The organism is Streptomyces sp. AM8-1-1 (genome assembly GCF_032229325.1).
GTDB lineage: Bacteria > Actinomycetota > Actinomycetes > Streptomycetales > Streptomycetaceae > Streptomyces > Streptomyces achmelvichensis.
In genome coordinates this window covers 5532900-5588897 of sequence record NZ_CP135086.1, presented here as the reverse complement: position 1 = coordinate 5588897, position 55998 = coordinate 5532900, and the positions used below count along the sequence as shown (strand labels likewise).

Here is a 55998-nt window from a genome sequence, read left to right as displayed (position 1 = left end):
GCTCCGCACGCGCCATACGTCCGGTGCGACACCGGCCACCTCCGAGGCTCCGGAAGCGAGCGGCGGAACGTCCCCGCGGCGGCGGCCGCACCGCCGCGCCCCCTGCCCGGCCGCCGCTCGGCGGCGTGTCAGACCTCCGCGGACGCCAACGCCTGGAGCTTCTCCAGCCGTTCACGGGACACCGCGTCCAGCGGGACGTACGTCACCAGCCGGGGGCCCGCCTTCGGGCCGAGCCAGAGGTTGTTGTGCTCCAGGTGCAGCAGACCGACGTGCGCGTTGTCGATGTGCTTCGTCTTGCCGCCCTGGCCGACCACCTCGTGTCGCGCCCACACCTCGCGGAACTCCCGCGACGACTCCAGCCGTGCCAGCAGCGCCTTCCACGCCGGCTCGGCCAGATGCTCCGCCATCGACGCCCGGAACTTCGCCGCCATCATCCGGTTCGACGCCGCGAGGTCCACGACCGCCGACCGCCAGTCCTCGTTGGAGAAGGCCAGCACCATGCAGTTGCGGTCCTCCGGCGGCAGGGCGTCGAGATCGCACAGCAGCCGCCCGTACGTCCGGTTGTGGGCGAGGATGTCGTACCGGCTGTTCTGGATGCACGCCGGAATCGGCTCCAACTGCTCCAGCATCTGCCGCAGTCCCGGGGTGACCGTGGGGCAGGGCGTGCCCGGCGCCGGGTCGGACGCGCCCGCCAGCGCGAAGAGATGGCTGCGCTCGCTGGAGTCGAGCAGCAACGCCCGTGCGATCGCGTCGAGCACCTGGGGCGACACCTGGATGTCCCTCGCCTGCTCCAGCCACGTGTACCAGGTGACGCCCACGGCCGAGAGCTGGGCGACCTCCTCGCGGCGCAGCCCGGGGGTGCGCCTGCGGCGCCCGCGCGGCAGACCCACCTGCTCCGGGGTGATCCGCTCGCGACGGCTGCGCAGAAAGCCCGCGAGCTCGTGCCGTCGTACGTCGGACTCCTGCACCATCGTCGTCATACCCCCAGGGTGCCGAACGGCTCAGACCGTTGCCAGGTAGTGCTTGTACCAGGATAAGGACACTCTGGTACCAGGCTGCGAATCGGAGGATCTTCGGATGTGTGAGTGAGACACGTGTCCTTTCCCCCGTTTCCGCCCCCGCCACCGCCACCGTCGGCGGCGGCCCGGTGCTCGGCCCGCTCGGGCTGTTCACCCTTCTTCTCGGCGCGGCACTTCCGCTGATCGACTTCTTCATCGTCAATGTCGCCCTGCCGACCATCGACCACGACCTCGCCGCGGGTCCCGCGATGCTGGAACTGGTCGTCGCCGGCTACGGGCTCTCGTACGCCGTCCTGCTCGTCCTCGGCGGGCGGCTCGGCGACCAGTACGGGCGCCGCCGGCTCTTCCTCGCCGGGATGGCCGCCTTCGGACTGACCTCACTCGCCTGCGGGCTGGCGCCCGACGCCTGGACCCTCGTCGGCGCACGGGTCGCCCAGGGCGCGGCCGCCGCGCTGATGCTGCCGCAGGTGCTGGCCACGATCCAGGCGTCGACCTCGGGACAGCGCAGGGCTCGGGCCATGAGCCTGTACGGCGCCACCGCCGGTCTCGCGATGGTGGCCGGACAGATCGTGGGCGGCGTGCTCGTCGCGGCCGACATCGCGGGCAGCGGCTGGCGGGCGATCTTCCTGGTGAACGTGCCGGTCGCGCTGGCCGGCCTCGTACTGGCGACGCGCTCGGTCCCCGCCACCCGGTCGAAGGACCCGGCGCCCGTCGATCTGCCGGGCACCGTGCTGCTGACCGTCGCCCTGCTCGCGCTGCTGGCTCCGCTGACGGAGGGCCGGGCCGCCGGCTGGCCGCTGTGGACGTGGCTCGCGCTCGGCGCCTTCCCGGTCGCGGCGGCGGTGTTCTGGTGGGTGGAACGGCGCTCGGACCGTCGCGGCCGCACTCCCCTGGTGCCGCCGAGCCTGTTCGCCCAGCCCTCCCTGCGCCGCGGGCTCGCGATGCTGCTGCCGTTCTCGGTCGGCTTCGGCGGCTTCATGTTCGTCATCGCGGTCGCGCTCCAGCAGGGCCTCGGCGCGGGCACGATCGCGTCCGGACTGACACTCGTGCCGATGGCCGTCGCCTTCTTCGTGGCGTCGCTCGCCGGGCCGCGGCTGGTGGTCCGGCACGGCACACGGATCGTCACGGCCGGCGGCCTTCTCCAGGGGCTCGGTGTCGCGGTCCTCGCACTGACCGTGTGGCACGACTGGTCGCACCTGGCGCTCTGGCAGCTCGCCCCCGGTCTCGCCCTCGCGGGCTTCGGCCAGGGGCTCCAACTGCCCGTGCTCTTCCGCGTGGTGCTCTCCGACGTCCCGAACGAGAAGGCGGGCGTGGGCAGCGGGGTGATGGTGACGACCCAGCAGTCCGCGCTGGCCCTGGGTGTGGCCACGCTGGGCTCGCTGTTCCTGTCGCTGACGGAGAGCTCGGGCGCCGGACGGGCGCTGACGGTGACCCTGCTGGTGTGGCTGGGCGTGATCGCGCTGACCACGCTGCTGAGCCTGCGGCTGCCGCGCACCCTGACCTGAGCGGTGCGGTGCGCCGGGGCCAGGGAGTGCGCCGGGACCGGACATGCCCGTGGGCCCGGACCGCCTGTGCGGTCCGGGCCCACGGTTGTGCGTTGTGCGCCTACTGGTTCTGCTCCTCCTGCGGAGCGTCGGTGCCCTCGGCACGCTCGCGCATCTTCCGCAGCAGTTCGGCCTTCTGCTCGGCGGCCGTCTGCCGGTCGGCGTTGCGCGTGGGTCCGTTGGCCTGCTGTTCGGCGCGGGACAGCTTGCGTCGCTGTCCGCCGACTCCGAGAAGGTTGTTCCGGCTCTTGGCCATGGGGTTCTCCCATTCGTGGTGAGAAGTGACTTCGGGAACGTCAGACGGGGGGCGGGTCGGGCCGCCGCCCTCTCACTCGTAGATCTGGAAGAACGAAGACATGAGGGAGACGGTACCGCCTGGCGAGAGGCCGGTCATCCGAATTCGGGGCAGCGTGGCGCACGGCGGTGAGCGAGAGGCGCGTCGCACCCCCGCCTGACAGATAGCGAATGACAGATATTGAAATCTGTCATTCGTTAGGTACGGTAGTGGTGTCAGCGTTTCCTCCACGCACCCCAGGAGCCCCTCATGGCCCCCACCCCCCGCCCCCTCGGCACCACAGGCCCGCTGGTCTCCCCGCTCGGCCTCGGCTGCATGGGCATGTCCGCGCTGTACGGCGAGGCCGACCGCGCCGAGTCCATCGCCACCGTCCACGCCGCCCTCGACGCCGGCATCACCCTGCTCGACACCGGCGACTTCTACGGCATGGGCCACAACGAACTGCTCGTCAACGAGGCCCTGCGCAGCGCGCCGCCGGCCGCCCGCGAGAAGGCCCTCGTCAGCGTCAAGTTCGGCGCGCTGCGCGACGCCGACGGCGGCTGGTCGGGAGTCGACGGCCGGCCCGCCGCGGTGAAGAACTTCGCCGCGTACTCCCTTCAGCGCCTCGGCCGCGACCACATCGACATCTACCGGATCGCCCGCATCGACCCCGGCGTCCCGATCGAGGAGACCGTCGGCGCCATCGCCGAACTGATCGAGGCCGGCCATGTGCGACACGTGGGCCTGTCCGAGGTGGGCGCGGACACCATCCGGCGGGCCGCGTCGGTGGCCCCGATCGCGGATCTCCAGATCGAGTACTCCCTGATCTCGCGCGGCATCGAGGACGAGATCCTGCCGACGACGCGCGAGCTGGGCATCGGCATCACCGCTTACGGCGTGCTCTCCCGCGGGCTGATCAGCGGCCACTTCTCGCACGACCGCGAACTGGCGCCCGGCGACTTCCGCGGCATGAGCCCACGCTTCCAGGGCGAGAACCTGCGCCACAATCTCGACCTCGTCGAGCAGTTGCGGAAGATCGCCGAGCAGAAGGGCATCACCGTCGCGCAGACCGCGATCGCCTGGGTGCTCTCCCGCGGTGAGGACATCGTGCCGCTGGTCGGCGCCCGGCGCCGGGACCGGCTCACCGAGGCCCTCGGCGCGCTCGACGTCACGCTCGACGCCGGTGAGCTCGCGGCCATCGAGGAAGCCGTCCCGGCGGGAGCGGCCGCCGGCGCGCGCTACCCCGAGGCGCAGATGGCCCACCTGGACAGCGAGCACTGAATCCGGTGCAGGCGAACCGGCCGGGTACCGTCGACACCATGCCGACCAGCGAGACCCTGACGACCGAGCGCATCCTGGAAGCCACCGAGGATGTGCTGCGCCGCTACGGCCCGGCGAAGGCCACGGTCGTCGACGTCGCGCGGCTGCTGGGCGTGAGCCACGGCAGCGTGTACCGCCACTTCCGAACGAAGGCGGCGCTGCGGGAGGCCGTGACGGCGCGCTGGCTCGGCCGTACCGAGGACCTGCTCGCGGAGATCACCGAGGCCCCGGCGCCGTCGGCCGGGGAGAAGCTGCGGCACTGGCTGTCGGCGCTCTTCGAGGCCAAACGCCACAAGGCCGGCGACGATCCCGAACTCTTCGCCACCTACAGCGCGCTGATCACCGAGACCAGCGACACGGTGGACCGGCATCTGGCGCTGCTGACCGGCCAGCTCACCCGCATCGTCGAAGAGGGCGTGACGGCGGGCGAGTTCAGAGCCGAGTCGCCCGCGTCCGCGGCGCAGGCGGTGTTCGTCGCGACGGCCCGCTTCCACGACCCCGTGCACGCGCCGGAGTGGCGCAGGCCGGCCATCGAGGACGAATTCCGTGCGGTGTGCGACCTGTTGCTGCGGGGACTGCGTCCCTGAGACCGGTGGAGGTCAGGCCGGACGCGCTCCGGCCGACGGGTCGACGGTCGCCTGATGGACCTCGGCGAGGTGCTCCTCGGCCTTGAGCCAGGGCAGGAACTGCGCACCCTTGCGCCAGCCGCAGGTGTCACAGGTGAGCATCCGCTGCATGCCCGATTTCGCTACATGCACGACGTGTTCGCGGCCGTGCTGGTCCCATCTGCTGACCTTGCTGGTGGTCGTGGACGGCATGGTGTCTTCTCCCGGGTGACGAGTGCGCCCCAGTGTGCAGTACGGACAACATCAACAGGGGACCCTTGTCGCTCTGTTGCCCCGCACGTCGACAACCAGGCGCCCGGCAGCCACCTTTCGGCCCGTCGGAGCCGTACGGACACGGCCGTGCCCGCGCGCGGAAGGAGTCCACGCACACACGCGAAGGCCGGCCGGGCTGTATGCCCGGCCGGCCTTCGGCGATCCGATGGGTACGTCAGCAGCCGAGGAGCCGGGCGCCGAGGTAGGACTGGATCTGGTCGAGGGAGACACGTTCCTGCGTCATGGTGTCGCGCTCGCGCACGGTGACCGCGTTGTCGTCGAGGGTGTCGAAGTCGACGGTGACGCAGAACGGGGTGCCGATCTCGTCCTGACGGCGGTAGCGGCGGCCGATGGCGCCGGCGTCGTCGAACTCGATGTTCCAGTTCTTCCGCAGGTCCGTGGCGAGGCCCTTGGCCTTCGGCGACAGCTGCGCGTTGCGGGAGAGCGGCAGGACGGCGACCTTGACCGGTGCGAGGCGCGGGTCGAGGCGCATCACGGTGCGCTTCTCCATGACGCCCTTGGCGTTCGGGGCCTCGTCCTCGTTGTACGCGTCCAGCAGGAAGGCGAGCATCGCCCGGCCGACACCGGCCGCGGGCTCGATGACGTACGGGGTCCAGCGCTCGCCGGCCTCCTGGTCGAAGAACGACAGGTCGTGGCCGGACGCCTTGGAGTGCGCCGAGAGGTCGTAGTCGGTGCGGTTGGCGACGCCCTCGAGCTCGCCCCACTCGCTGCCGCCGAAGCTGAAGCGGTACTCGATGTCCGCGGTGCGCTTGGAGTAGTGGGAGAGCTTCTCCTGCGGGTGCTCGAACCAGCGCATGTTCTCCTCACGGAGACCCAGGTCGCGGTACCAGTTCCAGCGCTGCTCCATCCAGTATTCCTGCCACTGCTCGTCCTCGCCGGGCTTGACGAAGAACTCCATCTCCATCTGCTCGAACTCGCGGGTGCGGAAGATGAAGTTGCCCGGAGTGATCTCGTTCCGGAAGGACTTGCCCATCTGCGCGATGCCGAACGGCGGCTTCTTGCGCGACGTCTGCTGCACCTGGCCGAAGTTGGTGAAGATGCCCTGAGCGGTCTCGGGACGCAGGTACGCGACCGAGCCCGAGTCCTGGGTCGGGCCGAGGTGCGTGGAGAGCAGGCCGGAGAACTGCTTGGGGTCGGTGAAGGTGCCCTTGTTGCCGCAGTTGGGGCAGTTGAGGTCGGCGAGACCGTTCTCCGGGGCCCGGCCGTTGTGCTTCTCCTCGTACGCCTCGATGAGGTGGTCGGCGCGGTAGCGCTTGTGACAGGAGGTGCACTCGGTCAGCGGGTCGGTGAAGGTGGCGACGTGACCGGAGGCCTCCCAGACCTCGGGGGCCAGGATCACCGACGAGTCGATTCCGACGACGTCCTCGCGCGAGGTGACCATGTAGCGCCACCACTGGCGCTTGATGTTCTCCTTCAGCTCGACGCCCAGCGGCCCGTAGTCCCAGGCGGCTCGCTGGCCGCCGTAGATCTCGCTGCACGGGTAGACGAAGCCACGGCGCTTGCTGAGGCTGACGATGGTGTCGATCTTGTCGGCGGCCACGGTGCTCTCTTCATTAACGACGACGAATGTATGGGGGGTGAGGCGCGGAGCGCTTCGTTGGGGGGTGGCGGTCGGGAGACGGGCGGGCGAATGCTTCAGGTTACCGGCGGGCGCACCCCTCCAATCAAATCGGTAGGGGTACGACCGGCCCGAGGGGCCGCTCAGCAGCTTTGTTGACAATCGTTTCCACTTTTGTTGAAAATGACAGTCATGAACGTACGCCGCCTGATACCCACCACCGTCGCCGCCGGAGCCGTCGCTCTCGGCCTCATGGCCGTGTCCGCCTGCTCGACCTCCGGTGCCGCCGATGGCAAGGACGGCGACGGCAGGCTCAAGGTGGTGGCGTCGTTCTACCCCATGCAGTACCTGGCGGAGCAGATCGGCGGCAGCCATGTCGCCGTCTCCACCCTCACCCGGCCGGGCGTCGAGCCGCACGACCTGGAGCTCAAGCCCCGCCAGACCGCCGAGCTGGGCGAAGCCGGATACATCCTCTACCTCAAGGGCATCCAGCCCGCCGTCGACAAGGCCATCGACGAGTCCGAGGCGAAGAACAAGGTCGATGCCGCCACCCTGACCGAGCTGGAGCACCACGGCACCGAGGGCGGCCACAGCCACGAGGGTGACGAGGCGGCCCACGACGAGCACGCCCACGAGGCGGAGGGCGAGGCGGGCGCCGACCCCCACATCTGGCTCGACCCCGTGAAGTACGCCGAGGTCGCCAAGGGCGTCGGGGCCTCCCTGGAGAAGGCCGACCCCGACCACGCCGCGGACTACCGGAAGAACACCACCGCGCTCGTCACCAAGCTCGACGGCCTGAACACCGCCTTCGAGCAGGGCCTGAAGAACACCACGACGAAGACCTTCATCACCACGCACTCCGCCTTCGGCTACCTCGCCGAGCGCTACGGCCTGGACCAGGAGGGCATCGCGGGCGTCGACCCCGAGTCCGAGCCGAGCCCGGCCCGCATCAAGGCGCTCCAGACCCTGGCGAAGAAGGAGAAGGTCAGCACCGTCTTCTTCGAGACGCTCGCCAGCGACAGGACCGCGAAGACCCTCGCCCAGGACACCGGGCTGAAGACGGCCGTCCTCGACCCGCTCGAGGGAATCACCGAGAGGTCCCAGGGCGATGACTACATCGGCGTGATGCAGTCCAACCTCGCCGCGCTGCAGAAGGCTCTCGGCGCGAAGTGACCCACCCATCCCCATCGGAGGCATCGTGAGCGAGCCCGTCATATCCCTCCGCGGGGCCCAGGCCTCGCTCGGCTCGCGCCCCGTGCTGCGCGGCGTCGACCTCTCCGTGGAGCGCGGTGAGGTCGTCGCGCTGCTCGGCGCGAACGGCTCGGGCAAGTCGACCGCCGTACGCAGCGTGATCGGCCAGGTGCCGCTCACGAGCGGAACGATCACGCTCTTCGGCACCGAGCTGCGCCGGTTCCGCGGGTGGTCGCGCATCGGCTATGTGCCGCAGCGCACCACGGCCGCGAGCGGCGTGCCCGCGACCGTCCGCGAGGTCGTCTCCTCGGGCCGGCTGTCCCGCGCGCGCCTCGGTCTGCTCTCGCGGGCCGACCGCGCGGCCGTGGACCGCGCCATCGAGCTGGTCGGCCTCACCGACCGGGCCAGGGACTCCGTGAACGCCCTGTCCGGCGGGCAGCACCAGCGGGTGCTCATCGCCCGCGCGCTCGCCTGCGAACCCGAACTGCTGATCATGGACGAGCCGATGGCGGGCGTGGACCTGGTCAGCCAGGAGATCCTCGCCGGGACGCTGCGCGAGCAGGTGGCGGCCGGGACGACCGTGCTGCTCGTGCTGCACGAACTGGGCGCGCTGGAGCCGCTCATCGACCGCGCGGTGGTGCTGCGGGACGGCTGCGTCGTCCACGACGGACCGCCGCCCGAGGCCGTGGGCCAGCACGCCCTGCCCGGCCACGACCACGTACATCCGCACGCGGCCGACGAGCCGCTCCGCACGGGACTGCTGACCTGATCATGGAAATCCTCGAGACCGCCTTCATGCAGCGGGCGCTCATCGCGGCCGTACTGGTCGGCATCACCGCGCCCGCCGTCGGCATCTATCTGGTGCAGCGCCGGCAGGCGCTGCTGGGCGACGGCATCGGCCATGTGGCGATGACCGGCGTCGGCCTCGGCTTTCTGCTGTCCACCAACCCGGTGTGGATGGCGACGGCCGTCTCCGTGGTCGGCGCGATCGCGATGGAGCTGATCAGGGCGTACGGACGCACCCGCGGCGACATCGCGCTGGCGATGCTCTTCTACGGCGGTATGGCGGGCGGCGTCCTGCTGATCAACATCTCGGACACCGGCTCGACGGCCAATCTGAGCTCGTTCCTGTTCGGCTCGCTGTCCACGGTGTCCGACGAGGACCTCACGGCGATCTGTGTGCTCGCCGCGTTCGTCGTGCTCGTCTCGCTGGGCCTGCGGCGCCAGTTGTTCGCGGTCAGCCAGGACGAGGAGTTCGCCCGGGTGACGGGGCTGCCGGTGCGGGCGCTGAACCTGCTGATCGCGGTCACCGCGGCGGTCACGGTCTCGGTGGCGATGCGCGTGGTGGGCCTGCTGCTGGTCAGCGCGCTGATGGTGGTGCCGGTGGCGGCGGCGCAGCAGATCTCGCGCTCGTTCCGGGCGACGTTCGCCCTCGCGGTCGGGATCGGTGTCGCGGTCGCGCTGGCCGGCACGACCACGTCGTACTACCAGGACGTCCCGCCGGGAGCGACGATCGTCCTGCTCGCCATCGCGGTCTTCATCACGCTGACCGTGCTGGCAACCCCCCTGGCCAGACGGCGTGCCCGCACGGTCGAGGCGGCCTCGGCGGAGTGCACCGCGGACATGCCCGGCAGCCGCCGTCCCGGCGACGACGTCAAGGTCTGACCGCGGGCCTGGCAGAATTGGGCCCGACAGCATGTGCGGGCGAAGCGAGGAGGCACCTGTGGTGACGGCGCCAACGGGCGGGAACCCCGCCCCAGTGCGAGGCCGGTCGACCCGGCAGCGTGCCGCGGTGGCGGCGGCGCTCGACGAGGTGGACGAGTTCCGCAGCGCGCAGGACCTTCACGACATGCTCAAGCACCGCGGCGATTCGGTGGGTCTGACCACGGTCTACCGCACCCTTCAGTCGCTGGCGGACGCCGGCGAGGTGGATGTCCTGCGCACCAGTGACGGCGAGTCCGTCTACCGGCGCTGCTCGACGGACGACCACCACCATCACCTGGTGTGCCGGGTGTGCGGCAAGGCGGTGGAGGTCGAGGGTCCCGCGGTCGAGCAGTGGGCGGAGACGATCGCCGCGCAGCACGGCTACGTGAACGTGGCGCACACCGTCGAGATCTTCGGCACCTGCGCGGACTGCGCGAGCGCCCCTGCGCAGGCCTGACCCGGCAACGGCGCGCTCCGGACCGGAGCGCGCCGCCCCTCAGCGTTCGTAGCAGTTGTAGGTGCCGTCGGCGTTGCGGGCGACGCTGTTGCTGTCGCCGCAGTGCAGGGCCGGTGCGAGCGTGTTCAGACGCCACACCAGCGATACGGCCAGACACGCGGTCGCGAGCACGGCGAGGCGGGAGCGGCGGCCGGCGAACACCATGGCCGCCGCCGTCGCCACCGCCGCCGCGCGCAGAAAGAAGTACGCGACATCGGCGCGGTTCTCACGGAGGCCGTCGAGGGTCTCCATCTCGAACGTGAACACGAAGCTCAGGTAGGTGGCGAGCGCCGCGACCGCGAAGAGCGCGACGCTGCCACATCCCCGGCCGGTCACGCAGTGGTGCCCTCGGGGCGGCCGCGCATCGCTTCCAGTTCCTCGTTCGGGATGGCACCGCCGAAACGGCGGTCCCGCTGGGCGTACTCCAGGCAGGCACGCCACAGGTCACGCCGGTCGAAGTCCGGCCACAGCACGTCCTGGAAGACCATCTCGGCGTAACTGCTCTGCCAGATCAGGTAGTTCGACGTGCGCTGCTCGCCGCTCGGACGCAGGAACAGATCCACGTCCGGCATGTCCGGGTAGTATAGGTACTTCTGGAACGTCTTCTCGTTCACCTTCGACGGGTCCAGCTTCCCCGCCGCCACATCGCGCGCGATGCCCTGCGCGGCGTCCGCGAGCTCGGCCCGGCCGCCGTAGTTCACGCAGAAGTACAGCGTCATCGCGTCGTTGTCCTTGGTCTGCTCCTGGGCGATCTGGAGCTCCTGGACGACCGACTTCCACATCTTCGGCATCCGGCCGACCCAGCGGATACGGATACCGAGCTCGTCCATCTCGTCACGGCGGCGGCGGATGACGTCACGGTTGAAGTTCATCAGGAAGCGCACCTCGTCGGGCGAACGCTTCCAGTTCTCGGTGGAGAAGGCGTAGAGGGAGAGGTTCTTCACTCCCATCTCCAGGCAGCCCTTGAGCACGTCCAGCACGACGGCCTCGCCGACCTTGTGGCCCTCGGTGCGGGGCAGACCGCGCTCCTTGGCCCAGCGGCCGTTGCCGTCCATCACGCAGGCCACATGGCCCGGCACCAGCTCGCCCGGGATCTTCGGCGGGCGGGCGCCGGAGGGGTGCGGCTCGGGGACCTTGTACTCGCGGCGGGACCGGCCCAGGATTCCGCGTCGTGCCATGCGGCTCACATCTCCTATTTCTGCTACTTCTCGACGTACCGGAGGGAGCGCAGTCCGCGCTCCAAGTGCCAGTGCAGGTACGCGGACACCAGTCCGCTGCCCTCCCTGACGTGGCGCGCCTCGCACGCGTCCGCCGTGGGCCAGTCGCCGGTCAGCAGCGCGCTGAGCAGTGCGATGGCCTCCGCAGAGGGTACGACGCTGCCGGGCACCCGGCAGTCGCCGCATATGACGCCGCCCGCGGCCACCGAGAAGAAGCGGTTCGGCCCGTGGAGGCCGCACTTCGCGCAGTCGTCGAAGCTGGGCGCGTAGCCGTTGACGGCGAGAGAGCGCAGCAGGAAGGCGTCGAGGATCAGGTGGGGGGCGTGCTCGCCGCGGGCGAGGGTGCGCAGCCCGCCGACGAGGAGGAGGTACTGCTGGACGGCCGGCTCGCCCTCGTGGTCGGTGAACCGCTCGGCGGTCTCGAGCATGGCGGTGCCGGCGGTGTAGCGGGCGTAGTCGGAGACGATGCCGCCGCCGTAGGGGGCGATGGTCTCGCTCTGGGTGCACAGCGGCAGCCCGCGCCCGACGAGCTCGCTGCCGCGGGCGAAGAACTGCACGTCGACGTGCGAGAAGGGTTCGAGCCGCGCGCCGAACTTCGACTTGGTCCGCCGCACCCCGCGGGCGACGGCCCGCACACGCCCGTGCCCCCGCGTGAGCAACGTGATGATGCGGTCGGCTTCACCCAGCTTCTGGGTGCGCAGCACGACACCGTCGTCACGGAACAGACTCACCGCACACCCCCACCCGCCCACGACCGGGGGCCCGGGGGTGGCCCCCCGGATGAGCACAGCATGATGCGGTCGGCTTCACCCAGCTTCTGGGTGCGCAGCACGACACCGTCGTCACGGAACAGACTCACCGCACACCCCCACCCGCCCACGACCGGGGGCCCGGGGGTGGCCCCCCGGATGAGCACAGCATGATGCGGCCGGCCTCGCCCCACTTCTGGGTGCGCAGCACGACACCGTCGTCACGGAACAGGCTCATGCGCTCCATTCTCCCGTACGCCGTCCTCTGCGCGGCCCTCAGGGCCGAACCGGTGGGGTACCGGGCCCCGAGGCCCGCCGCCGGGCCGACGCGGGGCGCGCCGGGGGGAACGCTCGTACAGTGGAATCAGCCGGTTCCCCCGCCGCAGCGCCCGCCCCCTGGGCCCGCCTGCCGCCCCGGAGCCGGCCGACACCCCTTCACCCCCGAGCAACGCCCATCCGGCGCTGATCCATCACGAAGGGCAGTGACATGCAACTCGCTTACGACTATCCCCTGCTGGGAGCCATGTGGACGGTCCTCTGGATCTCCCTGTGGGTGCTCTGGTTCTTCCTGCTCTTCCGGATCATCGGCGACATCTTCCGGGACGACACGCTCAGCGGCGGGATGAAGACCGTCTGGCTCCTGTTCGTCATCCTGCTCCCCTTCCTCGGGGTCTTCGTCTACGTCGTCGCCCGCGGCCGCGGCATGGGCCGGCGCGAGCAGAAGCATGCCGAGGACCAGAAGAAGGCCCTCGACGAGTACATCCGCAGCACCGCCGGCGGCCCGAGCGAGGTGGAGCAGCTCGCGAAGCTGTCCGAGATCCGGGCCCGCGGCGACATCTCGGACGCGGAGTTCAACCGCGCGAAGGAGAAGATCCTGCACTGAGGAGGCACATCACCCGCCCCGGGGAGCGCCGGCTCACGCCTCCAGGCGCTCCTCGAGGCGCACGGTGACCGAGTCCCCCGCCTCCTTGCCGATCGCCTTTCGCACATCCGCCTTCACCGGCAGCTTGTGCGTGCCGTTCCCCAGCGCCATGAAGGAGCTGCGGAACGGGTGTCCGTCGATCGTGCCGCGGACCTTGACCAGGCCCCGGGTGCCGAAGTACTCCACCGACTCCGGCCATACGAGATAGGTCCAGCCGCCCTTGCTCGGGCTCTTCACCAGGGTGGCGGTGAACTGCTTGTTCATGACGGTGCCCTCACAGTCCTGTCGTCGGCTCTGCAGGATGGACCGCCGCGGCGGTCGGAACTCATCGCAGCCGGCGGCCCTGCCGCTTGTCCCGTGAGTGGCCGCCCCGCAGCCGCGTCATCTCGGCGTCCTTGCCGATCGCCCGGGCCAGCACCACGCCGAGGATGATGAGGGCCACGCCGAACCACGACGCCGACGCGTCGAAGACCAGGGCGAGGATGCCCATCGGGATGAGCAGGCCGGCCAGCGGGGTGAGCAGATGGCGGACCGGCGGCGGGTGCCCGTCGGACCGGCGGCTGCGGACGACCTGCGGGTACCACTCGGTGAAGCTCACCGCCATCACGATCGCCGCGATCTGGACGACCCAGCCCGTCCAGAGGTTGTTCGGGTTGTGCAGCACCAGATCGCCGTAGCCGCCCGCGATGGCCGCCACCAGGAAGGCGAGGCCCCAGGCACCGGTGATCACCTGGTTGGCATGGCGGAACTCCGGCGAGTCCCAGTACTCCTTGCCGACGCGCTCGCGTGCGTACTGGAGGGTGAAGGGCATCCCGGCGGCCATCGAGCCGAACGCGATGACCACCAGTGCGAGGTTGGACAGCTCACCCGCGTAGGTCTCCAGCCAGTTCAGCGTGCCCTCGGAGGCCACGGCTCCGATCACCGCCAGCGCGGCGAAGAAGACGATGTCCGCCACTTCCAGCAGCTTGACCGACCTGCCACGGTGGAGCACCCGCCCGAGCACCACGAGCAGCACCACCACCGCGAGGGCGAGGCCCACGGCCAGCTCGAACCGCCCGGGGCCGACCAGCACCGAGAAGATGATCCACGGGGACATGCCGGCGACGGGGTTCTCCAGGGCGGCTTCCAGCCGGCCACCGGGTACCGAGCCTGCGGCAGCGTTCATGGGCGCGCCCCTTCGCCGGGCCGGTCTGCCCCGGCGCTCCTGTCCCGCTGTGGCCGGTGTCGGCCCCCGACGGGTTTCCTGGTACCAGCGTGCAGCGGGATCCCGGTCGCTGCGACGTGAGGGCGTCCGGTTAGGGTGTCCTTACCTATGCCACTCCAGGCTTCAGGTCATAGATCAGGCTTATGGGCTCATAGGCATGTGACGGGTACCGCGGCAGCAGCGTCGTTGCCAGGGTGAACAGGCGAGACATCCCTGCCATCCCACGACCCGCACCGCTGTCCCGCCCCGTGGACCACGCTCGAAGGGAACATTCCATGCCCCGCCCTCTGCGGATCGCGATCGTCGGTGCCGGCCCGGCCGGAATCTACGCCGCCGACGCCCTGCTGAAGTCCGAGGCCGCGGTCGAGCCCGGCGTCTCCATCGACCTCTTCGAGCGGATGCCCGCACCGTTCGGGCTGATCCGCTACGGCGTCGCGCCCGACCACCCGCGCATCAAGGGCATCATCACCGCGCTGCACCAGGTGCTCGACAAGCCCCAGATACGCCTCTTCGGCAACGTCGACTACCCGAGTGACATCGGCCTGGACGATCTGCACGAGTTCTACGACGCGGTGATCTTCTCCACCGGCGCCGAGGCGGACCGGGCGCTGGACATCCCGGGCATCGAGCTGGACGGCTCGTACGGGGCGGCCGACTTCGTCTCCTGGTACGACGGCCACCCGGAGGTGCCGCGCGAGTGGCCGCTGGAGGCCGAGAAGGTGGCCGTCCTCGGTGTCGGCAACGTGGCCCTGGACGTCGCCCGCATCCTGGCGAAGACCGCGGACGAGCTCCTTCCGACGGAGATCCCGCCGAACGTGTACGCCGGGCTCGCCGCCAACAAGGCCCTCGAGGTGCACGTCTTCGGCCGGCGCGGTCCCGCGCAGGCCAAGTTCAGCCCGATGGAGCTGCGCGAGCTCGACCACTCGCCGAACATCGAGGTCATCGTCGACCCCGAGGACATCGACTACGACGAGGGCTCGATCGCCACCCGCCGCGCCAACAAGCAGGCGGACATGGTGGCGAAGACGCTGGAGAACTGGGCGATCCGCGATGTCGGCGACCGCCCCCACAAGCTGTTCCTGCACTTCTTCGAGTCGCCCGTCGAGGTCGTCGGTGAGGACGGCAAGGTCGTCGGCCTGCGGACCGAGCGCACGCAGCTCGACGGCACGGGCAACGTCACCGGCACGGGCGCCGTGCGCACCTGGGACATCCAGTCCGTGTACCGCGCGGTCGGCTACCTCTCCGAGGAACTGCCCAAGCTGCCCTTCGACCTCCTCACCGGCACGGTCCCCCACGAGGGCGGCCGTGTGATCGAGGCCGGCGAGCACCTCCGGTCGACGTATGTGACCGGCTGGATCAAGCGCGGCCCGGTCGGCCTCATCGGCCACACCAAGGGCGACGCGAACGAGACGGTCGCCAACCTCCTGGACGACCACGCGGGCGGCCGGCTGCTCACGCCCGTCGCACCGGGCCCGGAGGCCGTCGTGGCGTTCCTGGAGGACCGCAACGTCCGCTACACCACCTGGGACGGCTGGTACCGGCTGGACGAGGCCGAGCGGGCGCTGGGCGAGGCCGAGGGACGCGAGCGCGTGAAGATCGTCGAGCGCGACGAGATGCTGAAGGCGAGCGGCGCCTGAGCGTCCGGCTGCTCATCCGCCGCCCGGGACCACCAGTCCCGACTCGTAGGCCACGATGACGAGTTGGGCACGGTCACGGGCGGCGAGCTTGCCCATGATCCGGCTGACGTGCGTCTTCGCCGTGAGCGGTGAGAGACCGAGCACCTCGCCGATCTCGCTGTTGTTCAGTCCTCGCGCGACGAGCGCGAGGACCTGGCGCTCCCGGTCGGTCAGATCCTCGGGCCCGCCGGCCGGCGGGGCCTGGGGGGCACTCAGCACCCGGGCGATCAGCCGGGAGGTGGGCCCCGGGGAGAGCAGCGCCTCCCCCGCCGCGACGGTCCTGATCGCGGCCAGCAGTTCAGCCGGCTTGGTGTCCTTCACCAGGAAGCCGGACGCGCCCGCGCGCAGTGCCTCGACGATGTGGTCGTCGGTGTCGTACGTCGTCAGCACGAGCACCTTCACCCCGGCGAGGTCGTCGTCGGCGGCGATGAGCCGGGTGGCCTCGATGCCGTCGAGTTCGGGCATCCGGATGTCCATGACGACGACGTCCGCCCGTTCGGTGCGGGCGAGTTCGACCGCTTCGGCGCCGTTGCGCGCCTGCGCGACGACCTCCATGTCACGCGCCGACTCGACGAGCATCGCGAACGAGGCGCGCACGAGCGCCTGGTCGTCCGCGAGCAGCACACGGATCACGCTCATGCGGAGACCTCCGACTGCCGGAGCGGCAGGACCGCCGCCACTTCGAACCCGCCGCCGTCCCGCGGGCCTGCCGACAGTGTGCCGCCGACGCTCCGTGCCCGCTCGCGCATGCCGATGATTCCGTAGCCCGCGCCGTCCGCGGCCGTGGTCACGGGCCCAACACCGCCTCCGTCGCCGTCGTCGGTGACGGTGACCGTCAACTCCCCTCCCCGGTCCAGAACCGTCACCGAGATGCCCGTGCCCGGGCCGCCGTGGCGTACGGCGTTGGTGAGCGACTCCTGCACGATCCGGTACGCGGCCGCCTGCACGGCCGACGGCAACGGCCCGTCGCCCGTGCGCAGGGTCAGCCGCGCCTCTGCGGCCCGTACGAGGTCGGGAAGGGCCGCGAGATCGGGCAGCGGGCCGTCCCAGTCCGGCCCGTCGGCCCTGAGCACCTCCAGCGTCGTGCGCAGTTCGCCGCGTGCCGTGCGGCAGGTCTCCGCGATGTCGTCGAGGGCTTTGGCGATCGCGGCCCGGTCGAGCCGGTCGGGATCGACGGTCAGGACGTGGGAGGCGACGGAGGTCTGGACGCCGATGAGCGTGATGGAGTGCGCGAGCAGGTCGTGCAGATCACGGGCGATACGCAGCCGCTCCTCGGCGACCCGGCGGGCGGCCTCCTCCTCGCGGGTGCGTTCGGCGTGTTCGGCGCGGCGGACGACCGAGGCGACGTAGCGGCGGTAGACGCGCACGTCCACACCGAAGACGAGCACGGCGAAGATCCAGCCGGAGGTGCGCAGGGCCTCCAGTCCCTCGTCGGCGCCGACGCCGAACATCACCGTGAGAGTGAGCCCGATGACGCCGAAGCCGACGAGGAGGGTGACGCGCGGACGGGCGGTGGCCGCCAGCGTGTAGAGGGCGATCAGCGAGGCCGGGAGCGGTGCCGCATGGGTGTTGTCCATCGCGTGGTACGGAGCCACGCACAGCAGCACGAGGGCGAGGACGAGGCCGGGGTGCTCGCGTCGCCAGGCGAGCGGGACGACCGCCCCGGCCAGGAGCAGCCAGCCCAGCGCGTCCGGGTCGCGCCCGTCGTTCACGACCAGACCGAGAAGGAGGGCGAGGGCGGCGACGGCCACGGTGAGGACGGCGTCGTTGCGTCGGCGGTTCGGCGCGGTCAGGGGGTCACGGCTGACGGCCGTCAGCACCCGCTCGCCGAGCCTCGGGTGGGGCCGGGCGCTGGGCGGGCTGGTCACGGGTGGCGGGGACACGGCATCCATCCTGCGTGATGGTCGGAGAGGTGGTGGTGGTGAGGGTGCGGGGTGCCCGCGTCCGGGCACCCCGCGTCCCGTCAGCCGCGAACGGCCGGTTCGGGCACGCTCTGCGGCGCGCGAACCGGATCCCCCGGGGACCGGGACAGCGCGCCCGGCCACCAGACCTTTCGCTTCAGCAGCACACTGGCGCTGGTGACGAGGTAGGTCCGGACCACGAAGGTGTCCAGCAGGACCCCGACCGCGATCACAAAGCCCAGTTCCACGAGTTGGACCATCGGCATGCTGGTCAGCACCGCGAAGGTCGCCGCGAGGACGAGCCCCGCCGACGCGATCACCCCGCCCGTCGTGCGCAGCGCGGTGAGAGCGGCCGCCACCGGTTCGGCGCCGGCCAGCGACTCCTCGCGCATCCGGTGCATCAGGAAGATCCCGTAGTCGACTCCGAGCGCGACGAGGAAGACGAAGGACAGCAGCGGCAGGCCCGGGTCGGTGCCTTCGAGGCCGAGCGGTTCGAAGAGCAGCCCGCCGATGCCGAGGGCCGCTCCCCACACGGCGACGACCGCCACGACGAGCAGCAGCGGGGCGACCAGGCTGCGGAGCAGGGCGACGAGGATCAGCAGGACCGAGAACAGCACCAGCGGGACCACGATGGTGGTGTCGCGGGCGTTGGTGTCCTCCAGGTCGAGCTGCTGGGCGCTGGGGCCGCCGACGTAGGAGCCGTCGAGCGCGTCCCGGAGTGCCGTGATGGTGGCCGTCTCCCCCGGCGACTGAGGTGCGTCCTTCGCGACGACGGAGAGCTCCGTCCAGCCCCCGCCGCTGCGGCCGCGTTCGGCGCTCAGGACGCCCTCGGTGCCACGGGCCTCGGCCAGCGCCGCGTCCGCGCCGTCCGTCGGCGCGATCACGGCGATCGGCTGGGTGCCCGTGCCGGGGAACGCCTCGCCCAGCGTGCCCATCGCGGCGACCGCCTCCGGCGTGCTGGTGAACGAGTCCTCCTGCTTGAGATCCCCGGGCAGCGCGAACGAGCCCAGCGCGAGCGCCCCCAGCACCACGGCTCCGCTCACCAGCACACCGACCGGCCGCCTCCCCGCCGTACTGCCCATGGCCGCGAACAGGGAGCGCCGGGCCCTGGGTTCGCTGCCGTACGCCGGGATCAGCGGCCAGAAGACCCGGCGCCCCAGCAACACGAGGATCGCGGGCAGCAGGGTCGTCATGGCGAGCAGGGCGCACAGCACTCCGACCGCCGCCGTGGGGCCCATGCCCCGGCTGCTGTTGAGGTCGGCCGCGAGCAGACAGAGCATGCCGGCCGCCACGGTCCCCGAGGACGCGACGATCGCGGGTCCGCAGCCGCGCAGCGCCGTGGTCATGGCGTCGTACGGGCGCGGGGTGCGGCGCAGTTCCTCCCGGTAGCGGGAGACGATCAGCAGCGCGTAGTCGGTGCCCGCGCCGAAGACCAGGATCGTCATCACACCGGAGCTCTGCCCGGAGACGGTGACGTCGAAGGCCTGGTTGAGGCCGTAGGTCACCGCCAGCGAGAGGGCGTCGGCGACACCGGCGACGACCAGCGGCACCATCCACAGCAGCGGGCTGCGGTAGATGAGGATCAGCAGGATCGCGACGACGGCGACGGTGGTGTAGAGCAGCGGGCCGTCGAGGGAGTTGTAGACCTCGGAGGCGTCGGTGGCGAGCGCACCGGGCCCGCCGACCTCGGCGCTCAGTCCCTCCCCGCCGTCGACGGTGGCCCGGACGTCCCGGACGAAGGCGTCCCTGGCCTCCTCGTCCTGCCCCGGCTCGGTGCTGGAGACGGGGTACATCAGCGTCGTGCCGTCCTCGGAGGGCACGAGCTGTGGCCGCGCGGTCAGCCGGTGCCCGGCGACGACCTCCCCGACCTGGCGGGCGGCGGACGCCCGGTCGGCGGCGGTGAGTCCGCCGTCGCGGTGGTAGACGAGCACGAGGTCGGTGGACTCTCCGCCGGGCAGACGGTCCTGGATCCGGGCGACCTGGGTCGAGTCGGCGTTGTTCGGCAGGTAGTCGACGGCACGGTCGCGCTGCACGTCCCCGAGCTTCCCGGCAAACGCTCCGGCGACGACGAGAACGACAAGCCACAGCCCGAGCACGGCCCAGGGCACGGCGCGTCGTCGTCGGGTCGGTGGCGGTGCGGGCGGTGACAGCTCGGTGGTCGGTACGGGCCCCATGGGTGCTCCCCTTCGTCACGGGTGTCCGGTGGTCGGATCGGATCACCAGACTCCCGCCGCGAAGGACGCGATACGTCGCGCGGCAGGGCGAGATGGGGAGTACTGCGACGGATGGCGCGGAGGACGGATTACTCCCCGGGGAGTACGCGCTCGGGCATTCCCCCGCGCTGGAGGCCGTGATCCGGTGCCGTTTCCGGCAAGCCTGACGGGAGCGGCACTAGAACGGGGTGCGTGCGGTGGCGAGCAGTCGCGCCGTGTCGTCCGCGCACAGTTGCAGCGCGGCGCCCACCGTCGTGAGGACCTCGCGCTCCGCCGTGGTGTAGGGCCCGTCGGCGAGGGCGATGTGCGCGCCCTGGAGCAGGATGGACTCCCGCCCGGCGGCGGCCAGGTGCGGGGCGAGCGGTTCGAGGGCCTCGTGCAGTTCGATGGCGAGCGCCGCGCCGTAGGGCCCGGTGTCGGTGACGAAGCGGCCGGTGTCCGCGGCGAGCGCCTCGATCAGTCCGGTGAGCTGGTCCTCGGTGCAGTCGTCGAGGCCGGCCGCGCGCACGGTGGCGACGGCGGTCTCGCGCACCGGCCGGGAGGAGGTGCCGCCGGAGGCGAGGACGGCGAGCGCGACGGTGTGGACGGCGTCCCGCAGCATCGCGGAGAAACGGGCGGTGGTGGGGTGATCGAGGGCGTCCATGCCGAAGTGCCCGTGACAGGCGGCGCACTCGACGACGGGGCCGGCGGAGCCGCGGGACAGCAGCGGAACACCGAGCAGGGTGAACCGTCGACGGCCTGTGCGCCGCCGGTAGTTGCGGTCGCCTCCGCAGCCGGGGCAGAAGAACTCCCCGTCGCCGACGGTGTTCCACGAAGTGTGAATGCCGCAGACCATCACTTTTCGGCCGAATACCCCACGGTCTGCCCGCACCTCACACCTCCGTAACCGTCCGGCAACATTGCCGCGTTGACGTGATGTTAGCCACACCGGTGTTGTGCCGTCAGCACCCCGGCGGCAGTACGCCAGGACATGGCCGATTTCCCCGCCCTTCACCACGGCGTACGACGGCGCGTTCCGGACGCACCGCGCCCCCGGCCTCCGTGGTGGGAGGCCGGGGGCGCGGTGGAAAAGTGAACCCGCTCAGCGGGCCGCGCGGTTGACGGCCGAGACGACCGCCTTCAGCGAGGCGCGCGTGGTGTTGGCGTCGATGCCGATGCCCCACAGCACCTTGCCGTCGATCGCGCACTCGATGTACGAGGCGGCCTGCGCGGACGCGCCCTCGCTCATCGTGTGCTCGGTGTAGTCCAGCAGGCGGGCGTCCACGCCCACCGCGTTCAGCGCCTCGAAGAAGGCGGAGATCGGACCGTTGCCCGAACCGGTCAGCACGGTCTCGGTACCGTCCACGACCGCCTCGACGGTCAGGGTGTCGATCCCGTCGGTGTCGGTGGTGGTCTGACCGGACCGCAGCTGGATACGGCCCCAGCGAGCCGCGCCGTCCGCCGGGTTCGGCAGGTACTCGTCCTGGAAGACCGTCCAGATGTCCTTCGGGGTGACCTCGCCGCCCTCGGTATCCGTCTTCGCCTGGATGATCTTCGAGAACTCGATCTGCATCCGGCGCGGCAGGTCCAGCTTGTGGTCGTTCTTCAGGACGTAGGCGATACCGCCCTTGCCGGACTGCGAGTTGACCCTGATGACCGCCTCGTAGGAACGGCCGACGTCCTTGGGGTCGATGGGCAGGTACGGCACGGCCCACTCGATCTCGTCGACGGACCTGCCCTGGGCGGCCGCGTCGGCCTCCCGCGCGTCGAAGCCCTTCTTGATGGCGTCCTGGTGGGAGCCGGAGAAGGCCGTATAGACCAGATCGCCCGCGTAGGGGTGGCGCGGGTGGATCTCCATCTGGTTGCAGTACTCGCTGGTCCGACGGATCTCGTCGATCTGCGAGAAGTCGATCTGCGGGTCGACGCCCTGCGAGAACAGGTTCATGCCCAGCGTCACCAGGTCGACGTTGCCGGTGCGCTCGCCCTGGCCGAACAGGCAGCCCTCGATCCGGTCCGCGCCGGCCATGATCGCCAGCTCGGCGGCGGCGACGGCGGTGCCCCGGTCGTTGTGCGGGTGCACGGACAGGCAGACGTACTCGCGCCGGGTCAGGTTGCGCGACATCCACTCGAAGCGGTCGGCGTGCGTGGAGGGGGTCGAACGCTCCACCGTGGCGGGCAGGTTGAGGATGATCTCGCGGCCGGCCTCGGGCTGCCAGACGTCACAGACGGCCTCACAGACCTCCAGCGCGAAGTCCAGCTCCGTGTCGGTGAAGATCTCCGGGCTGTACTGATAGCCGAAGGTCGTCTCCGGGCCCAGGATCTTCTCGGCGTACTCCATCACCAGGCGCGTGCCGTCCACGGCGATCTGCTTGATGTCGTCCTTGGACCCGCGGAAGACGACCCGGCGGAAGGTGGGCGCGGTGGCGTTGTACAGGTGCACGGTCGCGCGGTGGGCGCCCTTCACGGACTCCACGGTGCGCTCGATCAGGTCCTCGCGCGCCTGCGTCAGGACGGAGATCGTCACGTCCTCGGGGACCGCGCCCTCTTCGATGATGGACCGCACGAACGCGAAGTCCGTCTCGCCGGAGGAGGGGAAACCGACCTCGATCTCCTTGTAGCCCATGCGTACCAGCAGGTCGAACATCTCCCGCTTACGAGCGGGCGACATGGGGTCGATCAGGGCCTGGTTGCCGTCGCGCAGATCGGTCGACAGCCAGCGCGGCGCCTTGGTGATCCGGTTCTCGGGCCAGGTGCGGTCGGGGATGTCCACGGCCTCGTACCGGCCGTACTTGTGGATCGGCATCCCAGACGGCTTCTGGGTGTGGGTCGCGTTGGTGACGGGCGTGGGGCGACCGACAGAAGTGTCAGACATGTGCGTGGGGCTCCTCGGTCCTCAAGGATCTGGTACCTCCCACGCCCGGAGGGCGGTGGGGGAGGCCGACGGGGCGAAGCAGCACCAGATCCCGCGGGGAGGGGGTCGGCCTACGACTACAGGCCCTCGCCGCGGCAGCTAAGAAGAAGCAGCCCGAAACGCATGATGAGAGGCAGCCTAACCGAGTGGGGCCGGGACGGCGGTGCTGTCCCAGTATGCGGGACGACTCGTCGGTAACGGCCAAACGGTGATCCATCACTCCATTTCACTCATCATGGTGGCAACTAGTGACAAGCGCGTAACTCAGTGCCACATTGCCAGACATGGCTGACATCCATCCCGTTTTCTGCACGATCGTGCCGCCCCACGTCCTCGACAAGCTCGCCCGGGCGGATGACCCGGCGCTCGCCGGCCCCGCCCGCCGCACCCTGGAGGCGGACGCCGCACAGCGCACGCGCCGTCGGCTGACCACCGTCATCGGCGCCGCCGCCGCGCTCCCGCCGGCCGGCGCGGCCACCGGCCGCCCACAACGCACCGTCCACGACTGCGGCCACGGCACGGTGCTGCCGGGCGAGAAGGTACGCGGCGAGGGCGACGCGCCCGGCAAGGACGCGACCGTGAACCGGGTCTACGCGGGCCTCGGCGCCACGTTCGAGCTGCTGCTCTCCGCGTACGGGCGCAACTCCCTCGACGGCGAGGGCCTGCCGCTGAGCGCGAGCGTCCACTACGACGAGAACTACGGGAACGCGTTCTGGGACGGCGAGCAGATGGTGTTCGGCGACGGGGACGGCGAGATCTTCCTCGACTTCTCGCTCCCGGTCGACGTGATCGCCCACGAGCTGGCGCACGGCCTGACCCAGTACACGGCGAACCTGAGCTACTTCGGCCAGCCCGGCGCGCTGAACGAGTCGATGTCGGACGTGATGGGCTCGCTGGTCAAGCAGTACACCCTCGACCAGACGGCGGACCAGGCGGACTGGCTGATCGGCGCGGGCCTCCTGGCCCCGCGGGTGACGGGCGTGGCCCTGCGCTCCATGAAGGAGCCGGGCACGGCGTACGACGACGACGTCCTCGGCAAGGACCCGCAGCCGGCGACGATGGACCAGTACGTCCGCACGGGCCGGGACAACGGCGGAGTGCACATCAACTCCGGCATCCCGAACCACGCGTTCTGCCTGCTGGCCACGCAGCTCGGCGGCAAGGCGTGGGAACGGGCGGGACGGATCTGGTTCGACACCCTGACGGGGGGTGCGCTGACGGTGGACGCGGACTTCGCGTCGTTCGCGCGGGCGACGGTGTCGGCGGCGACGTCGCGATTCGGGGAGGGGGAGGAGCTGGACGCGCTACTGAAGGCGTGGTCGCAGGTGGGTGTCCCGACGATGACGCCCCGGGAGGTCTGACCTCCCGGCCCACCGGGGCGGGCGCCCGTTCCCGCCTCGGGGCGCGCCCTGGCTTGTCCCGCACGCCGCTGCGGGCCGTGTGCCGCCACGCGGCTCGCACACCCAGCCCCGCCGGCGATTGAGGCGCGGGACCCGGGGCAGAGCCCCGCAACGACCCCGCGCCACGCAGTCTCCTGCGGCCCGGACCGTCCCGCACGCCCTACGGGCATGTCCTCAAACGCCGGACGGGCTGGACATCCAACCCCTTGACCGGGCAACCCGCGCTCGGTGCGGGTGATCAGCCGGCCCAATCCAGCCCCGCCGGCGATTGAGGCGCGGGGCCCGGGGCAGAGCCCCGCAACGAGCCCGCGCCACGCAGCCACCCGCGGCCCGGACCGTCCCGCACGCCCTACGGGCATGTCCTCAATCGCCGGACGGGCTGGAAATGAACGCCCCTGTCACGGCCAGCCCACCAGCCCCACCCCGCCCCGCCGGCGATTGAGGCGCGGGGTCGCAGGGGCTAGAACAGGACCCATGCGTATCCACGTCCACCGCACCGGCGGCTTCGCCGGGATCGAGCGCGTCGCCGAAGTCGACACCACCGGCCGACCCGACGCCTCCACCTGGCACGACCTCGCCGAACAGGCCCTCGCCGGCGACCGGACCGGCCTTCCCGGCGAGGTGGCCGACGGGTTCAGTTACCGCATCACCGTCGACGGGCGGACCGTCCAGTGCGCCGACCCCCGTCTGTCCGAGGCTCAGCGCACGCTGATCTCACGTGTGCTCAAGGAAGGTGCCTGACCGGCTCAGAACCCCAGCTTGCGCAGCTGCTTGGGATCCCGCTGCCAGTCCTTCGCGACCTTGACGTGCAGGTCCAGGAAGACCGGCGTACCCAGCAGCGCCTCGATGTGCTTGCGGGACTTCGTGCCGACTTCCTTCAGGCGCTTGCCCTTCGGGCCGATGATGATGCCCTTCTGGCTGGGGCGCTCGATGTAGACGTTGGCGTGGATGTCCAGCAGCGGCTTGTCCGCCGGGCGGTCCTCGCGCGGCAGCATCTCCTCGACCACGACCGCGATCGAGTGCGGCAGCTCGTCCCGTACGCCTTCCAGCGCGGCCTCGCGGATCAGCTCCGCGACCATGACCTGCTCGGGCTCGTCGGTGAGGTCGCCCTCGGGGTAGAGCGGCGGGCCCTCGGGGAGCAGCGGGGTGAGCAGGTCGGCCACGAGCTGGACCTGCTTGCCGCCGACCGCCGAGACGGGGACGATCTCCGCCCACTCCATGCCCAGCTCCTTACCGAGCTGGTCGATCGCGATCAGCTGCTCGGCGAGGGTCTTGGAGTCGACGAGGTCGGTCTTGGTGACGATCGCGACCTTCGGCGTCTTCCTGATCCCGGCCAGTTCCTTGGCGATGAACCGGTCGCCCGGGCCGAGCTTCTGGTCGGCGGGCAGGCAGAAGCCGATGACGTCGACCTCGGCCCAGGTGGTGCGGACGACGTCGTTGAGCCGCTCGCCGAGCAGGGTCCTCGGCTTGTGGAGGCCGGGGGTGTCCACCAGGATCAGCTGCGCGTCCGGCCGGTGCACGATGCCGCGCACGGTGTGCCGGGTCGTCTGCGGCCGGCTGGAGGTGATGGCCACCTTCTGGCCGACCAGAGCGTTCGTCAGGGTGGACTTGCCCGCGTTGGGACGGCCGACGAAGCAGGCGAAGCCGGCCCGATGGGGGGCCTCGGAGGACTGGGTAGGAACGCTCATGGCGCCCATTGTCCCTGATGTCAGGCGCCCCTGGGCACGCGCGCCCGCGCATGCCTGACTCTGGCCCATACGCCCGCGCCCGCGACGGCCGCGACGAGCACCACGGCGACGAGCCACGGGAGCGCGAAGAAGGTGACACCGGCGGACTCCCGGACGTCCCGCGCACTGGCCGTCAGCCGCACCTCGCCCCACTCCAGCCGGGGTGCGCCCGCCCACCGTTCGGTGAGCCGGATCTTCTGGCGCGGCAGGAGTTCGGAGGGGATTCCGGTCAGCTTCCGGCTGAGCAGGTCGCGTCCGAAGAGACCTTCCGCCTTGAGGGCGACCCGGGGGTTGAGCGTGACGTTGCCTCGGTTGTGGAGGGTGTACGAGATCACGGCGTTGCTCTCGCCGGCGCCCGGCACCAGCGACTGGTCGTGGCTGAGCCGGACGTCCTCGACGGACATCGCGGGCACGGTCGGGCCGTTCACCCGCAGGTAGACGCGGGCGCCGACGGCCTGCCGGATGCCGACGGCGACCGAGCCCGTGGAGGGGCTGATCCGCTCGTCGAGTGCGACCAGCGCGCCGGGGTGGTCACCGGGCTCGGCGGTCTCCGGGACGGTGACGGTGTACGGCACGGTGACCGAGCCACGGGCGGGGACGGTGACGCGGTCGCGTTCGGGCCTGGTCCAGGCGCCGACGCCGCGCTGCTTCTCGTTCGGCGCGCGTACGGCGAACCCGCCGTCCCGTGCGGTGTTGTAGGCGTCCGCCGCGTACAGCCGGAAGGTCAGCGGGGCAGCGCTCTTGTTGGTGACGGTGACCCAGTCGGTCAGGGTGGTGCCGGGCTCGGCCGAGAGATAGAAGTACGGCCGCGCGCCCAGCTGCGACGAGGCGGGATAGACGGACCAGTTGCCGTTGTCCGCGGCCCGGGCCGTCGGCGCCGGGCCGAACAGCAGCAGGGCCAGCAGGGGCAGGCCGAGCAGCGGCAGAACGGCGTACAGCTTGCGCATGAGCTCATCCCCCAGGGACGAGGCGGGCCGACCGGGTGCGCGCCCGGCCCGCCGTTCTTTTCGCCGGCTCAGGTGAGCGTGAGCGTCAGCACGCCGGAGTAGGTGCCGGGTGCGGTGAACGCCGGCACGTTCAGCGAGACCTTGGCGTCGACGGTGAACTCACCACCGGTGACGGCCCCGTTGGGCGTGGAGGCGAGCGTGGCACCCCCGCTGCCGACCGGTCCGGGGGATCCGGCCGCGCAGGTGCTCGGGCTGCCCTGCTTGGTGGCACAGGCCGGCGTCCAGCCGAGCTCACCCGCGCCGATCCTGCCGCCGGGGCCCGTGAAGTCGGTGACCTTGCCCGTCAGGGACCAGCCCGCGGGGCCGCCGCGGAAGTCCTTGACCGTCACCGTCCGCAGATCGCCGCCCGCGGCCCCGCCCGTACCGAAGTCGACCGCCGAGAGTTCGACGGTGTCACCGGCCTGGGACATGGACAGCGTGCCCGCTGCGACCGAGGCGCTGAGCTTCTGGCTGTTCTCCGGGAGCGGTGTGTCGTCGACGACGGTGTACGCCGCCGGCCCCGCGCCCTTCTCCGCACTCCAGGCGCCGCCCTCGTACGCGACGATGCCCGTGGTCGCCAGGTCACCGACCTGGAGAGTGGCGGTGAATCCGCCGGCCGCGTCGGACGTGACCGTCGTTCTGTCGGCGGTCTCGGCCGCTCCGGCCCGTCCGACGACCGTGATGTCGGTGAGCGGACTGAACTTGGCACCGGTGACCGTGACCTCGTCCCCCGGGTTCCCGGAGGCCGTGCCCAGCTGGACGGTGCGCTCATTGGCCCCCGGCTGGTCCGTCGCGACGACCGTCTCGGAGACGGGCGCGGGCGGATCGGTCACGGTGCAGGGGGTGTCCAGCTCCATGATGTAGCTGGTGTGGATGTTGTAGTCGCCGGGCGAGAGGGTGATCGAGCCGGCCGCGGTGACCGTGAACGTGCCGGTCATCGAGAACGGCGGGAACGCTCCCTTGCCGGGCACGGGCGGGTTCTTCTTGGGCCCGGTGACGGTGACGCTGCCCGTCTGGGCGCCGCCGAGCGTGACCTTGCCGCTGGGCGTCATGATGTCGGCCGGGAGGGCGAGGTCGACGGGGTTGCTGGCCGCCGGCTTGGTGACCGTGTAGGTGACCGTGACCGTGTCGCCGACCTTGGGAGCGGCCTTGTCGACGGTGATCTGGGCGGTCGTGGTGCCGTCGATCGGCGGTATGCCCGCGATGGGCGGCGGTACGCAGTGGGTCGGGAAGTCCACCGGCGCGGCGGCCGCGGTGAGCGCGTTCGCCGGTGCGGCGAGTGCCGCGGTGCCGGCGATCAGGGCGACCGCGCCCAGGGCGGCCGCCCAGCGCCGCCGTCGGGCGGATCTTCGGGCAACTGGTCTTCGAGCGGTTGGTCTTCGGGTGTGCGACGCCATGTGATGGCCCCCTTCGGGAGGGATGCAGGGGGCCATTGACGGGTCGCCGTCGCAAGAAGTCAATGCCGTCGAACAGCCCTGCCTGATGACCCATCAGATGCTGTCAAGATCCGGACCGTCCGTCTCGCCATGATCCGCGTATGCGCAGGCCGGAAGGGGAATCGCCGCCACCGGGAAGGTCCGTACCGGGCGGCACGGGTCGCGGGGCCCGGCCGGACCACTCGAACAGGAGCGGGGCCCGGCTCCGCCTCGGCGGGCCGGGCACGGCCGTCTCAGCCAGCGGTGACCGTGGCCCTGAGGCCGCCGTCGGGGCCCGCGAGCAGCACCGGCGTCTGCGGTCCCGCGAGGTCGCGGACCGCCGCACGGTCCGCGTCCGCCACGGCGTCCGCGTCGCCGACGACCGCCGCGGCCTCCAGCGACGTCGCACCACTCGCGACGGCCATCGCGACCGCCGTCTGCAGCGCGCTCAGCTTCAGCGACTCCAGCGCCACCGTGCCCGCGGCGTACGTGCGGCCGGTCTCGTCCCGTACCGCCGCGCCCTCCGGCACACCGTTGCGGGCGCGTACGCTGCGCGCCAGAGTGATGATCTTGCGGTCCTCGGGGTCGAGGTCGGTGCTCTGCGTCATGTCCGCGAGCATAGATCCCAGGCCGGCGCGGGGTCCTGCGGGGCTGCGCCCGGACCCCGCGCCGACGGGCTCGGCGTCAGCCCTGGACGCCCTGGACGAACTTGTCGCCCGCGCGCTTGGCGAGGTCGCCGAAGGCCGCGCCCGCGGCCTTGTCACCGGGAACGTACGCGAGGCGCGCGACGCCGGTGCCCTGGTGCATCACCAGCATGTGCGAGGTGATGCCCTGGCCGAAGCCCGGGATCTCCATCGTCATCTTGAAGGTGTACGACGTCTCGCCGGCCGTGGGCCCGGCGAGCTTCTCGACCTTCACCGGGTACCCGTCCTCGCCCGTCACCTTGAAGCCGGTGCAGCCGTCGAGGGCCGGGCCGAACGCCTTCACGAAGTCCGCGGCACCGGTGCCGGGGAACGTCATGACCTGCTGGCTGAGGATGTTGAAGCCCTTGGCGTCGGTGAAGTCCTGGCCACCGCCCATGGTCGCCCCCGCGACCTTGTCGGCGAGCAGGTCGGCGACCGGCTGGCACACGGGCTTGTCCGCCTTCGGAGGCGCCTCGTCCGTGGCCGGAGCGGCGGCGTCGGCCTTCCAGCCCGCCGGCAGGTCCTTGACCGCCAGCGTGGCGGCCTTCATCTGGGCGGCCGTCAGCACGGTGGCCGGCTTCTCGGCGCCCTTGCCGGCGCCGTCCTTGGCCGTGTCCTTACCGGCCGAGGAGGCCGGCTTCTTGTCGTCGTCCGACGAACCGCAGGCCGCTGCCGTGAGGCAGAGCGCGGAGGCAGTGAGAACTGCGGCCGTGGCGCGGCCGAAACGCGTACGCATGATGCGGTGACTCCCCTGAATTCCCGATCCGACGGGGAGCTTCCCCCCTCCCCTGTAACGCGCAGAGGATACACATTCCTCCAGGTCAGCCCGCGATGGGGTACATCGTGTACGTGTACCCGCCGGGTTGTCCGCGGAACTGTCCGCGGAAATGGCCACCGCGCAGGGGGACTTCGGACTCACCGGGGAGCGGCGCGGGCCGGTGAGACCGGGCGCTCAGCCGCGGTCCAGCCGCAGCCGGACCGCCTTCGGCAGCCCGGCCACCACCAGGTCGTAACTGTCCTCGATCAGCTCCCGGACGAGACGGTCCGGGAGCTCTCCCACCGTCACCGTGTTCCAGTGGCGCTTGTTCATGTGCCAGCCCGGCACGATCGCCGGGTGCTCGGCCCGCAGCTGAACGGCCATCTCGGGCTCGCACTTCAGGTTCACCGTCAACGGCTCCCCGTCCAGCGCGGAGAGCGCGAACAGCTTCCCGGCGACCTTGAACACCGATGTCTCGGGTCCGAAGGGGAACTCCTCGGCCGCGTCGTTGAACTCCAGGCAGAACGCTCTCAGTTCGCTCGGCGTCATGCGGCGTTCTCTCCCTGGGGGCTCTGCGGCACAGGCTCCGCCAGCACCGTGACGATCTTGTTGCGCCGGCCGGCCGGGGACTCGGCGGTCAGGCGCAGCGCGCGCCCGTCCGGCAGGTCGACGGTCGCGGACGCACCGGCGATCGGCACCCTGCCGAGCGCCTTCGCCAGCAGACCGCCGACGGTCTCCACGTCCTCGTCGTCCAGTTCGTCGAGGCCGTACAGCTCGCCCAGATCGCCGATGTCGAGCCGTGCGGTGACACGGAAGCGGCCGTCGCCCAGCTCCTCGATCGGCGGCAGCTCCCGGTCGTACTCGTCGGTGATCTCGCCGACGATCTCCTCCAGGATGTCCTCGATGGTGACGATGCCGGCCGTGCCGCCGTACTCGTCGATGACGACGGCGACGTGGTTGCGCTTCTGCTGCATCTCGCGCAGCAGGTCGCCGGCGTTCTTGGTGTCGGGCACGAAGACGGCGGGCCGCATCGCGGTGGAGACCAGATCGGCCTCCGCGTCGCGGTTGATGTGCGTCTTGCGCACCAGGTCCTTGAGGTAGACGACGCCCACGATGTCGTCCTCGTTCTCGCCCGTGACGGGGATGCGCGAGAAGCCGGAGCGCAGGGCCAGGGTGAGGGCCTGACGGACGGTCTTGTAGCGCTCGATGGAGACCAGGTCGGTGCGCGGCACCATCACTTCGCGCACGAGGGTGTCACCGAGCTCGAAGACGGAGTGCACCATCCGGCGCTCGTCGTCCTCGATGAGGGACTCCTGCTCGGCGAGGTCGACCATGGCCCGCAGTTCGGCCTCGCTCGCGAACGGGCCCTTGCGGAAGCCCTTGCCGGGCGTGAGCGCGTTGCCGATGAGGATCAGCAACTGGGGCACCGGGCCCATGATCCGGGCCAGCGGCAGCAGGACGTACGCGGCGGCCGTCGCCGTGTTCAGCGGGTGCTGGCGGCCGATGGTGCGCGGCGAGACGCCCACGGCGACGTACGAGACGAGGACCATCACGCCGATGGCGACGGTCAGCGCCTCCCAGGTCGCGGAGAACTCCTGAAGACAGGCGTAGGTCACCAGGACACCCGCCGCCATCTCGCAGGCCACCCGCACCAGCAGGGCGACGTTCAGATAGCGGGTGGGGTCGGCGGCGACCTGCTCCAGCTTGTCGGCGCCACGGCGGCCGGAGCGGACGGCCTCGGCGGCGCGGAAGCTGGAGGTGCGGGCGATGCCCGCTTCCGCGCACGCGGCGAGCCACGCGACGACGACCAGCAGGACCGCGCCGAAGACCAGGGGGGCGCTCATGAAACGGTCGGCGCCGGGGAGGGGCCGGTGTGGCCCTTCTCCGCCCGCCAGCCATCGATGATCGCCGCCTGGAGGCCGAACATCTCGGCCTTCTCGTCCGGCTCCTCGTGGTCGTACCCCAGCAGGTGCAGCACGCCATGGACGGTCAGGAGCTGGAGCTCCTCGTCCATGGAGTGCTGCGTCGGGGCTTCCTCGCCCTGCTTCTTGGCGACCTCGGGGCAGAGCACGATGTCACCGAGGAGCCCCTGCGGGGGCTCCTCGTCGTCCTTGACCGGCGGACGCAGCTCGTCCATCGGGAAGGACATGACATCCGTCGGACCCGGCAGGTCCATCCACTGGATGTGCAACTGCTCCATGGCTTCGGCGTCCACGACGATCACCGAGAGCTCGGAGAGCGGGTGGATACGCATCCGCGCGAGGGCATAGCGGGCGACATCGAGGACCGCCTGCTCGTCGACCTCGGTTCCGGACTCGTTGTTGACGTCGATCGACATGGTGCGCTGCTACTGCTTCCCGTTGCGGTCGTCGTACTTCTCGTACGCGTCGACGATACGGCCGACGAGCTTGTGCCGGACGACATCCTGGCTCGTGAGCCGGGAGAAGTGCACGTCCTCGACGCCGTCCAGGATGTCCTGGACCTGTCGCAGACCGCTCTTCGTCCCGTTCGGCAGGTCGACCTGGGTGACGTCACCGGTGATGACGATCTTCGAGTCGAAGCCGAGGCGGGTCAGGAACATCTTCATCTGCTCGGCGCTGGTGTTCTGCGCCTCGTCGAGGATGATGAACGCGTCATTGAGCGTTCGACCCCGCATGTACGCCAGCGGCGCGACCTCGATCGTGCCCGCGGCCATCAGCCGGGGGATGGAGTCGGGGTCGAGCATGTCGTGCAGCGCGTCGTACAGCGGGCGCAGATACGGGTCGATCTTCTCGTAGAGCGTGCCCGGCAGGAAGCCGAGCCGCTCGCCCGCCTCCACGGCCGGCCGGGTCAGGATGATCCGGTTGACCTGCTTGGACTGCAGGGCCTGGACCGCCTTCGCCATGGCGAGATACGTCTTGCCGGTACCGGCGGGGCCGATGCCGAACACGATCGTGTGCTTGTCGATGGCGTCGACGTACCGCTTCTGGTTGAGCGTCTTGGGGCGGATCGTCCGGCCGCGGCTGGAGAGGATGTTCTGGGTGAGCACCTCGGCGGGGGTCTCGGCCCCGTCGCCGTTGCCGTTCTCGCCCGCCCTGAGCATGGCGATCGAGCGTTCCACTGCGTCCTCCGTCATCGGCTGCCCGGTGCGGAGCACGAGCATCATCTCGTCGAACAGGCGCTGGATGAGGGCGACCTCCGTCGCGTCCCCGATCGCGCTGACCTGATTGCCCCGGACATGGATGTCGGCCGCCGGGAAGGCCTTCTCGATCACGCGCAGGAGGACATCACCCGAGCCGAGGACCGTCACCATCGGATGCTTGGCGGGAACGGTGAAGTGGGCTCGTGCCTGCCCCGGCGCCTGGGATTCCCCCGCGCCCCCAGGGCGCTGGGGACGGGTGTGGGCTTTGGGTGTCTGAGTCATGGGCCGGCTCTGTGGCCTGCACATACCTCCCGTTGCAGGGTTCTCGCTGCTCGACAACCTCTGGAACACAAGCGTACGACGCGGCACTGACAAGGCCGAGGGCTTTTCCGGGGGGACACCGCGCTCCCCCGCCGGGGGGTCAGGCCGGGCTGCGGAAACCGATCGTCGGCACGGCCCTGCGCAGCGGCCAGGGCCTGACCGGCGCGGGCAGCAGGTCGTCGAGGAAGGTGTACCGGCGCAGGGCGGCCGGGTCCTGGTCGGTGAGGGCCTGCACACGCTGCCACCAGGCCGCGATCTCGGACCAGCCGGGTGCGGAGAGCGAGCCGCCGAACTCCTGCACCGACAGGGCCGCGGTCAGCCCGGCGAAGGCGAGCCGGTCGGCGAGCGGCCAGCCGGCGAGTGTCCCGGTGACGTATCCGGCCACGAACACGTCACCCGCACCGGTCGGGTCGAGGGCCTCCACCGCGATGGCCGGAACCTGCGCGCTCTCGCCGGTAGCGCCGTCGACCGCGTACGCGCCCTCGGCACCGAGGGTGACGACGGCGAGCGGTACGTGCTCGGTGAGGGCGTGGGCGGCGGCGCGGGGGCAGTCGGTGCGGGTGTAGCGCATCGCCTCCTCCGCGTTCGGCAGGAAGGCCTCGCAGTGGCTCAGGTCCGCGAGGTCGGCCGGGTCCCAGCGGCCCGTGTCGTCCCAGCCGCAGTCGGCGAAGACCCGGGTGCCCTTGCGGGCGGCCTGGGCGACCCACTCGTCTCCGCCGGGTGTGAGCGAGGCGATGGCGGCCCGGGCGGGCGGGGGACAGTCGGGCGCGGGCTCCGGCGGCGGGGCCTCGTGCCCGTGGGACACCATCGTGCGCTCGCCCTCGTACGCCATGGAGACGGTGACGGGCGAGTGCCAGCCGGGTACGGTCCGGGAGAGGGAGAGGTCGATGCCCTCACCCTGTTCGAGGGCGTCCCAGCAGTACTCGCCGTAGTGGTCGTCCCCGAAGGCGGCGGCGAGCGAGGTGTGCAGACCGAGCCGGGCGAGCGCGGTGGCCATGTTGGCGACCCCGCCCGGGCTGGAACCCATGCCGCGGGCCCAGGACTCGGTGCCGCGGACGGGGGCGGAGCCGAGGCCCGTGAAGATGATGTCGAGGAAGACGGTGCCTGTGAGGTAGACGTCGCAGGGCGGGTCGGAGGGGGTCCTGAGGGCCTTGAGGGGGTCGAGGCAGGTGCCTCCGCCGTCCGTCTGATGTGCGTGTCGACTGATCACCGTGCCGCTCCCGTACGTGGTGCAGATCTGGCCAGTCTGCCTGATCTGCACCGGTGACGAGGTGAGCCCGTCGGCGGGAGTACAGGGGCACGGGTCCGGCGGAGTACGGGGTCCACCGGCCCGGCCGGCCGGGTCTACCAGCGCGGGACCGCCGGCGCCGACCAGTCCGGGTGCGCCACCCGCATCGCCGCCGCGTCGTCGCGGTCGCGCATCGTGCCGTCGTCGTCCCTCCAGCGCCGGTGGAGACGGGCGAGCCGGTCCTGGTCCAGTTCCACGCCGAGGCCGGGAAGGTCGCTGACGGCGAGGCGGCCGTCCTTGAACTCCAGCCGCTCGGTGACGACATCCTCGGTCTGCCAGGGGTAGTGGCTGTCGCAGGCGTAGTCGAGGTTGGGGACGACGGCCGCCACGTGCGTCATCGCGGCGAGGCTGATGCCGAGATGGGTGTTGGAGTGCATGGACAGTCCGACGCCGAACGTGCGGCAGATCGCGGCCAGTTCACGGGTGTTGCGCAGTCCGCCCCAGTAGTGGTGGTCGGAGAGGACGACTTGGACGGCGCCGCGCGAGAACGCCTCGGGGATCTCGGCGAAGGTCGTCACGCACATGTTCGTCGCGAGCGGCACCTCCGTCCCGGCCGCGACCCGCGCCATCCGGTCGGTCGTGGCGGCCGGGTCCTCCAGATACTCCAGGACGTCCCCGAGTTCGGCGGCGACCCTGAGCGAGGTCTCGACCGACCAGGCGCCGTTGGGGTCCAGTCGCAGCGGCTGGCCGGGGAACGCCTCCGCGAGGGCCCGTACGGCGGCGATCTCCTCGTCCGGGTCGAAGACACCGCCCTTGAGCTTGAAGGAGCCGAAGCCGTACGCGCGGGCGAAGCGGCGGGCCTGGGCCACGATGCCGGCCGGGTCGAGTGCCGCGCCCCAGTCGTCGGACTCCCCCGCGCCGCCCGGGTGTTCGGCCCAGCGGTAGAAGAGATAGGCGCTGTAGTCGACGGCGTCGCGGACCTTGCCGCCCAGCAGCGCGTGCACGGGCAGCCCGAGCGTCCTGCCGAGCGCGTCGAGCAGGGCGACCTCGAAGCCGGAGACGACCGAGAGCCGCAGTTTGCCGGCGGTCTGCACGCCGCGCAGGCCGCCGGCGTCCACCGCGTCGGCGCCGGTGGCCTCGGGCGAGTCCGCGCAGACCAGGTCGGCGAGCCGGTGCAGCCCGTTCACGTCGTCGACCCGGCAGCCGGGGAGGGCGTCGGCCAGCGGGTCGGCCAGGTCGATGTACTTGGTGTCGCCGTACGTCTCGCCGACGCCGGTCACCCCGTCCGCGGTGACGACCTCGATGATCAGCCGGGGCGTGTAGGGCTGGTGCACACCCTGCGTGTTGAGCAGCGGCGGGTCGGCGACGAGGATCGGGGTGAGGCGCACCTCGGTGATCGTCAGGTCGTGGGTCATGCCGTGGCTCCTGCCAGGTCGAGTCCGTCTGCGAGCAGTGCTTCGAGGGCGGCGAGATCGTCGGTCCCCGGCTCCGTCAGGGGCGCGCGTACCGGCCCGACGGGCTGTCCGCGCAGCCGGGCCGCCGCCTTGACCAGGGACACGGCATATCCGGGTACCCGGTCGCGCAGTTCGACGAGCGGTACGTAGAAGCCGCGCAGCAGCCGTTCGACGGTGTGGTCGTCGCCGTCGCGGTGCGCGGCGAAGAACGCGTCGGCGATCTCGGGCGCGAAGGCGTGGACGGCGGAGGAGTAGGCGCCGACGCCGATGGAGGCGTACTGCCGGGCCTGGATCTCGGCAGTGGCGGCGCCGTTGAAGAACAGGAAGCCGGCCGGTGCGGCGAGGCGTTGGCGCTGCACGAGGTCGAGGTCGCCGTGGCCGTCCTTGAGCCCGATGACGCCGGGGAGCGCGGCGATGCGGCGTACGGAGCCGGCGGTGTAGGCGACCTGTCCGCGCTGGTAGGCGATCAGTGGCAGGCGGGTGGCGCGGGTGATCCGGCGCAGCTGCTCGACGAGCCCTTCCTGCGGGGCGCTCACCAGGTAGTGGGGCAGGGCGAGCACGGCGTCCGCGCCCGCCTCCTCGGCGATGCGGGCGAAGCGCACGGCCTGCGCCCAGCCGTAGCCGATGCCCGCGACGACGGGCAGGCGGCCGGCCGCGGCCTCGACGGCGGCGGTGACGACCTGCCGGTACTCGTCCTCGTCGAGGGAGAAGAACTCGCCGGTGCCACAAGCGGGGAAGAGCGCGCCGGGGCCCGTCGCGGCCTGGGCAGCAAGGTGTTCACGGCAGCCGTCGGGGTCCAGGCCGCCGTCCGCGCGGAAGCTGGTGAGCGGGAAGGAGAGCACTCCGCGCGCCATGCCGTCCCGCAGCCGGGCGGCGACGTCGGCGTCCGCCGCCGGTCGTTCGTCCACGTCCGTGCCGTGCCCCATATCGCCGTCTCCCTATGTAGATGACATACACGGATGAGAATGGAGATTAGATAGACGGACAGAGACCGTCAATGGGGCGGGCCCCGCCGCTTACGATCGGCGCATGTCGGAGACGGAATCCGGGGCGGGACCGGCCGCCGGGCCGGGAGCGGGACCGCGGACCGGCGGGGTACGCGAGGTGAAGTCGGCGGCCCGCACGGTCGACCTGCTGGAGGTGCTGGCGGCACGTGGCGACCGCCCGGCGCGGCTGCGCGAGCTCGCCGATGAGCTGGGTGTGCCGCGCAGCAGCATGTACGCCCTGCTGAAGACGCTCATCGACCGCGGCTGGGTCCGCACCGACGCCACCGGCTCGCTGTACGGCATCGGCATCCGCGCCCTGCTCACCGGCACCAGTTATCTGGACAGCGACACGCGGGTCGGCGCCCTGCGCCCCTATCTGGACGAAGCCTCGGACGCGCTCGGCGAGACCATTCATCTGGCGCGGCTCGACGGCCCGGACGTCGTCTACCTCGCCACCCGCGAGTCGCACGAGTATCTGCGCACCTTCAGCCGGGTCGGCCGGCGGCTGCCCGCCCACGCGGGCGCCCTGGGCAAGGCGCTGCTCGCCGAACGCCCGTTCGCCGAACTGCCGCTGCCCGCAGGCGAACTGGCGCGCCTCACGCCCAACACCCGTACCGACCGCGCGGCTCTCGCCGCAGATCTGGCCGCCGTCCGGGAGCGCGGGTACGCCGTGGACCGCGAGGAGGGCGTGCTCGGCATCAGCGGCTTCGGTTTCGCCCTGCGCTACGACTCCCCCGCCCGGGACGCGATCAGCTGCTCGGTGCCGGTGGCCCGCCTCACCGAGGAGCACGAGCGCCGGATCGTGGCGGTGATGCGGGAGATCAGGGCGAAGATCGAGTCGCTCGCGCCCCGCACGAAGGGCGCGCCCGACTGGCGCTGAGCGCTAGGCCCTGTCGGCCCCGAAGTCGTAGGCGTCGACCTCGGCGATCAGCCGGGCCCGGCGCTCCTCGTCGTCCTCCAGGAACGACGCCAGGAAGGAGTTGCGGGCCAGTTCCCGCAGCCGCTCCTCGCCGATCCCCAGAGCGCGCCGCACCGCGTCGAAGTTGTCGCCCGCGTAACCGCCGAAGTAGGACGGGTCGTCGGAGTTGACCGTGCACATCAGACCGGCGTCCATCATGGCCGGCAGGGGGTGCTCCTCAAGGGTGCGCACAGCCCGCAGGCGCACGTTCGACAGCGGGCAGAGCGTCAGCGGGACGCGGTCCCGCACCAGCCGTTCGACCAGTTCCGGATCCTCCATGCAGCGGAGCCCGTGGTCGACGCGCTCCACGCCCAGCACGTCCAGCGCCTCGCTGATGTACGCGGGCGGGCCCTCCTCGCCCGCGTGCGCCACCCGGCGCAGCCCGAGATCGGCCGCCGCCTCGTACACCTCGCGGAACTTCGAGGGCGGATGACCCGCCTCCGCCGAGTCGAGGCCGACTCCCGCGATGCGGTGCAGATACGGCTTCGCGGCCAGCAGCGTCTCCATCGCCGACGCGGCCGACTCGTCCCGCAGGAAGCACATGATCAGGCGGGTCGAGACGCCGTGGCGCTCCTCGCTCGCGTCGAGCGCCCGGCCGAGTCCCTCGACGACGGTGGCCAGCGGCACCCCCCGGGAGGTGTGCGCCTGCGGGTCGAAGAAGATCTCGGCGTGGCGCACGCCCTGGGCGGCGGCGCGGGCCAGATAGGCGTCGGCGAGCTCGGCGAAGTCGTCCTCGGTGTGCAGGACGGCCATCAGCCGGTAATAGAGATCGAGGAAGGACTGGAGATCCTCGAAGCGATAGGCGTGGCGCAGCTCTTCGGCGTCCTTGAAGGGCAGTTCCACGCCGTTGCGCGCGGCGAGCGCGAAGGCGAGTCCGGGTTCCAGGGTGCCTTCGATGTGCAGGTGCAGTTCGGCCTTGGGGAGTGGCACGGGTCAAGCCTCGTTCATGGACGTCGTTTGGGGACAGGGACCCGCAACAGGTCGGTGGCGACGGTCAGTTCCGCCTCGAATCCGGCGGCGCGGGCCTGCCGCTCGAACTCCTCCGCGTCGGTGTAGCGCTGCGAGAAGTGCGTCAGCACGAGGTGCCGCACTCCCGCGTCGCGAGCTACCCGGGCGGCCTGACCTGCGGTCAGATGGCCGTGGTCGGAGGCGAGTTGCTCGTCCTCGTCGAGGAAGGTCGACTCGATGACGAGCATGTCGCAGCCGTCCGCGAGCGCGTACACCCCGTCGCAGAGGCGGGTGTCCATGACGAACGCGAACCGCTGGCCCGGTCTCGCCTCGCTGACCTCCTCCAGCCGCACTCCGCCGACCTCGCCCTCGCGTTGCAGCCGGCCGATGTCGGGCCCCGCGATGCCGCGCTCGGCGAGCGCCTCGGGCAGCATCCGCCGGCCGTCCGGCTCGATGAGCCGGTAGCCGAACGACTCGACGGGGTGCGACAGTCGGCGCGCCTCCAGCGTGTAGGAGGGCGTCGTGGCCAGGACCCCGTCGGCGGCCACCGGCGCCTCGGTCAGCGACACCGTCTCGCGGTACGCGGTCGCGTACCGCAGCCTCTCGAAGAACCGCTGTCCACTGGCCGGGTAGTGCGCGGACACCTCGTGCGGGACCCGGTCGAGGTTGATCCGCTGGATCACCCCGGCGAGGCCCAGGGAGTGGTCGCCGTGGAAGTGCGTGACGCAGATCCGGTTGATGTCATGGGCGGCCACCCCGGCGCGCAGCATCTGGCGCTGGGTGCCCTCGCCGGGGTCGAAGAGGATGCCGTCGGCATCCCACCGCAGCAGGTAGCCGTTGTGGTTGCGGTGCCGGGTGGGTACCTGGCTGGCGGTGCCGAGGACCACCAGTTCTCTGACGGACACGATGGACTGCCCGTTATCCGGGAGGCCATTCGAGGCCGCGGCCGCCGAGCACATGGGCGTGCGCGTGGAAGACCGTCTGGCCCGCTCCGGCGCCCGTGTTGAAGACGATGCGGTACCCCCGCTCGACCGTCTTCTCCTGCGCGGCGATCTCGCCGGCCTCGCGCAGCACGTCGGCGGCCAGGTCGGGGGCGCCCGCGGCGAGCGCGGCGGCGTCCCGGTAGTGGGCCTTGGGGATGACCAGGACGTGCGTCGGGGCCTGGGGATTGATGTCCCGGAAGGCCAGGACGGTCTCGGTGTCCCGTACGACGGTGGCCGGCACCTCCCCCGCGACGATCTTGCAGAACAGGCAGTCAGCCTGCGGTTCTCCCGCCATGCCGGGGTCCTCCTCGCGTGGGGTGGTTACCCGCCACATCGTATCGACCGCCCCGGCCTCCCCGCGGGCCCCACCCGCGCGCCCAGGAGGGCTTGCCGTCCGGCGGGGCTTCGACGGACGGCAAGGCCCGGGACGGCTCCTGTCCCGCTCAGTCCTCCCCCAGCACCGCCCGGATCACATGCCGGGCGTTGCGCGCCATCGCCGGGTTCGTCGTGCGGTAGTACGGCAGCGCGATCACCGCCTGCGAGAGCGTCCGCGCACGGCCGCGGCGCCAGGCCGCGTCGTCCACGCCGAGTGCTTCACGGAAGACGTCCCTGGCGCCGGCGGGCAGCAGATTCCAGGCGGGGAACAGGTCGCAGGCGGGATCGCCCGCTCCCGTGCACCCGAAGTCGATCACCGCGGTCAGCCTGCCGCCGTCCACCAGCAGGTTGCCCGGCATCAGGTCGGCGTGCAGCCACACCGGCGGCCCCTCGTGGTCAGGGGCCCGCAGCGCGTCCTCCCAGACGGCGAGCGCGGCATCGCAGTCGACGTCCTCCTGCGGAATCCCCCGCAGTTCGTCGATCGCCGCCCGGGTCTCGGCGTCGAGTGAGGTGAGCGGCCCGCCGCGGTGGGCCACCGGAGCGCCCGGCAGGGTGATGCTCCGCATCGCCGCCACGAAGCGCGCCAGATCCCCGGCCAGCAGCACGGGCTCGCTCAGCGCTCCCTCCTCGGGGTGCCGCCCGGCCAGCCACCGGTGCACCGACCACGGCCACGGATATCCCTCGGCGGGCTTCCCTGCCCCGAGCACCTCGGGGATCGGCGTGGGCAGCAACGGCGCCAGGCGCGGCAGCCACTCCTGCTCCATCGACACGTCCCCGGCTCCGCCCTCGATCAGTGGCAGCCGCACGGCCATGCGATCGCCGAGCCGGTACATGGCGTTGACGGTGCCACCGGAGGCGAACCGTTCCACCGGGAGGCCCGCCCACTGCGGGAACTGCCCGGCGACCAGGCGTCGTACGAGGCCCTCGTCGACGGGGTGCGGGCCCGGATGCACCTGCCCTGTGTTCATGAGGCGCCATCCGACCGCCCGCGGCAGCCGGTCGTCAAACAGCTTTCCGTACAGGTGCCGGTCCCCGGGGGCTCCCGGGGACCGGCCGTACCCATGTCAGTCCGGCACCGGGGGCGTCCTCGCCGGGTTCTCCGCCAGAACGGCGAGCGCCATCCGGATCGCCTCGTCCAGCTGCGGATCGCGGCCCGCCGCATGGTCCTGCGGGGTCATCACCACTTCCACGTCCGGGTCGACGCCGTAGTTCTCCACGCCCCACCCGTAACCCTCCACCCAGAAGGCGTACTTGGGCTGGGTGACCCCCGTGCCGTCCACCAGGGAGTAGCGGTTGTCGATGCCGATGACCCCGCCCCAGGTCCGGGTGCCCACGACGGGACCGATCCCCAGGGCCTTGATCGCCGCGTTGACGATGTCGCCGTCCGAGCCCGAGAACTCGTTCGCCACCGCCACGACCGGACCCCGCGGCGCGTTCGCCGGATAGCTGTACGGCTGCATCCCGCGCGGCACGGCCCAGCCCACGACCCGGCGTGCCAGCTTCTCCACGACCAGCTGGGAGGTGTGCCCGCCGCGGTTCTCCCGCACGTCCACGACGAGGCCCTCGCGCGCCACCTCGACGCGCAGATCCCGGTGGATCTGGGCCCAGCCCGGCGCCTGCATGTCGGGGACGTGCAGATAGCCCAGCCGTCCCGCGGAGTGCTCGTGGACGTAGGCGCGCCGGTCGGCGACCCATGCGTGGTAGCGCAGCGGCTCCTCGTCGGCGAGCGGGACGACGACCGCGTGGCGCGGATCGCCGCCGTCCGCGGGCGCGACGGTGAGTTCGACCGGCTTGCCCGCCGTGCCGACCAGCAGTGGGCCCGGTCCGGCGACCCGGTCGACGGGCCGGCCGTCCACCGCGAGGATCGCGTCGCCGGCGTGCACCGCGGCTCCGGGGGCGGCGAGCGGGGAGTGGGCGCTCGGGTCGGACGTCTCGGACGGCAGGACACGGTCGACGCGCCACAGGCCGTCCGCCGAGCGGGAGATGTCCGCGCCGAAGAGGCCCTGGCGACGGGCGCTCTGCCCCTGACCGCCGCGCGGGACGATGTACGCGTGCGAGGTGCCGAGTTCGCCCTGCACCTCCCACAGCAGATCCATCAGATCGTCGTGGGTGGCCACCCGGGACAGCACCGGCCGGTAGCGGTCCAGTACGCCGTCCCAGTCGACGCCGCCGAGGTCCGCGCGCCAGAAGTTGTCGCGCATCAGCCGTCCGGCCTCGTCGTACATCTGCCGCCACTCGGCCGCCGGGTCGACGGTGCGGCGGACGCGGGAGAGATCGACGGAGACGTTGGTGTCGCTGTCGTCGTCGCGCGAGGCCCGCCGGTCGGCGGGGACGACCTTCAGCTTGTCGTCGGTGCGCAGCAGCACCCGCTTGCCGTCGCCGCTGACCGAGAACCCGTCGGCGTCCGCGGCGAGTTCCTCGGTGCGCTGCTGGACGAGGTCGTAGCGCTCCAGAGCGGTCGTGGGTCCCTCGTCGTCGGGGGTGGCGCGGGTGGCTCCGAGCGCGCCGCGCAACGGGTGGCGCAGCCACAACAGCCCGTCCTTCGCCGCGCGCAGGGTGGAGTAGCTGCCCGCCTCGACCGGGAAGGGCACGATCCGGTCGGCCAGTCCCTCGACGTCGATCCGGGTGGCGGGCACCTCGCCGCCGCCGTCCGGGCCCCGGTCCTTGTCCTCCTCGAACGGCCGGCCGTGCCGCTGCGGTCCGAACGGCGACGGGGTGGTGGCCGCGAGCGTGATCAGATGCGGGCGGCAGCCGCCGACGAACGCGAGGTCGAAGACATGGGTGTCGTAGACCGGGTCGAAGTCGCGCTCGGACAGGAACGCCAGATGCCTGCCGTCGAGGGTGAACGCGGGCTGGTAGTCGCGGAATCGCAGCGGGGTCGCCTCGACGACGGACAGGTCGCGCACATCGGCCAGCTTGAGTTGGCGCAGCGGGGACGGTCCGGCGTGCGACCAGGCCAGCCACCGGGAGTCGGGCGAGAAGACCAGCCCGGTGGCTTCACTGTGCTCGCCGCGGTCGATCTCGCGGACCTCTCCCGTCTCGCGGTCGACGAGCAGGACCCGCCCGTCGTGGGCGGCGACGGCCGCCCGGCTGCCGTCCGGTGCGACGGCCAGACCGAGGACGCGGCCGAGCTGTCCGGCCGCCCACCTGCGCGGTGCCGCGCCGGGCGCGAGGCCGGTCGCCGGGGCGAATTCCAGTGCGTCCTCGCCCTCCGCGTCGGTGACCCAGACGACCTGCTCCTCCCCGTCCGCCCGGAAGACGCGGGGCAGCCGAGCCCTCACGCCCGGTTCCACGGCCAGCGCCCGCGCGGGCCCGTCCCGGTGGGTGACCCAGTGGATGCCGCCGCGGATCTCCACGGCGCTGCCGCGACCGGTGCGGTCGGGGGCCGCGGTACCGAGGTGGCGTTCGGCCTTCACGGGACGCGGGCGCAGATCGGTGCGCTGCCCGCCGAGCCGGATGTCGAGACGGCGGGGCGCGGCGCCGTCGAGGTCGTCGAGGATCCACAGCTCACCGGCGGAGGCGTACACGACACGGGTCCCGTCGGTGGCCGCGTGCCGGGCGTAGAAGCCGTCGGCGGCGTCGCCGGTACCGAGAGGGGTGTGACGCTTCAGGTCCGACCCGTCCGGCCGGGACGAGTAGACGGCTCCGACGCCCTCGTGGTCCGAGAGGAACGCGATCCCCTCCCCCGCTTCGCCGTGGGGACCCACCCACAGCGGGTACTCGATGTTCCCGTCGACGTCCTCGTGGAGGCGTACGAACTCCCCCGAGCCGTCCCGGTCGATCCACAACTTGCCCGCGGTGCCGCCCCGGTAGCGCTTCCAGGCAGCGGCCTCGCGGCCCATCGTGGCGGAGAGCAGCAGTACGCCGGAGCCGTACGCCAGGCCGCCGACCGGCCCGTAGGGCAGCTGCGTCGCGGGTCCGCCGTCGAGCGGCACCGACCGCGCCCAGCTGCGGCGCAGCGAGGCCTGACCCTGGGTGCTGATGGCGAGGACCTCGCCCTGCGGGGTCCAGCCGCGTACGGACGTCCTGGCGCTGCCCCAGTACGTCAGCCGGTCGGCCGGCCCGCCGTCGACGGGCGCGACATGCACCTCGGGCGCGCCGTCCCGGCGTGAGGTCCAGGCTATGCGGGTGCCGTCGGGTGAGATACGGGGATGGTCGACGGGCACGTTGTCGGCGCTCACGCGCCAGGCGCGTCCGCCGTCGAGCGGGGCGACCCAGACGTCGTCCTCTGCGGTGAAGGCGATCAACTCGCCGTGGACATGCGGATACCGAAGGTAGGCAGGCTGCGTCACACCGTCACCCTAGGCAGGCCAGGGGTGCCGGGTCACGGCTTTGCCAGGGCCTGTCGTGTGGATCGGGCCGGGTCACTTCCCCGGCGGGTCGACCGTCTCGGTGACGGTCACCGTGACGGTGACGGCGGGCCGCGGATCGGAGCCGGGAGGGGTGGGGCGGGGCGAACTGCTGGGCGTGGCCGAGCAGTTGCCGAGGACGGTCGCCTCGAAGACGACCTTGCCGTCCACCCTGGCCAGGAGGTCGCCGCGGACGCACCGGCCCGAACGCTCCTCGGTCACCTTGCCCTTGAGCGTGATCTTCTGCCCCGCCTCGGTCTCGCCCTGGCAGTCGACGGTGGCTGTCCCCGTCCTGCTGGGCGACGGCGAGGAGTTGCCCGCGTCGTCGAGGGTGGCGGTGCAGCTGAGCCAGCGCACGTCGAAGCCGATGCGCTCCAGGGTGCTGGTGCCCGTGCGGTCCGTGGTGACGGACACGGCGACGGAACTCAGTCCCCCGGTCGCCGGCTCGCAGGCCGCCAGGACCCCGACCGCCGTGCCCGCGACGGCGATCGCGGCGAGCGTGCGTCTCGGGCGCGTCCGGCCGGTGCGGCCGGTGCGGCCGGGCTCCGCGTCTCCCGCCGGGCGAACTGCCGTTCTTCGCCGTGTCGTTCCGTGCGGTCCCGTTTTCCGCAGTGCTCTTCCCCGCAGTGTCATTCCCCGCAGTGTCATTCCCCGCATGAAGCGAGACTGGCACCGGCGGGCGGGAAGCAACAGGGCCGTTGCGGTCAATCACCGTCATCGGGGACGCCGTCGGGCCCCTCCCGCCCCAACGGCCCGCGCACCAGGGCGGTCAGCCCCAGCGCCCCGTGCGGCCCAGCAGCAGCGCCGTCGCCGCCGTGCCCGCCGTCGAGGTGCGCAGCACACTGCGTCCCAGCCGGTACGGCTTGGCTCCCGCCTCCGCGAACGCCGCGAGTTCCTCCGGGGACACTCCGCCCTCGGGGCCCACGACCAGCACGATCGATCCCTCGGCCGGCAGCTCGGCGGTGGCCAGCGGTTCCGCCCCCTCCTCGTGCAGCACGGCCGCGAAGTCCGCTGTGGCCAGAAGTGCCGCAACCTGCTTGGTCGTTGCTGCGTCCGCGACCTCCGGGAAGCGGAGCCGGCGCGACTGCTTGCCCGCCTCGCGCGCGGTGGCCCGCCACTTCGCCTGCGACTTCGCGCCCCGCTCGCCCTTCCACTGCGTGATGCAGCGGGCGGCCTGCCAGGGCACGACCGCGTCGACGCCGGTCTCCGTCATGGTCTCGACGGCGAGTTCACCGCGGTCGCCCTTGGGCAGCGCCTGGACGACGGTGATACGCGGCGCCGGCTCGCTCTCGACCGGGAGGTCCCGCACCTCCACCTCCAGCCGGTCCTTGCCCTCGGTCCGCAGCACGACGCCGGCCGCCCCGCGTCCGAGCCCGTCGGTGAGCACGATCTCCTCACCCTGCTGGAGCCGGCGTACGGACACGGCATGCCGTCCCTCGGGACCGTCCAGCACGACGGCGGAACCGGCCGCGACCCCCTCCAGGGAGTCCACCAGGAAGACGGGTGCGGTCATCAGGAGGCGTCCAGCGCCAGCGCGGCGCGCGCGGAGTCCAGCTCGGCGGCCAGCACCTCCACCAGCTGTGCGGCCGGCAGCTCACGGGCCAGCCGGTGCCCCTGACCGGCCCACAGGGCCATGCCCTGGGCGTCGCCGGCCTTGGCCGCCGCCTTGCGCAGCCCGCTCGTCAGATGGTGCACCTGCGGATACGCGGCGGGGGCGTACGGCCCGTGCTCACGCATGAAGCGGTTGACGAGCCCGCGCGCCGGCCGGCCCGAGAAGGCCCGGGTCAGTTCGGTGCGTACGAAGAGGGGGTTGGTCATGGCCTGCTTGTGCAGGGTGTTCGCGCCGGACTCGGGGCAGACCAGGAACGCGGTGCCGAGCTGCGCCGCCGCGGCACCGGCCGCGAGCACGCCGGCGATCTGGCCGCCGCGCATCAGTCCGCCGGCCGCGATCACCGGCAGCGGAACGGCCTCGCGGACCAGGGCGACGAGGGTGAGCAGTCCCACCCCGCTGCCGTCGGCCGCCGGGTCGTCGCGGTGCGTGCCCTGGTGGCCGCCGGCCTCGACGCCCTGAACGCACACGGCGTCCGCGCCGGCCCGCTGCGCGGCCTGCGCCTCTTCGGGCGAGGTGACGGTGACGACGGTGAAGGTGCCGGCCTTGGCGAAGGACTGGAGCACGTCCCGCTTGGGGCAGCCGAAGGTGAAGGAGACGACCGGGACGGGGTCGTCGAGGAGGATCGCGAGCTTGGCCTCGTACCCGTCGTCCAGGCCGGAGTCGGGATCGCCGAGCGGCGTCTCGTACCAGGCCGCCTCACCGGCGAGCTGGTGCCGGTAGACCTCCACGGCGGCGGGGTCGGTCGCACCGGGCTGCGGCATGAACAGATTCACGCCGAAGGGCCGGCTCGTGAGCCCGCGGATCTGTTTGATCTGCTGGTACATGCCGTCCGCGGTCTTGTACCCGGCGGCCAGGAATCCGAGGCCACCGGCCTCGGACACGGCTGCGGCCAACTGCGGGGACGACGCGCCGCCCGCCATGGGGGCCTGCACGATCGGATACCGGCAGAGATCGGTCAGTGCGGAGGACATGCACGCATGGTGCCACGTCGGCCCCGCCCGGCCGAATCGGACCCGACGCGGCCCCGGATATCGGGGCCGCGGCCGGTTCTACCGTCCGTTGAACGCGTCCTTCAGGCGCGAGAACAGCCCTTGCTGCCCTGGCTGGAACTGGCCGGTCGGCCGCTCCTCGCCGCGCAGCTTCGCCAGCTCCCGCAGCACCCGCTCCTGCTCCGGGTCCAGCTTCGAGGGCGTCATCACCTCGACGTGCACGATCAGGTCGCCCCGACCGCCACCGCGCAGGTGCGTGATGCCGCGGCCGTGCAGCGGGATCGACTGTCCGGACTGCGTGCCCGGGCGGATGTCGACCTCCTCCATGCCGTCGAGCGTCTCCAGCGGCACCTTGGTGCCGAGGGCCGCCGCCGTCATCGGAATGGTGACCGTGCAGTGCAGGTCGTCGCCACGCCGCTGGAAGACGCCGTGGGCCAGCTCGTGGATCTCCACGTACAGGTCACCGGCGGGGCCGCCGCCAGGGCCGACCTCGCCCTCGCCCGCGAGCTGGATCCGGGTGCCGTTGTCGACACCGGCGGGGATCTTCACGGTCAGCGTGCGGCGCGAGCGGACCCGGCCGTCTCCGGCGCACTCCGGGCACGGGGTCGGGACGACGGTCCCGAAGCCCTGGCACTGGGGGCACGGCCGGGACGTCATGACCTGGCCCAGGAACGAACGCGTGACCTGCGAGACCTCACCGCGACCGCGGCACATGTCACATGTCTGCGCCGAGGTGCCCGGCGCCGCGCCCTCGCCCGAACACGTCGTACAGACGACGGCCGTGTCGACCTGGATGTCCTTCGTCGTGCCGAAGGCCGCCTCGTTGAGGTCGATCTCCAGCCGGATCATCGCGTCCTGGCCGCGCCGCGTACGCGACCTCGGCCCCCGCTGCGACGCCGTCCCGAAGAAGGCGTCCATGATGTCCGAGAAGTTCCCGAAGCCACCGGCGCCGAAGCCTCCGGCGCCACCGCCGCCCGCCTGGGACAGCGGGTCGCCGCCGAGGTCGTAGACCTGCTTCTTCTGCGGATCCGAGAGGACCTCGTAGGCCGCGTTGATCTCCTTGAAGCGCTCCTGCGTCTTCGGGTCCGGATTCACATCCGGGTGGAGTTCACGCGCAAGCCGGCGGAAGGCCTTCTTGATCTCGTCCTGGGATGCGTCTCGGCGCACGCCGAGTACGGCGTAGTAGTCCGTGGCCACTTACGACTCCGCCAGGATCTGTCCGACGTAACGTGCCACTGCGCGTACCGCTCCCATCGTTCCGGGGTAGTCCATGCGGGTCGGTCCGACCACGCCGAGTTTGGCAACTGCCTCGTCGCCCGAACCGTAGCCGACCGAGACGACGGACGTGGAGTTGAGGCCCTCATGGGCGTTCTCGTGACCGATCCGTACGGTCATGCCCATCCCGCCCGACTCCTTGGCCTCGCCGAGCAGCTTGAGCAGCACGACGTGCTCCTCCAGCGCCTCCAGCACCGGCCGGATCGTGAGCGGGAAGTCGTGTCCGAAGCGGGTCAGATTGGCGGTGCCGCCGATCATCAGCCGCTCCTCGGTCTCCTCGACCAGGGTCTCGAGCAGGGTGGACAGCACCGTCGTGACGGTGCCGCGGTCCTCCGGCTCGAAGGATTCCGCCAGGTCCTGCACCAGCTGCGGCACATCCGCGAAACGGCGCCCGACGACCCGGCTGTTGAGCCGGGCCCGCAGGTCCGCGAGCGAGGTGTCGCCGAAGGGCGCGGGGCAGTCGATCATCCGCTGCTCGACCCGGCCGGTGTCCGTGATCAGCACGAGCATCAGCCGGGCGGGCGCCAGGGAGAGGAGCTCGACGTGCCGGACGGTGGACCGGGTCAGCGACGGGTACTGCACGACGGCGACCTGCCGGGTCAGCTGCGCGAGCAGCCGCACCGTACGGCCCACGACGTCGTCGAGGTCGACGGCCCCGTCCAGGAAGTTCTGGATGGCGCGGCGCTCCGGCGACGACAGGGGCTTGACCCCGGCCAGCTTGTCGACGAAGAGCCGGTACCCCTTGTCCGTCGGGATACGGCCGGCGCTGGTGTGCGGCTGGGCGATGAAGCCCTCGTCCTCCAGCACCGCCATGTCGTTCCGGACCGTGGCCGGCGAGACGCCGAGATTGTGACGCTCCGTGAGCGCCTTGGAACCCACAGGTTCCTCGGTGCCGACATAGTCCTGGACGATCGCGCGCAGCACCTCGAGTCTGCGTTCACTGAGCACCGCGCACACCTCCAGCTCTGGTTCCTCGGTGGCTGCTTGGCACTCCCCGGGTCCGAGTGCCAGCAATCCCCGTGCCAGTGTACGGCCGTGGGGTACGGCTCTAGCAAGGCGGCCGACCAGGCTACCGCGCGCCTTTGCTGGTCGTTGCCAGTAGCGTCGCGTTATGGACGTCCGTTGGGAAGACTTCGGCTGGGAGCAACTGGCCGACGGGGTCGGGCGGCGCAGGATGCCCGTCTGGGACGCGACCGTGGGGCTGGTCGCCGGTGACGAGGCCGTCCTGCTGTTCGACACGGGGTCCACGCTGCGTGAGGGCGTGGAGCTGCGCACCCAGGCGGAGGCGCTGCTGGGCGGCCGCCGAGTGACGCATGTCGCACTGAGTCATCCCCACTTCGACCATGTTCTGGGGACGGCCGCCTTCTCCGCGGTGGAGGTCTTCGGCGCGGTCGCCGTCGATGTCGTCCTGCGCCGGGACCGCGACGAACTCCGGGCCGACGCCGTACGGCACGGCGTGGCGCCGGACGATGCCGCCGAGGCGACCGATCTGCTGGTCGCGCCGCAGCACGTGGTCACCGGTGAACGGACACTGGACCTCGGCGGACGCCAGGTGCTGCTGGCCAATGTGGGCCCCGGGCACACGGGCCACGATCTGGCGCTCCTCGTGCCGGGCGACCGGGAGGTCGTGTTCTGCGGCGATCTGGTGGAGGAGTCCGGGGAGCCGCAGGCGGGTCCGGACGCGATGCCCTCGCGCTGGCCGGCGGCCCTGGACCGGCTGCTCGCGCTCGGCGGAGAGGACGCGCTGTACGTCCCCGGGCACGGCGCGGTGGTGGACGCGGCGTTCGTCCGCGCACAGCGTGACGTGCTGGCGGAGCGCTTCGGGGTGCCGTAGCGTCGCCGAATGCGCAGCTACAGCCCCGATCTGACGCCCCCTTGGAAGAAGCCCTCCGCCGTGCCGGAGGTCCCCGCCGACCGGGATCTGGTCGTGGAGGAGGTCACCACCGGCTTCTGCGGCGCGGTGACCGGCTGCGAGGCCGGGACGGTGACCCTGGAGGACCGCTTCGGCAAGCACCGGGTCTTCCCGCTGACCGCACGGGGCTTTCTGCTGGAGGGCCGGGTGGTGACGCTGGTCCGGCCCGGCGCGGGCGCACCGGCCGCGCCGGCCCGTACGGCCTCGGGTTCCGTCGCCGTGCCCGGCGCCCGGGCCAGGGTGGCGAGGGCGGGCCGCATCTACGTCGAGGGCCGCCACGACGCCGAGCTCGTGGAGCGGGTCTGGGGCGACGACCTGCGCATCGAGGGGGTGGTGGTCGAGTACCTGGAGGGTGTCGACGACCTCCCGTCGATCGTCGCCGACTTCGCCCCCGGGCCCGACGCCTGCCTCGGTGTCCTGGTCGACCATCTGGTCCCGGGGTCCAAGGAGTCCCGTATCGCCGCGTCGGTCACGGACCCGCACGTGCTCGTGGTGGGCCATCCGTACATCGACATCTGGGAGGCGGTGAAGCCGTCGTCGGTGGGGATCCCGGCATGGCCCGTCGTCCCGCGGGGCCAGGACTGGAAGACGGGTGTGTGCCGCGCGCTGGGCTGGCCGCCGAACACCGGCGCCGCCTGGCAGCACATCCTGTCCCGGGTGCGGTCCTACCGTGACCTCCAGCCGGAGCTGCTGGGCCGGGTCGAGGAGCTGATCGACTTCGTGACGCTGCCGCCGGAGTGAGCGGCGTGGCCCTCCGAGGGGGCAGCGGGGCGGCGGGTCAGTCCACCAGGTTCCGGACGACCCCGTCCGCGAGCAGCCTTCCCCGCAGCGTCAGCACGGCCGAGCCCGCCTCGTAGGCCGCGGGCTCCAGCAGCCCGTCCGCCAGGGCTTTGCCCGCCGCCGCCAGCCCCGCCGGCTTCAGCAGCGACAGCGGCACGCCGTCCCTCAGCCGCAGCTCCAGCAGGATCCGCTCGACGCGCCGGTCCTCCGCCGACAGGAGTTCGCGGCCCGCTCCGGGCGAGCGCCCCTCGGCCAGCGCCGCCGCGTACGCGCCCGGGTGCTTCACGTTCCACCAGCGCACCCCGCCCACATGGCTGTGCGCTCCGGGGCCCGCGCCCCACCAGTCGGCGCCGCGCCAGTACAGCTCGTTGTGCAGACAGCGGCCCGCGTCGGAGGTGGCCCAGTTGGAGACCTCGTACCAGGAGAAGCCCGCCTCGGACAGCACGGAGTCCGCGATGAGATAGCGGTCCGCGTGCACGTCGTCGTCGGTCATGGGCACCTCGCCCCGCCGGATGCGCCGGGCCAGCTGGGTGCCCTCCTCCACGATCAGCGCGTACGCCGAGACATGGTCGGGTCCCGCGCCCACCGCGGCCGCGAGCGACGCGCGCCAGTCGTCGTCGCTCTCGCCGGGGGTGCCGTAGATCAGGTCGAGGTTCACATGGTCGAAGCCGGCGGCGCGGGCCTCCGCGACGCAGGCCTCGGGGCGTCCGGGTGTGTGCGTGCGGTCCAGCACCTTCAGGACGTGCTGCTTGGCGCTCTGCATGCCGAACGAGATCCGGTTGAATCCTCCGGCCCGCAGCTTCTCCAGATACTCCGGACCGACGGACTCGGGGTTCGCCTCGGTGGTGATCTCCGCGTCGTCCGCGAGCCCGAACTCCTCCCGGACGGCGCCCAGCATGGACACCAGGTCGGCTGCGTCCAGCAGCGTCGGCGTACCGCCCCCGACGAACACCGTGCTGACCGGCCGCGGGTCGTCGCCGAGCACCTTGCGGGCGAGGCGCACCTCGTCGGCGAGGGTGGCGGCGTAGTTGTCGCGGGAGGCCAGTACACCGCCCGAGCCGCGCAGCTCGGTGGCGGTGTAGGTGTTGAAGTCGCAGTAACCGCAGCGCGTCGCGCAGTACGGCACATGCAGATAGAAGGCGAGCGGCCGGTCACCGGCGCCGTCGAGGGCGGACGCCGGGAGCGCCCCGTCCTCGGGCATGGGCTCACCATCGGGCAGTACGGAAGGCATGCCCCCCATTGTCCGTCACCGGTGCGAAAGCCCGGACCGCGCGCCGGGCGGGGCTCCGGGGGCAGAGGCCGTGCCGTCCCCGGCAGGTCACCGCACCGGAGGCGTACGTCACTGCACCTGGAGCACGAGCAGCGCCAGATCGTCGCCCAGCGGGGTGTCCGAGAAGTCGTGCACGGCCTGCCTGATCCGCTCGCCGACCCCTTGCGCCGTCAGTCCCACGCATCCGGCGAGAGCGGTGGCCAGCCCGTCACCGTCGTCGAACATCCGGGCCCCCGAGCGCCGCTCGGTCACCCCGTCCGTGACGCAGAGCAGCGTGTCACCGGGCTCCAGGTCGAAGGTCTGGCTCTGGTACGCGACGTCCTCCACGACCCCGAGCAGGACCTGCGGCTCGGCGACGGTGTGCACCCTCCCGTCGGGCCGCAGCACCAGCGGCAGCGGATGCCCCGCGCTCGCCAGCGTGCACCGCACGCCCCTGCCGGAGGGCAGCGGCACGACCTCGCCGTACAGCAGGGACAGGAAGCGGGCCTGCGGCCCTTCCGGCACCGTCTGGCCGCCGGCCGCGGCGACGAGCAGCGCGGTCGCCTCCGCCGCTTCCATGGCGTCGTCGAGGAGGAGCCCGTTCAGCCGGTCGAGCACCTCGCCGACCTGGTAGCCCTCACGGGCGAGCAGCCGCAGCCAGGGGCGGGCCAGTCCGGTGACGACGGCCGCCTCGGGGCCGCTGCCCTGGACGTCGCCGAGCATGAAGGACCAGCGGTCGCCGCTGCCGGCCGGGAAGATGTCGTAGAAGTCACCACCGGCGACTCCGTCGTCGCCGGGCTCGTAGACGAGGAAGCGGTCCACGCCCGGGATCTGGCCCACCTTGCGGGGCTGGAGGCCGCGCTGGAGGACCTTGCTGATGGTGGCCTGCCGGGTGTACTGGCGGGCGGCGCCGATCGCGAGTGCCACGCGGCGGGCGAAGTCCTCGGTGAGGGCCGTCACGTCGTCGGGGACGCGCGCGAGGCCCTGCCGGGCGAGCAGCAGGGTGCCGAGGCCGCGTCCGCCCGCGACGAGACGGTAGGCGAGTGCGGCGCCCCCGGCCGCGCCCGGCTCGCGCCCGCTCGGCCACGGGATCGGCACCGGTCCGCCGATCGTGCCCTCGGGCAGCATGGGCGGCTCCTCGACGAGCGCCGTGCGCAGCTGCTCGATCCGTGACTCGTCGGCGTGCCAGACGCGGGCGAGCCGCTGCACGGGGGCCGAGGGCCCCTCGCCGCCGACGGCGGGCCGGCCGGGTTCGCCGTCCAGCCAGATCGCGCACCAGTCGGCGAGCCGCGGCACCAGCAGCTGCGCGGCGAGCGCGGCCACCATGTCCTCGTCGAGCTGTCCGGCCAGCAGGTCGGAGGCCTCGGCGAGGAACGAGAGCGCGCCACGTCCGGCCAGGCTCTGGTCCGCGCGGTCGTCGCGGGCGACGGACGCGCGCGGCGAGGGCGCCAGGATCTCGGCGGCCCGCAGACCGCGGTCGATGGCCGGTTCGGCACCGGTCAGCGCGAAGGTGTCCCAGCCGTCGACGGGCAGCCGCGCCCAGACGGTCTTCAGGGCCGAGAGGTAGGTGATGCCCCAGCGCTCGGCGAGGGCGGCGACGAGGTGCAGACCGCGTCCGTACTCGGGGGTGCCCGAGCGGTCCGTGACGGCGTGGGGCTCGCTGCTCACGGCCCTGGCAGGGTGGTGGTCGGAGACCTCGATCACCAGGGCGGCGGCCTCTCCGTCGGCCGACGGGTCGAGGCGGCACAGGAGTTCGACGGCGGTGCCCGCGTGCACGACGGCGTTGGTGACGAGTTCACTGACGATCACGACGGCGTCGTCCGCGAGCCGGTCGGTGCTGTGCCCGCCGGGCGGGCAGCCGCCCGCCGTACCCCGGCAGTAGGCGCAGGTGGCCAGGAGACCGAGGGTGGTCCAGTCGGCGAGGGCCGCCCGGACGAATCTGCGGGCGGCCGAGGGGGCATGAGGGTTCCCCGGCAGGCTGGTGCGCGTGACCGACCGCCCGTCATCCCTGAACGGGTAGAACGGAGTTGAGCGGTGGACGGTTTCGCGCTGCATCGGAATGGACCCCACAGTCCGGCTCCCGGTCGGTTCTCACAATGCGCCGCTTCTGACACCGACAGAGTGACAGACTGAGCCTGCCCATAAGCGCCGAGTCACCGAAGTGGGCGGATATGAACAGAGACCTCGTGCCGCCGCCCGCATCCCCGGCCACCCCGCCGCATGCCAGGACGCCGGACGACGGCGGCTGGATCCGGGCGTCGGAACTGCGCCCGCTGCTGGCCGCGATGACGTCGCTGCGCGACGGCGACTTCCGCGTCCGGGTGGCCGAGACGCACGAAGGCATGTCGGCGGAACTGGCCGCGGTGTTCAACCAGATCGCCGTGCGCAATCAGCACTTCGCCGACGAGCTGACACGGGTACGCAGGGAGGTCGTCCGCCACGGGCGGCTCGACGACCGGCTGGCGGCGAGCCCCGGCCAGGGAGCCTGGACCTCGGGGGTGACCTGGACGAACTCCCTGCTGGACGCCCTGGTCGTACCGGCCGCGAACGCCACGCGCGTCCTGGACGCGGTGGCCGGCGGCGATCTCACCCAGCGGGTCGATCTGCACGACGGGAACCGCCAGTTGCGGGGCGATCTGCGCCGGCTGGGCCGCGCGGTCAACAAGATGGTCGACCAGCTGTCGCTGTTCACCGGCGAGGTCACGCGGGTCGCGCGCGAGGTCGGCACCGAGGGCAGACTCGGCGGCCGCGCCAAGGTTCAGGGTCTGTCCGGGAGTTGGCGGGACGTCACGGAGGCCGTCAACGCGATGGCCTCCCGGCTCACCGCACAGGTGCGCGACATCGCCGCGGTGACCACGGCGGTGGCACGCGGCGACCTGACCCGTACGGTGACCGTCGAGGCGACCGGCGAGCTGCTGGAACTGAAGCTCACCGTGAACACGATGGTCGACCAGCTGTCCGCGTTCGCGGACGAGGTGACCCGCGTGGCGCGCGAGGTCGGCACCGAGGGCCAGTTGGGCGGGCGTGCCCAGGTCCGCGGCGTGTCCGGAGTCTGGAAGGACCTCACGGACAACGTCAACTTCATGGCGTCCAACCTCACCAGCCAGGTACGCAACATCGCCCAGGTCACCACTGCCGTCGCCAACGGCGATCTCTCCCAGAAGATCACCGTCGACGCCCAGGGCGAGATCCTCGAACTCAAGTCGACCATCAACACCATGGTCGACCAGCTCTCCGCCTTCGCCGACGAGGTCACGCGGGTGGCCCGCGAGGTCGGCACCGAGGGCAATCTCGGCGGCCGCGCCCAGGTCCGCGGCGTGTCCGGAGTCTGGAAGGACCTCACCGAGAACGTCAACTTCATGGCCGACAACCTGACCAGCCAGGTGCGGAACATCGCCCTGGTCTCCACGGCCGTCGCCCAGGGCGATCTGGGCAAGAAGATCACCGTCGAGGCGAAGGGCGAGATCCTCGAACTCAAGTCGACCATCAACACCATGGTCGACCAGCTCTCCGCCTTCGCCGACGAGGTCACCCGCGTCGCCCGCGAGGTCGGCACCGAGGGCAACCTGGGCGGTCAGGCGCAGGTCCGCGGCGTGTCCGGGGTCTGGAAGGACCTCACGGACAACGTCAACTTCATGGCGTCCAACCTCACCAGCCAGGTCCGCAACATCGCCCAGGTCACCACCGCCGTCGCCAACGGCGACCTGTCCAAG

General features: G+C 71.7%; 53 protein-coding genes (1 of these 53 cut by a window edge). 15 read left to right on the top strand and 38 right to left on the bottom strand.

Annotated features, from left to right (window positions below):
• Positions 1–128 precede the first annotated feature (128 nt).
• Positions 129–980 carry a helix-turn-helix transcriptional regulator gene (locus tag RPQ07_RS25050; protein ID WP_313946425.1) on the bottom strand — a complete coding sequence of 284 codons (852 nt, stop codon included), beginning with the start codon at positions 978–980 and terminating at the stop codon, positions 129–131.
• Between the two features lie 101 nt (positions 981–1081).
• Here RPQ07_RS25050 and RPQ07_RS25045 point away from each other — a divergent pair, with 101 nt between their 5' ends.
• Positions 1082–2524 carry an MFS transporter gene (locus tag RPQ07_RS25045; RefSeq protein WP_413777778.1) on the top strand — a complete coding sequence of 481 codons (1443 nt, stop codon included), beginning with the start codon at positions 1082–1084 and terminating at the stop codon, positions 2522–2524.
• Positions 2525–2624: 100 nt separating this feature from the next.
• Here RPQ07_RS25045 and RPQ07_RS25040 read toward each other — a convergent pair whose 3' ends face one another.
• Entirely contained in the window at positions 2625–2819 is a 195-nt protein-coding gene (locus tag RPQ07_RS25040) for a DUF6243 family protein (RefSeq protein WP_313946424.1), read from the bottom strand.
• A 288-nt stretch (positions 2820–3107) separates the two neighbouring features.
• On the opposite strand from RPQ07_RS25040, the gene RPQ07_RS25035 reads away from it, so the two are divergent.
• Together RPQ07_RS25035 and RPQ07_RS25030 are read left to right on the top strand one after the other, a co-directional pair.
• Complete coding sequence (locus RPQ07_RS25035; protein ID WP_313946423.1) at positions 3108–4118, top strand: aldo/keto reductase; 1011 nt, start codon at positions 3108–3110, stop codon at positions 4116–4118.
• A 38-nt stretch (positions 4119–4156) separates the two neighbouring features.
• On the top strand, positions 4157–4744 hold the full coding sequence (locus RPQ07_RS25030; RefSeq protein ID WP_313946422.1) for a TetR family transcriptional regulator: 588 nt from the start codon (positions 4157–4159) through the stop codon (positions 4742–4744).
• Positions 4745–4756: 12 nt separating this feature from the next.
• Here RPQ07_RS25030 and RPQ07_RS25025 read toward each other — a convergent pair whose 3' ends face one another.
• Both RPQ07_RS25025 and RPQ07_RS25020 read right to left on the bottom strand, forming a co-directional pair.
• Complete coding sequence (locus RPQ07_RS25025; protein WP_313946421.1) at positions 4757–4975, bottom strand: hypothetical protein; 219 nt, start codon at positions 4973–4975, stop codon at positions 4757–4759.
• Positions 4976–5210: 235 nt separating this feature from the next.
• Positions 5211–6596: a glycine--tRNA ligase gene (locus RPQ07_RS25020; RefSeq protein WP_313946420.1), complete on the bottom strand. Its 1386-nt coding sequence runs from the start codon at positions 6594–6596 to the stop codon at positions 5211–5213.
• A gap of 210 nt (positions 6597–6806) precedes the next feature.
• Between RPQ07_RS25020 and RPQ07_RS25015 the strand changes: the two genes are divergently transcribed.
• The 4 genes from RPQ07_RS25015 to RPQ07_RS25000 are packed head-to-tail and all read left to right on the top strand — an operon-like array spanning position 6807 to position 9966.
• Positions 6807–7787 (top strand): metal ABC transporter substrate-binding protein, encoded by a 981-nt coding sequence (locus tag RPQ07_RS25015; protein WP_313946419.1) that lies wholly within the window; start codon positions 6807–6809, stop codon positions 7785–7787.
• A gap of 22 nt (positions 7788–7809) precedes the next feature.
• On the top strand, positions 7810–8574 hold the full coding sequence (locus RPQ07_RS25010; RefSeq protein ID WP_313949020.1) for a metal ABC transporter ATP-binding protein: 765 nt from the start codon (positions 7810–7812) through the stop codon (positions 8572–8574).
• Between the two features lie 2 nt (positions 8575–8576).
• Positions 8577–9470, top strand: a complete 894-nt coding sequence (locus tag RPQ07_RS25005) for a metal ABC transporter permease (RefSeq protein WP_313946418.1) — start codon at positions 8577–8579, stop codon at positions 9468–9470.
• Between the two features lie 58 nt (positions 9471–9528).
• On the top strand, positions 9529–9966 hold the full coding sequence (locus RPQ07_RS25000; RefSeq protein ID WP_313946417.1) for a transcriptional repressor: 438 nt from the start codon (positions 9529–9531) through the stop codon (positions 9964–9966).
• Positions 9967–10005: 39 nt separating this feature from the next.
• Here RPQ07_RS25000 and RPQ07_RS24995 read toward each other — a convergent pair whose 3' ends face one another.
• Genes RPQ07_RS24995 through recO form a run of 3 tightly spaced genes read right to left on the bottom strand, consistent with a single transcriptional unit; the run spans position 10006 to position 11953 of the window.
• Positions 10006–10341, bottom strand: a complete 336-nt coding sequence (locus RPQ07_RS24995; protein ID WP_313946416.1) for a hypothetical protein — start codon at positions 10339–10341, stop codon at positions 10006–10008.
• Positions 10338–11183: an isoprenyl transferase gene (locus RPQ07_RS24990; protein ID WP_313946415.1), complete on the bottom strand. Its 846-nt coding sequence runs from the start codon at positions 11181–11183 to the stop codon at positions 10338–10340. Before RPQ07_RS24990 ends, RPQ07_RS24995 begins: the two co-directional genes overlap by 4 nt.
• 23 nt (positions 11184–11206) lie before the next feature.
• The gene (gene recO / locus RPQ07_RS24985) at positions 11207–11953 is read right to left on the bottom strand and encodes a DNA repair protein RecO (RefSeq protein WP_313946414.1); all 747 of its coding nucleotides are present in this window, start codon (positions 11951–11953) and stop codon (positions 11207–11209) included.
• Between the two features lie 505 nt (positions 11954–12458).
• Here recO and RPQ07_RS24980 point away from each other — a divergent pair.
• Positions 12459–12854, top strand: coding sequence for an SHOCT domain-containing protein (locus RPQ07_RS24980; RefSeq protein ID WP_313946413.1), 396 nt, complete (start codon positions 12459–12461; stop codon positions 12852–12854).
• Between the two features lie 33 nt (positions 12855–12887).
• On the opposite strand, the gene RPQ07_RS24975 is transcribed toward RPQ07_RS24980, so the two are convergent.
• Together RPQ07_RS24975 and RPQ07_RS24970 are read right to left on the bottom strand one after the other, a co-directional pair.
• A complete protein-coding gene (locus tag RPQ07_RS24975) occupies positions 12888–13157 on the bottom strand; it encodes a DUF1905 domain-containing protein (protein WP_313946412.1) in 270 nt (89 codons plus the stop codon).
• Positions 13158–13218: 61 nt separating this feature from the next.
• Positions 13219–14058, bottom strand: coding sequence for a hypothetical protein (locus RPQ07_RS24970; RefSeq protein WP_313946411.1), 840 nt, complete (start codon positions 14056–14058; stop codon positions 13219–13221).
• Between the two features lie 314 nt (positions 14059–14372).
• On the opposite strand from RPQ07_RS24970, the gene RPQ07_RS24965 reads away from it, so the two are divergent.
• A complete protein-coding gene (locus RPQ07_RS24965) occupies positions 14373–15734 on the top strand; it encodes an FAD-dependent oxidoreductase (protein WP_313946410.1) in 1362 nt (453 codons plus the stop codon).
• A 12-nt stretch (positions 15735–15746) separates the two neighbouring features.
• Here the strand turns inward: RPQ07_RS24965 and RPQ07_RS24960 are convergent, their stop codons facing one another.
• From RPQ07_RS24960 to leuA, 5 genes are all read right to left on the bottom strand, one after another.
• A complete protein-coding gene (locus RPQ07_RS24960; RefSeq protein ID WP_313946409.1) occupies positions 15747–16412 on the bottom strand; it encodes a response regulator transcription factor in 666 nt (221 codons plus the stop codon).
• Positions 16409–17665, bottom strand: coding sequence for a sensor histidine kinase (locus tag RPQ07_RS24955; protein ID WP_413777777.1), 1257 nt, complete (start codon positions 17663–17665; stop codon positions 16409–16411). Before RPQ07_RS24955 ends, RPQ07_RS24960 begins: the two co-directional genes overlap by 4 nt.
• A gap of 71 nt (positions 17666–17736) precedes the next feature.
• Entirely contained in the window at positions 17737–19848 is a 2112-nt protein-coding gene (locus RPQ07_RS24950; protein WP_313946407.1) for an MMPL family transporter, read from the bottom strand.
• A gap of 217 nt (positions 19849–20065) precedes the next feature.
• Positions 20066–20722, bottom strand: coding sequence for a TerB family tellurite resistance protein (locus RPQ07_RS24945; protein WP_313949019.1), 657 nt, complete (start codon positions 20720–20722; stop codon positions 20066–20068).
• Between the two features lie 246 nt (positions 20723–20968).
• Positions 20969–22738: a 2-isopropylmalate synthase gene (leuA, locus tag RPQ07_RS24940; protein WP_313946406.1), complete on the bottom strand. Its 1770-nt coding sequence runs from the start codon at positions 22736–22738 to the stop codon at positions 20969–20971.
• A 323-nt stretch (positions 22739–23061) separates the two neighbouring features.
• Between leuA and RPQ07_RS24935 the strand changes: the two genes are divergently transcribed.
• Both RPQ07_RS24935 and RPQ07_RS24930 read left to right on the top strand, forming a co-directional pair.
• The gene (locus RPQ07_RS24935) at positions 23062–24138 is read left to right on the top strand and encodes a M4 family metallopeptidase (protein WP_313946405.1); all 1077 of its coding nucleotides are present in this window, start codon (positions 23062–23064) and stop codon (positions 24136–24138) included.
• Positions 24139–24651: 513 nt separating this feature from the next.
• Positions 24652–24918: a protealysin inhibitor emfourin gene (locus tag RPQ07_RS24930; RefSeq protein WP_313946404.1), complete on the top strand. Its 267-nt coding sequence runs from the start codon at positions 24652–24654 to the stop codon at positions 24916–24918.
• Between the two features lie 5 nt (positions 24919–24923).
• Here RPQ07_RS24930 and era read toward each other — a convergent pair whose 3' ends face one another.
• From era to RPQ07_RS24870, 12 genes are all read right to left on the bottom strand, one after another.
• Positions 24924–25874, bottom strand: coding sequence for a GTPase Era (era, locus tag RPQ07_RS24925; protein WP_313946403.1), 951 nt, complete (start codon positions 25872–25874; stop codon positions 24924–24926).
• Between the two features lie 11 nt (positions 25875–25885).
• Complete coding sequence (locus RPQ07_RS24920) at positions 25886–26851, bottom strand: WxL protein peptidoglycan domain-containing protein (protein ID WP_313946402.1); 966 nt, start codon at positions 26849–26851, stop codon at positions 25886–25888.
• Between the two features lie 68 nt (positions 26852–26919).
• Complete coding sequence (locus RPQ07_RS24915) at positions 26920–28287, bottom strand: beta-xylosidase (protein ID WP_313946401.1); 1368 nt, start codon at positions 28285–28287, stop codon at positions 26920–26922.
• A gap of 272 nt (positions 28288–28559) precedes the next feature.
• On the bottom strand, positions 28560–28913 hold the full coding sequence (locus tag RPQ07_RS24910) for a cytidine deaminase (protein ID WP_313946400.1): 354 nt from the start codon (positions 28911–28913) through the stop codon (positions 28560–28562).
• Positions 28914–28989: 76 nt separating this feature from the next.
• Positions 28990–29724 (bottom strand): hypothetical protein, encoded by a 735-nt coding sequence (locus tag RPQ07_RS24905; protein ID WP_313946399.1) that lies wholly within the window; start codon positions 29722–29724, stop codon positions 28990–28992.
• A 216-nt stretch (positions 29725–29940) separates the two neighbouring features.
• Positions 29941–30294 carry an MmcQ/YjbR family DNA-binding protein gene (locus tag RPQ07_RS24900; protein ID WP_313946398.1) on the bottom strand — a complete coding sequence of 118 codons (354 nt, stop codon included), beginning with the start codon at positions 30292–30294 and terminating at the stop codon, positions 29941–29943.
• Complete coding sequence (locus RPQ07_RS24895; protein ID WP_313946397.1) at positions 30291–31589, bottom strand: hemolysin family protein; 1299 nt, start codon at positions 31587–31589, stop codon at positions 30291–30293. The genes RPQ07_RS24900 and RPQ07_RS24895 overlap by 4 nt, the downstream gene beginning before the upstream one ends.
• Positions 31586–32083, bottom strand: coding sequence for an rRNA maturation RNase YbeY (gene ybeY / locus RPQ07_RS24890; protein WP_313946396.1), 498 nt, complete (start codon positions 32081–32083; stop codon positions 31586–31588). Before ybeY ends, RPQ07_RS24895 begins: the two co-directional genes overlap by 4 nt.
• 9 nt (positions 32084–32092) lie before the next feature.
• Complete coding sequence (locus RPQ07_RS24885) at positions 32093–33148, bottom strand: PhoH family protein (RefSeq protein WP_313946395.1); 1056 nt, start codon at positions 33146–33148, stop codon at positions 32093–32095.
• A 139-nt stretch (positions 33149–33287) separates the two neighbouring features.
• Entirely contained in the window at positions 33288–34397 is a 1110-nt protein-coding gene (locus RPQ07_RS24880; RefSeq protein WP_313946394.1) for a carbohydrate kinase family protein, read from the bottom strand.
• Positions 34398–34531: 134 nt separating this feature from the next.
• Positions 34532–35830, bottom strand: a complete 1299-nt coding sequence (locus RPQ07_RS24875; RefSeq protein WP_313946393.1) for a glucarate dehydratase family protein — start codon at positions 35828–35830, stop codon at positions 34532–34534.
• Entirely contained in the window at positions 35827–36795 is a 969-nt protein-coding gene (locus RPQ07_RS24870; RefSeq protein ID WP_313946392.1) for a 5-dehydro-4-deoxyglucarate dehydratase, read from the bottom strand. The genes RPQ07_RS24875 and RPQ07_RS24870 overlap by 4 nt, the downstream gene beginning before the upstream one ends.
• 103 nt (positions 36796–36898) lie before the next feature.
• Here RPQ07_RS24870 and RPQ07_RS24865 point away from each other — a divergent pair, with 103 nt between their 5' ends.
• The gene (locus RPQ07_RS24865) at positions 36899–37735 is read left to right on the top strand and encodes an IclR family transcriptional regulator (protein WP_313946391.1); all 837 of its coding nucleotides are present in this window, start codon (positions 36899–36901) and stop codon (positions 37733–37735) included.
• 3 nt (positions 37736–37738) lie between these two features.
• Here the strand turns inward: RPQ07_RS24865 and RPQ07_RS24860 are convergent, their stop codons facing one another.
• The 10 genes from RPQ07_RS24860 to hrcA all read right to left on the bottom strand — a co-directional run bounded on the left by RPQ07_RS24860 (position 37739) and on the right by hrcA (position 49292).
• Positions 37739–38743 carry an adenosine deaminase gene (locus tag RPQ07_RS24860; protein ID WP_313946390.1) on the bottom strand — a complete coding sequence of 335 codons (1005 nt, stop codon included), beginning with the start codon at positions 38741–38743 and terminating at the stop codon, positions 37739–37741.
• Positions 38744–38757: 14 nt separating this feature from the next.
• Positions 38758–39666, bottom strand: a complete 909-nt coding sequence (locus RPQ07_RS24855; RefSeq protein WP_313946389.1) for a ribonuclease Z — start codon at positions 39664–39666, stop codon at positions 38758–38760.
• 13 nt (positions 39667–39679) lie between these two features.
• Complete coding sequence (locus tag RPQ07_RS24850; protein ID WP_313946388.1) at positions 39680–40039, bottom strand: histidine triad nucleotide-binding protein; 360 nt, start codon at positions 40037–40039, stop codon at positions 39680–39682.
• A 148-nt stretch (positions 40040–40187) separates the two neighbouring features.
• Entirely contained in the window at positions 40188–41087 is a 900-nt protein-coding gene (locus RPQ07_RS24845) for an aminoglycoside phosphotransferase family protein (protein WP_313946387.1), read from the bottom strand.
• 96 nt (positions 41088–41183) lie between these two features.
• Positions 41184–44411, bottom strand: a complete 3228-nt coding sequence (locus RPQ07_RS24840; RefSeq protein ID WP_313946386.1) for a S41 family peptidase — start codon at positions 44409–44411, stop codon at positions 41184–41186.
• Between the two features lie 72 nt (positions 44412–44483).
• Entirely contained in the window at positions 44484–45101 is a 618-nt protein-coding gene (locus RPQ07_RS24835; protein ID WP_313946385.1) for a hypothetical protein, read from the bottom strand.
• A 136-nt stretch (positions 45102–45237) separates the two neighbouring features.
• Complete coding sequence (locus RPQ07_RS24830; protein ID WP_313946384.1) at positions 45238–45981, bottom strand: 16S rRNA (uracil(1498)-N(3))-methyltransferase; 744 nt, start codon at positions 45979–45981, stop codon at positions 45238–45240.
• A complete protein-coding gene (locus RPQ07_RS24825) occupies positions 45981–47051 on the bottom strand; it encodes a nitronate monooxygenase (protein WP_313946383.1) in 1071 nt (356 codons plus the stop codon). Before RPQ07_RS24825 ends, RPQ07_RS24830 begins: the two co-directional genes overlap by 1 nt.
• A 78-nt stretch (positions 47052–47129) precedes the next feature.
• Positions 47130–48266 carry a molecular chaperone DnaJ gene (gene dnaJ, locus RPQ07_RS24820; RefSeq protein ID WP_313946382.1) on the bottom strand — a complete coding sequence of 379 codons (1137 nt, stop codon included), beginning with the start codon at positions 48264–48266 and terminating at the stop codon, positions 47130–47132.
• The gene (hrcA, locus tag RPQ07_RS24815; RefSeq protein ID WP_313949018.1) at positions 48267–49292 is read right to left on the bottom strand and encodes a heat-inducible transcriptional repressor HrcA; all 1026 of its coding nucleotides are present in this window, start codon (positions 49290–49292) and stop codon (positions 48267–48269) included.
• 163 nt (positions 49293–49455) lie between these two features.
• On the opposite strand from hrcA, the gene RPQ07_RS24810 reads away from it, so the two are divergent.
• Positions 49456–50178 carry an MBL fold metallo-hydrolase gene (locus tag RPQ07_RS24810; RefSeq protein ID WP_313946381.1) on the top strand — a complete coding sequence of 241 codons (723 nt, stop codon included), beginning with the start codon at positions 49456–49458 and terminating at the stop codon, positions 50176–50178.
• Between the two features lie 9 nt (positions 50179–50187).
• Positions 50188–50997 (top strand): DUF3097 domain-containing protein, encoded by an 810-nt coding sequence (locus RPQ07_RS24805; protein WP_313946380.1) that lies wholly within the window; start codon positions 50188–50190, stop codon positions 50995–50997.
• Positions 50998–51034: 37 nt separating this feature from the next.
• Here RPQ07_RS24805 and hemW read toward each other — a convergent pair whose 3' ends face one another.
• Together hemW and RPQ07_RS24795 are read right to left on the bottom strand one after the other, a co-directional pair.
• Entirely contained in the window at positions 51035–52276 is a 1242-nt protein-coding gene (hemW, locus tag RPQ07_RS24800; protein WP_313946379.1) for a radical SAM family heme chaperone HemW, read from the bottom strand.
• Positions 52277–52375: 99 nt separating this feature from the next.
• A complete protein-coding gene (locus RPQ07_RS24795) occupies positions 52376–54340 on the bottom strand; it encodes an ATP-binding SpoIIE family protein phosphatase (protein WP_313946378.1) in 1965 nt (654 codons plus the stop codon).
• Between the two features lie 230 nt (positions 54341–54570).
• Here RPQ07_RS24795 and RPQ07_RS24790 point away from each other — a divergent pair, with 230 nt between their 5' ends.
• A protein-coding gene (locus tag RPQ07_RS24790) for a HAMP domain-containing protein (RefSeq protein WP_313949017.1) crosses the window boundary here: on the top strand, positions 54571–55998 show its beginning. The gene runs 2694 nt beyond the window's last position; only the first 1428 of its 4122 coding nucleotides appear in the window; its start codon is at positions 54571–54573; its stop codon lies off the right edge, out of view.

What these genes read in the sequence shown, in the direction of transcription:
- RPQ07_RS25050 (WP_313946425.1), bottom strand. Translation starts at nt 980, where the DNA reads ATGACGACGATGGTGCAGGAGTCCGACGTACGACGGCACGAGCTCGCG.
- RPQ07_RS25040 (WP_313946424.1), bottom strand. Translation starts at nt 2,819, where the DNA reads ATGGCCAAGAGCCGGAACAACCTTCTCGGAGTCGGCGGACAGCGACGC.
- RPQ07_RS25035 (WP_313946423.1), top strand. Translation starts at nt 3,108, where the DNA reads ATGGCCCCCACCCCCCGCCCCCTCGGCACCACAGGCCCGCTGGTCTCC.
- RPQ07_RS25030 (WP_313946422.1), top strand. Translation starts at nt 4,157, where the DNA reads ATGCCGACCAGCGAGACCCTGACGACCGAGCGCATCCTGGAAGCCACC.
- RPQ07_RS25025 (WP_313946421.1), bottom strand. Translation starts at nt 4,975, where the DNA reads ATGCCGTCCACGACCACCAGCAAGGTCAGCAGATGGGACCAGCACGGC.
- RPQ07_RS25015 (WP_313946419.1), top strand. Translation starts at nt 6,807, where the DNA reads ATGAACGTACGCCGCCTGATACCCACCACCGTCGCCGCCGGAGCCGTC.
- RPQ07_RS25005 (WP_313946418.1), top strand. Translation starts at nt 8,577, where the DNA reads ATGGAAATCCTCGAGACCGCCTTCATGCAGCGGGCGCTCATCGCGGCC.
- RPQ07_RS24990 (WP_313946415.1), bottom strand. Translation starts at nt 11,183, where the DNA reads ATGGCACGACGCGGAATCCTGGGCCGGTCCCGCCGCGAGTACAAGGTC.
- RPQ07_RS24980 (WP_313946413.1), top strand. Translation starts at nt 12,459, where the DNA reads ATGCAACTCGCTTACGACTATCCCCTGCTGGGAGCCATGTGGACGGTC.
- RPQ07_RS24975 (WP_313946412.1), bottom strand. Translation starts at nt 13,157, where the DNA reads ATGAACAAGCAGTTCACCGCCACCCTGGTGAAGAGCCCGAGCAAGGGC.
- RPQ07_RS24970 (WP_313946411.1), bottom strand. Translation starts at nt 14,058, where the DNA reads ATGAACGCTGCCGCAGGCTCGGTACCCGGTGGCCGGCTGGAAGCCGCC.
- RPQ07_RS24965 (WP_313946410.1), top strand. Translation starts at nt 14,373, where the DNA reads ATGCCCCGCCCTCTGCGGATCGCGATCGTCGGTGCCGGCCCGGCCGGA.
- RPQ07_RS24960 (WP_313946409.1), bottom strand. Translation starts at nt 16,412, where the DNA reads ATGAGCGTGATCCGTGTGCTGCTCGCGGACGACCAGGCGCTCGTGCGC.
- RPQ07_RS24955 (WP_413777777.1), bottom strand. Translation starts at nt 17,665, where the DNA reads ATGGATGCCGTGTCCCCGCCACCCGTGACCAGCCCGCCCAGCGCCCGG.
- RPQ07_RS24950 (WP_313946407.1), bottom strand. Translation starts at nt 19,848, where the DNA reads ATGGGGCCCGTACCGACCACCGAGCTGTCACCGCCCGCACCGCCACCG.
- RPQ07_RS24945 (WP_313949019.1), bottom strand. Translation starts at nt 20,722, where the DNA reads ATGGTCTGCGGCATTCACACTTCGTGGAACACCGTCGGCGACGGGGAG.
- leuA (WP_313946406.1), bottom strand. Translation starts at nt 22,738, where the DNA reads ATGTCTGACACTTCTGTCGGTCGCCCCACGCCCGTCACCAACGCGACC.
- RPQ07_RS24935 (WP_313946405.1), top strand. Translation starts at nt 23,062, where the DNA reads ATGGCTGACATCCATCCCGTTTTCTGCACGATCGTGCCGCCCCACGTC.
- RPQ07_RS24930 (WP_313946404.1), top strand. Translation starts at nt 24,652, where the DNA reads ATGCGTATCCACGTCCACCGCACCGGCGGCTTCGCCGGGATCGAGCGC.
- era (WP_313946403.1), bottom strand. Translation starts at nt 25,874, where the DNA reads ATGGGCGCCATGAGCGTTCCTACCCAGTCCTCCGAGGCCCCCCATCGG.
- RPQ07_RS24920 (WP_313946402.1), bottom strand. Translation starts at nt 26,851, where the DNA reads ATGCGCAAGCTGTACGCCGTTCTGCCGCTGCTCGGCCTGCCCCTGCTG.
- RPQ07_RS24915 (WP_313946401.1), bottom strand. Translation starts at nt 28,287, where the DNA reads ATGGCGTCGCACACCCGAAGACCAACCGCTCGAAGACCAGTTGCCCGA.
- RPQ07_RS24910 (WP_313946400.1), bottom strand. Translation starts at nt 28,913, where the DNA reads ATGACGCAGAGCACCGACCTCGACCCCGAGGACCGCAAGATCATCACT.
- RPQ07_RS24905 (WP_313946399.1), bottom strand. Translation starts at nt 29,724, where the DNA reads ATGCGTACGCGTTTCGGCCGCGCCACGGCCGCAGTTCTCACTGCCTCC.
- RPQ07_RS24900 (WP_313946398.1), bottom strand. Translation starts at nt 30,294, where the DNA reads ATGACGCCGAGCGAACTGAGAGCGTTCTGCCTGGAGTTCAACGACGCG.
- RPQ07_RS24895 (WP_313946397.1), bottom strand. Translation starts at nt 31,589, where the DNA reads ATGAGCGCCCCCCTGGTCTTCGGCGCGGTCCTGCTGGTCGTCGTCGCG.
- ybeY (WP_313946396.1), bottom strand. Translation starts at nt 32,083, where the DNA reads ATGTCGATCGACGTCAACAACGAGTCCGGAACCGAGGTCGACGAGCAG.
- RPQ07_RS24885 (WP_313946395.1), bottom strand. Translation starts at nt 33,148, where the DNA reads ATGACTCAGACACCCAAAGCCCACACCCGTCCCCAGCGCCCTGGGGGC.
- RPQ07_RS24875 (WP_313946393.1), bottom strand. Translation starts at nt 35,830, where the DNA reads ATGACCCACGACCTGACGATCACCGAGGTGCGCCTCACCCCGATCCTC.
- RPQ07_RS24870 (WP_313946392.1), bottom strand. Translation starts at nt 36,795, where the DNA reads ATGGGGCACGGCACGGACGTGGACGAACGACCGGCGGCGGACGCCGAC.
- RPQ07_RS24865 (WP_313946391.1), top strand. Translation starts at nt 36,899, where the DNA reads ATGTCGGAGACGGAATCCGGGGCGGGACCGGCCGCCGGGCCGGGAGCG.
- RPQ07_RS24850 (WP_313946388.1), bottom strand. Translation starts at nt 40,039, where the DNA reads ATGGCGGGAGAACCGCAGGCTGACTGCCTGTTCTGCAAGATCGTCGCG.
- RPQ07_RS24845 (WP_313946387.1), bottom strand. Translation starts at nt 41,087, where the DNA reads ATGAACACAGGGCAGGTGCATCCGGGCCCGCACCCCGTCGACGAGGGC.
- RPQ07_RS24835 (WP_313946385.1), bottom strand. Translation starts at nt 45,101, where the DNA reads ATGACACTGCGGGGAAGAGCACTGCGGAAAACGGGACCGCACGGAACG.
- RPQ07_RS24830 (WP_313946384.1), bottom strand. Translation starts at nt 45,981, where the DNA reads ATGACCGCACCCGTCTTCCTGGTGGACTCCCTGGAGGGGGTCGCGGCC.
- RPQ07_RS24825 (WP_313946383.1), bottom strand. Translation starts at nt 47,051, where the DNA reads ATGTCCTCCGCACTGACCGATCTCTGCCGGTATCCGATCGTGCAGGCC.
- RPQ07_RS24810 (WP_313946381.1), top strand. Translation starts at nt 49,456, where the DNA reads ATGGACGTCCGTTGGGAAGACTTCGGCTGGGAGCAACTGGCCGACGGG.
- RPQ07_RS24805 (WP_313946380.1), top strand. Translation starts at nt 50,188, where the DNA reads ATGCGCAGCTACAGCCCCGATCTGACGCCCCCTTGGAAGAAGCCCTCC.
- hemW (WP_313946379.1), bottom strand. Translation starts at nt 52,276, where the DNA reads ATGGGGGGCATGCCTTCCGTACTGCCCGATGGTGAGCCCATGCCCGAG.
- RPQ07_RS24795 (WP_313946378.1), bottom strand. Translation starts at nt 54,340, where the DNA reads ATGCAGCGCGAAACCGTCCACCGCTCAACTCCGTTCTACCCGTTCAGG.